This window comes from Shouchella xiaoxiensis (assembly GCF_016907895.1).
Taxonomy (GTDB): domain Bacteria; phylum Bacillota; class Bacilli; order Bacillales; family Bacillaceae_D; genus Shouchella; species Shouchella xiaoxiensis.
In genome coordinates, this window is record NZ_JAFBCV010000001.1 from 568,247 (window position 1) to 625,917 (window position 57,671).

Below are 57,671 nucleotides of genomic sequence, written 5' to 3' on the forward strand. Positions count from 1 at the left end.
TCTTGCCCATGAGATGTTCGAAATTGAACGAGGCGTTAAAGTCGCAGGGACTCGTAATTACATTTTAAAAAATAAAGGCTTACATTTGCATCGGGCCGTACAGCAATTAGCGGTTGACTTACTGCATGAACGAGGTTTTACCATTATGGATGTTCCTCTAATGGCCAATGAAGAAGTGCTTTATAGCACGGGATTTTTTCCAGACGGAAAAGAGCAGACGTATCATTTAGAAAAAGACAATAAATACCTCGTAGGTACAGCTGAGGTACCACTCGTTGGCTATTATGGGAATGAGATTATTGATGTAGCTGAACCGAATAAGCTCGCAGCTGTATCAAATTGCTTTAGAAGAGAAGCTGGGTCTGCTGGTAGAGACGTTAGAGGTCTTTACCGTGTGCATCAATTTGCAAAAGTGGAGCAAGTTCTTATTTGCAAAAATGACCCAGAATTAGCAGATCAATTGTTGACAGAGATCACGGAAAATGCAAAAGAATTGATGAGACTGCTTGAATTACCTTATCGTGTTGTCGCTGTTTGTACAGGTGATATGTCACAAAAGAATTACAAGCAGTACGATATCGAAACGTGGATGCCAAGCCGTGAAAGCTATGGTGAGACGCATTCATCTTCAAACGTCACTGATTATCAAGCTAGACGTTCCAATATTCGTTTCAGAGATGAAGAGGGCAACTTACAGTATTGTTACACATTGAATAATACAGCTGTGGCAACGCCACGAATCTTGATTCCGTTACTTGAAAATCATCAGCAAGAAGATGGATCGATTTATATTCCCAAATCATTACAAAAGTATATGTATGGGGAAACACATATTCGCTAATGAAAAACGCCTGGGCCACAGGCGTTTTTTTATGTAAATAGACTTTCATAATTACATATTAAATAGTAATAAAGTTTGATTTTTAGCTAATTGAGGAAGAAGATGCTATAAACATATTGTTAATATGTGGGGATTCATTTAAGATAAGAGAATAATATTATTACAGTTTGATTACATTAATGTAACAGAGTTGGCTAGAATTGAAATATAACATAGATGTAATTGAGCTCGAATGATTAAAAGGGGTTGTGTGGATGAAGAATTTGTCTTTCTACGTAATCATGTTTTTGTCAGTCGTTATCTTATCAGGCTGTGGCCAAAGTGAACCGGTAACGGGTAGCCATATTCAAAGCGAGAAATTAATAGCTCTTCAGTTAAAAGAATTGCCGGATCTTTCAATTGCGATTTATCATAATGAAGAATTAATCGATACATTGGCAGTAGAGTCAGTAAATGAAGTTGAACTAACGAATTGGGCTCGTCAATTAGCGCAAGGTCCAGAAGGATACGATCAAACAATGCGACCGGCGAAATGGCGGAATGGGGAGCTTGTAGGCGCAAGAGATCGTGTGGTATTACATGAAGCGCAGCTAGTCGAAACGATTCTCGCACTATCTGTCTGGGAAAGAGCAGCAACACTGCCAATTGAAGTGGAGTCGATACAAGCGAAGCCAGATGATGTAAAAACGATGCAAAATAACTTGCTCGGTCAGGCTTCAACTGCATTTAATCAAGACGTGGGTGGGCGAGTGGAAAACATTCGCTTATCGACTGAAAGCGTTGATTATGTTGTGCTTGGTAGTGGAGATGTGTTTACCTTTAATGGTTTAACAGGTCGCCGTACATTGGAGAACGGATATAAAGAGGCGACCGTTATTATAGATGGAGATTTTGTTGATGGTGTTGGTGGCGGTATTTGTCAAACGTCAACAACGTTGTATAACGCTGTGCTTGATGCAGGACTAACTGTCGTTGAGCGCCACCCGCATTCACTGCCTGTTACGTACGTAGAAGAAGGTTTGGATGCAATGGTTTCGTGGGGGACCGCAGATTTTCGCTTTCGAAATGATTATGATCACCCTGTTATTATTCGGGGCGGTGTAAATCAAGAAGTAGGAGAAGTGTGGTTTGAAATTCGTACGTGATAAAGATTAGGAGACAAGCGTGCCCTCCCATTTAATAGAAAACGTTGATGAATGGTGTAGCTCTTTTAGAGTTATACCTTTTTATTTGCAATGAAACTTAAAAGTAGGGGCTTCGTATAGGAAGGAACGATAAGCAGAAAGGGGTGGAAGAGCGATGAGAGAACAAATAAACATTCGCCCGCTGGAACGAAAAGACAAGCAAAGTATGGTGAAGTGGTTATCAACGCCAGAGGTTCTTAAGTATTATGAAGGACGTGACAAACCCTTTTCAGAAGAGCAGGTTGAATTAAAGTTTTTCAAAACAAAAAGCCGTGTCAGTAGATGGATTGCAGAAGTAAATGGTGAAAACATCGCTTACCTTCAATCGTATCCATTAAATGAAAAAGAACGCTCTACATACGGTATGTTAAAAGAAGAATGACGGGTAGTTGGTCTGGATCAATTTATTGGTGAAACTGCCTTTTGGAATAAAGGATATGGCACGTTACTCATTCCGGAGCTGAGAAATCGTTTACTGCAAGATGGTGCAGAGATGATGACAATGGACCCGATTGCTTCGAATTGGCGTGCAATCAGATGTTATGAAAAATGTGGGTTTTCAGTCGTGAAAAAACTACAAAACCATTTGCTGCATGAAGGCGTCCATCATGATTGTCTTTTAATGGTTTATATGAAAGAAGAGGGATGAGTTAGCACTCACCCCTCTTCTTTCATTAGATTAATTCTTTCGCTAACAAACGATAGCTCGTTAATCTTGTCTCATAATCGTGCTGATTGCTGACAATCATCGCCTCATCAAAACCAAATTCTTGTTGCTCTTGTTCAAGCTGTCTTGCAACAGTTTGAGCTGTACCAACAAGGTGAAGCTTGCGATTCTTCTCGATTAGTGCCTTATCCATCTCTGTTAACGGGTAGGCATGGGCTTCCTCAGGGGATAGGGTTTGTCTGATTTGACCACGCATCAAGAACAAGCGAGACAAATCAATTGGTAATGCTAAGAAAGCTGCTTCATCAGCTGTTTCGGCCACTGTAGCTGCATAAGTGACATTAATATAAGGTTTCTCCATAAAGTAAGATGGTTCAAAATAATGCCGGTAAGCTTCAAAGATTTCTTTGGACATTTCGCCGTTAAAAAATTGTGCGAATGAATAGCCAACTCCATGCTTGCCAGCTTGTCTAGCGCTATTACCAGTAGAGCCAAGTAGCCAAGCCTCTGGTAAATGAACATGATCCGGTGAGGCCATTACTTGATTATAAAGAGGATCATTTGTTTTTTGATCATTTAAAAGCTGTAAAGTTGTTGCTAGTTTATCATATTGGTCATTGTGCATAAGAGGACGTCCTTCAGCCAATGCTTGAATGGAGAGGTGATCCCCACCAGGTGCACGACCGACACCAAAATCAATTCGACCAGGGGCAAAAGCACTTAAGGTTTTAAACACTTCTGCTAATTTTAATGGAGAATAATGCATCATCATGACGCCACCCGTACCAACACGAATGCGCTTTGTTTTTGCTGCAAGATGAGCTGCTGTAATTTCTGGGGCTGAGCTGGCTACGGATGGGCCACTATGGTGTTCAGCCATCCAAATCCGATGAAATCCGAGCTCATCTCCAAGAAGTGCCAGCCTTTCTGCGAATTGAAGTGCTTCTATTGCTGAATGCCCTTTTGATACAGGGGCTTGATCTAGCATACTTAATTTCACTGTAATCAAAGTCCTTTCTTATTTAAAAGTCTGGAAATGAGTTTCTACTAGTAAGCACTATATCACAGCTATTTTAAAAACGATAAATATCCGCTTATGCGTCAACATAAAGGCTGTAGAAATGATAAAAAGTTTTTCTAAAAAGATTGTTTTTACAGCGAACAAAAGCTGGTCATTAGACGTATAAGAGGTGGGAGAGTGAGGAGGTGCTATGAGTCAGTCAGGCGAGCAACGAATAAAGAAGGCTCAATCAGGTAACGAAGCTGCTCTTGCGGAATTATTAAGCGAGCACTATGAATTTATCTATTTATATTTACTAAAGGTGACTATGAAACCTGAGCTTGCACAAGATTTAACACAGGAGACGATGACAAAAGCGATTTTGAACATTCGTTCATATAAAAGCAAGAAAGCAAAATTTTCAACATGGCTGATCCAGATCGGTACCAACCTTTGGTTAGATACGAAGCGAAAAGAGAAGCGTGAGCGGTCGTACTCGAATAATCAGCAACTAGATTGGTCTTTGCGTCACGTAAACGATGATGCCTGGATCGATGTAAAGGATGCCTTGCTCAAGTTAAAAGATCTATACCGAATTCCTATTTTATTAAAACATTATTATGGATACTCCTACGATGAGATCTCCTTGATTTGCCAAATTCGTGCTGGTACGGCAAAATCGAGAATTCATGCCGGAATGGATCAATTAAGAAAGGAGCTTGAATATGACTAAGAAGACTGAACAAAAACTTAAAGATGGGTGGCGGGTTATGGATCATAGTGAAACAAGTAAGCCTTCAACCAGTGATTTAATAGAACTAATTCAAAAAACAAGAAAAAAGCAGCGATTTGAGTCTTTCTTATTTACACTTGTAGCGCTCTTAATTGTTATCGCCGTCTTGCTAACATTAGCTAAAACGCCATTCTTGTTCATTTTCTTCCACGGGACGGCAGCAGTTATTGCGCCGATAGGATTATTCATTTACTTTCAATGGCATAAGCGAGGGCGAATAAATGAATGAACTAAAAGATATGTCTATTTGGGTATATAGTTTAATTGCACTCTTGCTTATTTCTCAAAGCTTATTTTTATATTTTCATAGCCGCAAACATGGCCATTTAAAATGGTTTTGGGGAATCTGGGGATGTATGAATGCACCAACGCCGTTAGTCGTGTATTTTCTTTGGATTAAGTGGTTAAAACCAACTTTACGTAATCGGAGGCAACAATAAATGGAACAAATGTGGAACGAAATCCAACCTTGGATACAAGTATTACTACCAATTCTCATTGTTCAAATTCTATTATTAGTCATTGCACTTATTGATTTAACGCGTAGAGAGCAGGTGAATGGACCGAAATGGGTCTGGGCTCTTGTCATTGTTTTTGTAAATTTGTTTGGACCGATTCTTTATTTCATTTTTGGAAGGAACCGAGCAAATGGACGTTAAGGTAGATCATTTAACAAAATCAAACCGTGTAAAGGATGTTTCCTTTCAGCTTCAGTCTGGAAAAATCACAGCGCTTATTGGAGCGAATGGTGCAGGCAAAACAACTCTGTTGCATATGCTTGCTGGTATTTTGAGTCCGTCCAAAGGAACAATCCAATTTGACGTAAAAAAAGAAGATATCCGTTCTTTAATTGGATTCATGCCACAGTATCCAGCTTTTCATCAATGGATGAGCGCAAAGGAATATTTGGTGTACGCTGGTCGCTTATCTGGCTTATCGGCGAAACAAGCAGAACGAGATGCGGAAGATGGTCTAATTCGAGTAGGTTTAGATCCTGTTATTAAGCAGCGGATTGAAGCATTCTCAGGTGGAATGAAACAACGACTTGGAATTGCTCAGGCTCTAATTGGTAATCCGCCGATCTTATTGTTAGATGAACCTGTGTCAGCTTTAGATCCAAAAGGACGCTCAGACGTAATGGACCTGTTAAATGAGCTGAAAGGCAAGCAAACCATTCTTTATTCAACTCATGTGTTACATGATGCAGAAAAGCTCTGTGATGACGTTATCATGCTTCATCACGGGAGAATGATCAAACGCTCATCGTTAAATGACCTGCTGCAGTTAGCAGAAACTGGAGAATTTATTGTCGAAACCTCTGCTGCAACGGATTTGGCCAAAAAACTAAAAATAGTTGAGCCCACATGGGAAATTCAGCAAGGGAATGGCAGCGTTAAGCTACATGCACCAGATTATAAAGATGTAAGTCTATCCCTTTTAAAGCATATGTACGCTGCTGAAATCTCTTTTACAAAAATAGCACAGGTGAGTCAAACACTTGACGATGTATTTAGAAAGGTGGTTGAGCATGAATCACTTTCGCGTTCTCTTTAAAAAGGAATGGCTTGAGGCAGTAAAAAGCTACCGCATTTTATGGATTCCAGCATTTTTCTTTTTACTTGGTTCAATTCAACCTCTCACACTGTATTATATGGAGGATATTCTTGTAACTCTCGGTGGATTACCTGAAGGGGCGGTTTTTAATTTTCCGGAACTTACAGCTGAGCAAGTGTTTTTAGATACGCTTTCTCAGTACTCTCAGGTAGGTGTTTTTGCCGTAATATTAGGCTTTATGGGCATGTTTTCTAATGAAAGGAAAACAGGGGAAGCTGTATTGGTCTTAGCTAAACCGATTGGGTATGGTAGCTACTGGTTCGGAAAATGGACAGCGGCATCCATCGTTGTTACAGTAGGGTTGCTTATTGGCTTTAGCGGGGCTGTTTATTATATCTTTGTCTTATTTGATGCGATAGAGCTTTCCGTATTACTCGCAACAGCTGCAGTTTATCTTCTATGGATGAGTTTTGTGTTAACATTGACATTACTTTGTAGTACGCTCTTCAAGAGTGTGTCTCTTGTCGCAATTACGAGCTTAATTGTAACCATCGCTATGACTCTGACACCTACCCTATTAGGTCCTGGAGCACAGTGGACACCAGGTGGATTGATCCAGGTTGCAGAGCAAATGATGTTGGCAGGTCAGGTAGATCATTATTCTGCCATTTTTGTCACAATCGGACTCATCGGTTTCATGCAGGGAGCAGGTATTTATTTTTTAAAGAAAACCGATTGGGTAGTATAGCGCTTATCAAAAACGCGCTCTCTTTTATTAAAAGAGAGCGCGTTTTTTAGATAGCTGGAAAAGAAATGATCACGGTCGTACCTTGACCGACTTTACTCTTATACTGAATGGTTCCTTCATGAGCAGCTATAATCTTGTGACTAACGGTTAATCCTAATCCGGTCCCTTTTTCTTTTCGGGAAAAGAAAGGTTCCCCTAATTTATCGATCCGCGCTTGATCCATGCCACACCCATCGTCTTTTACTTCAATCCAAAGAAGATCGAACTTTTTTGTTAATGAAACGGTAATAGAGGATGCACCAGCTTCTGTTGCGTTTTTAATAATATTAATAAACAATTGCTTTAATTGATTTTTGTCTCCGTTAATGAACAGTTCTTCCTTTGCATCAAGGGTAATTTTTGCCCCGTATAAACTTGCTTCTGTGTTGAGTAGACGCACAATATCATGTAGTGCTGTTTGGACATTTGTTTCTGTAAAGGCAATTTCTTGTGGCCTAGACAAGACCAGCAATTCACTTGCTATCAGATTAATTCGTTCGAGTTCGTCAAGCATGATGCGATGAAGCGGATTGTCGGTTTTGCTTTCAGACTGAAACAACTGGACAAAGCCTTGTAATGAAGTGAGTGGGTTGCGAATTTCGTGGGCAATTCCAGCAGCAAGCTCACCAATTACCGCTAATTTTTCAGTTGTCCGTAATTTTTCTTCTGTTTCGATCATCTTTGTAATGTTGTTTGCGTAGCCAGTTATCCCAACTAATTCACCCTCAATAATAATTGGGACCGAAGCACAGTTTACAATGACTGTTTCACCAGAGCGGTGAGGGATCGTAATTTCATTACATTGATGTGATTTACGTTCACTAATGACATGATGGAATTTTTTGTACAGACGATCGTGGTCTTTTTCAGCAATAAACGAAATCATTGATTTACCAATTGCTTCTTCTTTTTTGTACCCAGTTACGTTTTCAAATTGATCATTTAAATCGATAATGATACCGTTTAAATCGACCATATAAACAAGTTCAGGATTGTGCTCAAATAGCGCTTTGTAACGAAGCTGACTTTCAGCTAATTTTTTTTCTGCCTTAATGCGTTCAGTTATATCCCTACCGATCACAACAAGGCCTTTACGCTCCCCATTATCACGAAAGAGCGGTGTTTTTATTGTATCAAAGGTTCGTTCTTCGCCATTAGGTAGCGTTAGAACTTCTTCGACTCTTGTGAGTTTTCCTTGTTGCCAAGTCTGTTCGTCGGACTGTTCGCAATAATGGAGGGCTTCTTGGAAATGCTTGCTGTACGATGCTAGCTCCGAGTCTTTCTTGCCTTGATATGGAATGCCTTCTAATTGAAAAAGTTTCAGACCAAATTCATTTGACTGAATCCAGCGTCCTTCCCCATCTTTAAAATTTACAAAATCACTCATTGAGTTAATTAAGGTTTCCACTTTTTCTTTTTCTTCTTGCAAGGCATTGATGCGATCATTTTTTTTCATTAAATAGTAAATGAAAATGGTTGTGGCGATAACGAAGACAATTCCTTTGATTTTTTGGTAAAGCGAGTAGAGGTCTGGTTCTAACCGATAAAGGAGATAATCTGTTCCAATGATCCAAACCAAGCTAATGAGGATGTAGAGAACCACCACTTTTGTCTTTGATTTCATCTGCTCGTCCGCCTTTTCAACATTCTATGCGTTTTTAGATTACCTTCTATGCAGCAGGATGACAACTGGAAATGAAGAAGTCAGTCAACTTTTGGCGAAATATGTTTCTTTTAGCAATTATTAATGCTTTTCTGTTGAAAAAACGGACAGTCATTCTGTAAAAAAAGATTCATCGTTTTGTATCTTATCAATATAGTAAAGGGAGCATTTTAAAGACAGGGAGGAATGACTATGAGCTCTTTACCACCGGATCATCTTGTCCAATACATTGGCGGTGAATTTACCGAAACAGGAAGGGAATTTCTAAATCATTTTAAAGAACTTGGACAATTAAAGCCTAATCATCACGTGTTAGATGTTGGAAGTGGTGTTGGCCGAATGGCAATGCCGTTAACGAACTATCTTTCCAAAGATGGTGCATATCATGGCTTTGATTTAAGTAAAGAGGGGATTGACTGGTCTAACGCGGAGATTGCTTCGAAATATGATACCTTTACTTTTACTCATGTAGACTTATTTAATCCTTTGTATAATCCGTCTGGAACGCTTCAGGCTTCAAGTTTTGCATTCCCATATGAAGACAATTCGTTTGATTTTGTTTTCTTAACCTCCATTTTCACACATCTATTAGAACAAGAATTAGAGCACTATACAGCCGAAATCAGCCGGGTGCTAAAAAAAGGTGGACGCTGCTTGATGACGTTCTTCATTGTAAATGAAGAGTCTGCTCAACTCATCCATGCTGGTCAAAGCTCTCAGCCTTTTTTTCATGCAAACGGAATTAGCTTAGTTGTTCTTCCTGATGCACCAAATGCAGCTGTTGCATATCCGGAAGATTGGGTAAGCGCGCTTTTGACTAGGCATGGACTTAAGCAAGAATCGATTCACTACGGAAGCTGGTGTGGGCGCACAACGTTTACTAGTTATCAAGATATTATTATTGTCGAGAAGAGTTAAAAAAGCGTAACGACCATGGTCGTTACGCTTTTTCTAGCAGAAGGTATCTTTCGGTTTCGGTACAGACAAGCCAAACAGTGGTCTTAGACGTAGAGCGAGGAATGTCCCACCTAACGCCATCACTCCCCAAATATAGCCGTGCCCGCTAAATGAGGCAATTCCACCAAAATAAGCTCCAACGTTACAGCCAAAGGCCAGTCTTGCACCGTACCCCATTAATAATCCACCGATAACGGAAGCTGCGGCATTTCCAGGAGTTATTTTGGTAAAAGTGAACAAGCCACCAGCTGCCGAAGCGATAAAAGCACCCAAGATCACCCCAAAATTTAATACAGTTGTTGTATCAGCAAAAATGGACGCCTGAAGTGCTGCTGTACTGTCTTGCCAATAGCCCCAGCTTGCAACATCAAAGCCAATTGCTTCGGCGGCTTTAGAACCCCACAGCGTAAACGCCGATGTCACGCCCCAAGGCGTACCTCTGGTAAGAAGCGTAAGGGCATTTAAAGCCGCAAGCACAATAGCTGCTGCAAATAATGGCCAAGAGCCACGAAAAATTCGTTTCCACCCTATCGCTGAAGGAACGGGTGCCATTTTTGGAGGTTTGCGTTTCTTTTCGATTCGAATTGTGATGTAAGCAATCAGGCCAAATAACAGCATTGAAACGGCCCAAGCTCCTCCGTAACCAAGTCCGGTTGATGTAGCAAGGGAGAACGGTTCTGCAGAAGGCATGTCAACCATCCAAAAATCGAAATGAGCAGCGGCAATCGTTGAACCAATGATAAAGAAAATAAGCGTTATAAACATGACGGAGCGTCCGCCACCAACGGCATAAAGCGTACCAGAAGCACAGCCACCGCCAAGCTGCATGCCAATGCCAAATAGAAAAGCACCCACAAGTAAGCTAACGCCGATAGGAGACACATACCCATTTGCTTCAGTTCCAAAAAAGGTTGTGCCAATGGCAAGAATTGGCGCAAAGAGCGTGCATGCGACAGCTAACATCACCATATGAGCTCGCATTGATTGACCATTTCCTACAGAAGCGATACGGCGAAACGCAGAAGTGAAGCCGAAACGGGCATGAAATAAGGTGAACCCTAAACCGACGCCAATAAGGGCTAGAATTGGTTGCATGATATGTTGTGTAAAGGCTAGAAAAATAGTGAGAATTAGTGCGACTGCAATCCCTCCAGCAACGAGGATCGTTTGTGGATTATTTAAAGGTTTTCTTTCTGTCTTAATTGACTGATCTTGTACGTAAGTTGCCACTCCATCACCTTATTATTTATAGAATTTTAAATTTGATTTCATAATCGTAGACAAAAAGCGGCGACGTGTCAATATTGGAGTTAATAAGTGACTCCATTACATTTAGAATATGCTGATATGATCGCTAGGTTCAGCTGTACAGCAGGCTTCATTATTTACCTTCTTCTTAAGTGTTGTAAAAGAAATCTGCTGTTATGTCGGTGATGTAAATGAAGCATAATAGATTTACTACTAAACGAGGTAACATAAGCTTTAAGAATAAGTAAAGGTACATAATCTTCGTCATAGTTTATAAACCTTACGCTAATAAGAGGTCAGATTAAAATTAAGAAGACAAATAAAAAAGAAACCTACACATTAGTGGTTTCAGGAGAGTGATCATGCGTTATTATTTTTTGAACTTTCCAATGCATGTCGGGAAATGTATAGAGATTAAGCTTTTTAACAAGATGTGATGCGTGTTCGAAAGAGAAGAACACTTTATCGAAGGAGCTTGATGTATTTTTAAGTGAATAGGTATGACCTTCAATGGTTCGTGTTATGGCGTACAAGATTAACGACTCCTTTCTACTTGGTACAGACATTGTCTCACAGATTTTGTAGTTGTTATATAGGAAAATTCTAAATAAATCCACTAGTTTTGTAGGATTTTGTAGGATTGGATTTTTTAGAAGTCTGAAAGAAAAAGGAATAAAGATAAGGTAACGAGGGTATAGCATTTACATATAAAAGCAAAGGAGATAAACCGATGGAGCCAATTGTTTGGATTATTATAGCTTTAGTTGTGTTTTCAATATTAGCCGGTGTTACAAAAGCGATGGTTCGGACTCTTTTTACGATTGCAGCTGTTGTTGTATTAGTCATTTTGATTTTACAATTAGTAGGTGTCATGTAACGTCATTATCGGGAAGGGGGTGAGTGCATGGTTTTAAAAGCTGTTTTATTTGATTTAGATGAAACGCTCCTCGATCGGAACGCTTCCCTTCGACATTTTTTAAAAGGACAGATTGAGCGTTTAGGAGATGAGTTAAAGACGTTTGATGCACAGCGGTATGAAGATGAATTCATTAAATGGGATGAAAATGGTTATGTCACGAAAGAGACTGTATATAAAAAGATAATTGAGAAGTTCAGCATTCAATCCTTCTCAGTTGAAGATCTAGTAAGAGATTATAAAACTCATTTCCATGCAAGCTCAATTCCTTTTTCTCAACTGGAATCAACACTTAAATCTTTGAAAGAAAAATCATTAAAACTAGCGATAATTTCAAATGGAATCACTGAGTTTCAGCATCGAGTAATTAAAGCACTAAAAGTTGATGGATACTTCGATGAAATTCTAATTTCTGAAGAAGAGGGGATGAAGAAACCAAATAAAAAGATATTCTTGCGAGCAGCAGAGCGGTTAGGAGTAAAACCTGAAGAATGCATATTTGTTGGTGATCATCCTGACAACGACGTCAGAGGTGCAGAAGCAGCTGGAATGACCGGAGTTTGGAAGGTAAATCAATTCTGGGAGCGAAAGAAAACAACACATGAAATTACGGACTTAAACGGTGTGGTCCTATTAGTGGAGCAGCTCGTTGATTGATAACATACATAAGAATGAAAGAGGAATAAGCTTAGGCTTACTCCTCTTCAGGTATGAGCACACTTATGTGAGATGGTAGTAGGCTGATTTGAATCGGTAAGCATAGTCCAGATTCTCCATCGATATTCGTTGTGACCTCTTCCGTTGATTCCACATATATATTTTTTGCTTTAAAAGCGTGTACATGTCTGCTGTTTTCTAAATTACCAGCAAGTAGGGATGTGCCGACAACAGCTGTATTAAACCAATTTAAATCTTTAATAACATAACAATGGAGGAAGCCATCATCGATCTTTGCCCCTGGGGCTAGCTGCTCAAATCCACCAACAGAATTAGTCAGTGCGGCAACAAACAGAATGGCATCGCCTTCCCACGAGTCTTCGTCATAAGTGACTTTCATCGGACTTGCTGCTTGTCCAGAAAGTGTTTTTATCCCTTCTTTTAAATAGGCAAAAAACCCTAATTTTGATTTTGATTCAGACGGTACTTCAGACAGAGATTCCGCCAGTTTCCCTGCAGCTACTACATTTATAAATAAGGAGTCATTTATTTTCCCGATATCAGCTTTTCGTGTATGTTTTGATGATAGCGTCTGGATGGCTTTTTCTGGGTTGAGTGGGATGTGGAGCGCTCTGGCAAAGTCATTAACAGTTCCGAGGGGAATGACGGCAAGCGTTGGTCGATGAGTGCTGTTTAGCATCCCGTTAATGGTCTCATGTAATGTACCATCTCCCCCTGCTGAGACAAGTAAATCATACTCTTCGTTACAAGCCTCTTCACAAAATAGCGTTGCGTCAAACTCTTTTTGCGTTTCTTTAATGGTTACATAGTATCCTTCAGCTTTAAGCAAATTGGTCGCCTGATCGGTGTAATGAATCGCTTCTTCCTTTCCTGAAGTAGGATTGATAATAATCATTGCTCGCTTCATGTCTCATATCTCCTCTTACGTTTTATAGGGTATATGTAAGGATGTATTCTCTATTTTAGTTTTCTCATATTATGGGACAATTTGCACGTATTTTGAAACCTATTTGCATTACTATCGTAGTATACTTGTGAAGAAAGGGGAGAGAAGATGTTTTTTTGGATTGTAATAATGGCTTTAGCCTGTGTGAATTTAAACCCGCAACAGTGGGTGAGAGGAATGCAGCGCAGCGCAAAAAATTGGCTGGTTGGACAGCTTGCTCGCTATATTCTTGGGCTCATACTTAGTTTTGTTCTTATCTATGTCCTGTTAATTGATCAATCCATAACTGGTTTCTTAAATACATTTGGTTTTATTATCGCAATTAATTTAATGGTTTCTGGATTGATTCAACTGCCAACGAATGAAAAAAACAAAAAGAAAGTACAAAAACTAAAATTAAAAAAACCACAGTTCTCACTTGTGCAGTCAGGTCTTGGTCTGCTGTTATTTGTGGGGTTAATTGGAATGAATGTGATTTATCCGTTAACTGTTACGCAGGAGTTATCTGAACTTGGCGAAATTGAAGTAACGACAGATCAGATTGAGTCAGTCACAGAAGAGAGTGTTCGCTCCGTTCCGTATTCGTATGCGCGCTATAAATCTGAGATTGTGTTCGGAAACATAGATAACTACTCGTTTTATGAATTAGGTGAAACGAGCATTCAAAAGATTAACGACGAACTTTTTTGGGTATCTCCCATTGAATATTCAAGTATTTGGCGGTGGATTCGCGCAGATTTTGCACCTGGTTACGTTATGGTAAGTGCAGAAGACCCTAATGCAGAAGCAATGCTGGTCGATGAATATGAAATGACGTATGTCCCGAGTGCTTTTTTTGGTGACAATCTTGATCGACATGTGCGAAGTGAATACGGTGATGTGATTTTAATTGGCCATTCATTTGAACCGGATGACGAAGGAAACCCTTACTACGCTTATTCCTATGCGTATTATGAACATTATCGCTCTGGTCCTAAGGCAGACGGTGTTATCTTAATTGATGCCGTAACGGGTGAAATGGAGAAATACGATTTAGGGGAGCAGCCTGAGTTTATTGATAATGCAATTGATTACTCGATTGCTTTGGATTACGCTCACTGGTTTGGTACGTATAGCAACGGCTTATTAAATTCAATGTTTGCTAAAGAAGGTGTCCATCAACCAACAAGTGATGAGGAAATGATTGGCGTGCTTGGACCAGATGGTGATATGTATTGGATGATCGATCATATGCGTCCTAATCAAGAATCAAATGCAATGGTTGGCTTTACAATGATCAATGCGCAAACAGGTGATGCAACGTATTACTCAGGCACTTCTGGTATGACGAATGCTCGTGGCGCCCGCGATGCGGTTAATCGGACCTTTCAGCGAGAGCAATGGGAAGGCACACAGCCTGTCCTTTACTCAGTGTATGACAACTACACATGGGTCGTTCCAGTAGTGGATCAAAGCGGCTTAATGCGTGAAATTGCCATGGTTCATGCAGAAACATCAAGCGTAGCCAGAGGAACTTCTCGCGAGGAAGCGTTTAATCAATACCGTCAAATGCTTGCTAATGATTTAGGATCAGACGATTATATCCCAACCGATTTGCTTGATGAGGAGACGGTTTCAGGTTCTGTTTATCGCGTGAGCCATACGGTAAGTAATCGCTATTTGCAAGTACTCATTGATGGAGAAAGCCGCGTTCTTGAATTTGACATTACCTCGAATGCGAATGCTGTTTTTATTACAGAAGGTGATGAGCTAGAAGCGACTGTAAATGACACAGGTGAGGGGATCTTATCCGTACTAGAATTTACAAACCAAACGGTGGAAGATGAGTTTGGTGAAGTTGAGGAATTTGAGTTAGAAGATGAGACATCGTCTGATGAAGAAGAAACGATAACGCCTGAAGAAGAGGAAACAGAATAAAATGTAGGCTAGTGAATGGTTGAATTCGCTAGCCTTTTTTCTTTTTAAAATTGAGTGAAGCGTTAAAGGTATAGTCAAAACGCATCTTTGGAAAGAGAGCGTACTCATATAAATTTGAACTAAATAAGGAAATGCAAGCATAAGAATGGAGTAGTTTCCCAATAAAAGAAATGATTTTAAAAAAATAAAAAATTGTTGCCATTTCGACATTTTTTTTGTACTCTTAATGTTATATTTTAATTCATTACGAGGATGGAGGGGAAAAAGTGGAACAGGCTGTTCTTCAACTTAAGAATCTTCAGACAACCTTTCAATCTGGTCGAAGAGAAATTCCAGCGGTTGATGGTGTCAGTCTTCACATTAATAAAGGTGAAGTTGTTGGAATTGTCGGTGAATCAGGTTGTGGGAAAAGTGTCACTTCCTTATCCATTATGAGACTTATTCCAAGTCCGCCGGGAAAGATTAATTCTGGTGAAATTGTTTTTAAAGGCGAAGATTTGACGAAGGCCTCCCCTAAGCGGATGAAGCAAGTCCGAGGTAAGGAAATTTCAATGATCTTTCAAGAGCCGATGACGTCACTAAATCCGCTGTTCACGATTGGAAATCAGTTAGTCGAAGCAATTCGAAATCACAATAAGGTATCAAAAAAAGAGGCCGAAAAAAAAGCGATTGATTTAGTGAAGCTGGTTGGGATTCCTCGAGCGGAAGAGCTCATACATAATTACCCTCATCAGCTGTCGGGGGGGATGCGCCAGCGGATTATGATTGCGATGGCGATGTCTTGTGACCCAGAAGTTCTGATTGCAGATGAACCAACAACAGCGCTCGACGTGACAATTCAAGCTCAGATTCTTGATTTAATGAAATCACTAAACCAGTCAAAAGGGACAGCCATTTTATTAATCACACATGACCTTGGCGTGGTAGCGGATATTTGTAACCGCGTTATCGTGATGTATGCTGGGCAAATCGTCGAAGAGGGAACTGTGCGAATGATTTTAAAAGATCCAAAGCATCCTTATACGCAGGGATTAATCCGCTCATTACCTAAGCTGACGGAACGAGAACAAGAGCTGTATTCCATTCCAGGAACAGTACCGCAACCTGGTTCAATTGAGGTCGGTTGTCGTTTTGCAGAGCGCTGCGAGTATGCATTTGATGCTTGTTTCACGGAGAATCCACCATTGTTTGAGCTTGAAGAATCACGGGCTTGTCGCTGCCTGCTTTACAGAGAGGAGGAGGAAAGTGTCAGCTGAACCAATATTAGAAGTAAAGGGTTTAAAAACGTATTTTGATATTAACGGAGGCGTTTTATCTAAAAAAGTTGGAGAAGTCAAAGCAGTGGACGGGATCTCCTTCTCGATGCAAGAAGGAGAAATACTGGGCATTGTTGGTGAGTCTGGCTGTGGAAAATCAACGACGGGAAAATCAATACTTCGTTTAATTGAACCGACTGCGGGTGAAGTTCGCTTTAATGGCGAGGACATTATGCAGCTCTCATCGGAAAACGTTCGAAAATTACGTAGGGATATGCAAATTATTTTCCAAGACCCTTATGCATCGTTAAATCCACGCCATACAGTTGGGAAAATTATTGGGGAGCCTCTGCTCGTGCATGGGATTGGATCAAAGACTGAACGAAAACAAAAAGTAAAAGAATTGCTGGAAACGGTCGGTTTAAGAAGTGAACATGCAAAGCGATACCCTCACCAATTTAGTGGCGGACAACGGCAGCGGATCGGAATAGCTAGAGCACTTGCGGTTAATCCAAAGTTAATCATCTGTGATGAACCCGTATCGGCCCTAGATGTTTCTGTTCAATCTCAAATTCTGAACTTAATGGAAAAACTGAAAAAAGAATTTAAATTAACGTATTTATTTATTGCCCATGACTTAAGCGTTGTAAAACATATTAGTGACCGTGTTGGTGTGATGTACCTTGGGAAAATGGTTGAACTCGCAAACAAGGATCTGCTTTATGATGAGCCAAAGCATCCCTATACAAAAGCGCTCATGTCTGCTGTACCTGTACCGGATCCAGACATCAAGCAGGAACGGGTTATTTTACAAGGGGATGTGCCAAGCCCCTCAAACCCGCCTTCAGGCTGTGCGTTTCACACCCGATGCCCATCGTGTATGGATGTATGTAAGACAGATGTTCCAATTTGGCAAGAAGTAGCACCTAATCATCAGGTTGCCTGTCATCTATATAACGAAACTACAAAAGAGGAGAATGTGATATGAAAAAAGCTCGCTTGCGTTTAATTTCAACGGCGTTTTTATCAGTGTTTGTTTTAGCAGCTTGTGGTGGGGAGGACACTGGTGGCGATGACAATGGAAATGGGAATAACGGCACTGGCGATAACGGTAATGGCACAGAAGAAGCAACAGAAGGCGGGACACTTATTTTCTCTCGTGGCGGGGATTCACAGGGGCTTGACCCTGGCGCAGTTACGGACGGGGAGTCATCGCGGGTAACAAAACAAGTGTATGAAACGTTGATTGAGTTTGATGAAGATTCCTTTGAATTAAAACCGGGCTTAGCTTTGGACTGGACGCCTAGTGAAGATGGTCTCAGCTATGTATTTAACTTGCGTGAAGGCGTTACTTTCCATGATGGGACACCTTTTAATGCCGAAGCAGTAAAAACAAACTTTGAGCGATGGGGCGATCCTGACCACGAGTTCGGATTCCGTGATGAAGGGTATTCGTACAGCGTTTACGGGTCTTTGTTTGGAGTAGGTGAAGACCATGTTATTGATGAAGTGAATGTCATCAGTGACTATGAAGTCGAATTTATTTTAAATCAGCCGCTTGGTGCATTCTTACAAAACCTTGGCGCTAGTTATTTTGCGATGATCTCACCAGCTGCATTAGAAGAGTATGGAGCAGATATTGATGAAAACCCTGTCGGTACCGGACCGTTCAAATTCGAAAGCTGGCAGCGTGATTCACAAATTCAATTAGTGAAAAACGAAGATTACTGGGATGAAGGGCTTCCATACTTGGATGGCGTAACGTTTACCATCATTCCAGATAATACAGCTAGGATGAGTGCCTTATTATCAGGGGATATTGACTTAATGGACGGACTTTCTCCGGATGATATGTCACAAGTTGAAGGCGCGGAAGGATATAGCGTTTTCGAGCGTCCGCCAAATAACTTTGGTTACCTTGGTTTCAACACAGAAGTTGAGCCATTTGATGATCCGCTCGTTCGTCAAGCCTTTAACCATATTATTGATAAAGAAGCTTTGATAACCGCGGTATATGGTGGTCAGGCTACTCCGGCGAAAAACCCGGTACCTGAAGATTATTTAGGCCACAATGACGCAGTTGAAGAGTATGAGTACAACCCTGAACGAGCGCAAGAGCTGCTCGATGAAGCTGGTTTAGGAGATGGCTTTGAGTTTGATCTTTGGACGATGCCAGTTGCAAGACCGTACATGCCAAATCCACGTCGTGCAGCGGAGTTAATTCAAGCAGAATTAAGCGAGTTTAATATTGAAGCGAACATCGTCGAGAAAGAGTGGGCGGTTTATTTGGAAGAAATTGAGCTTGGTTACCATGACGTGTTTATGCTTGGCTGGTCTGGTGTGAATGGAGATCCAGATTATTTCTTAGGTACGTTGATGCATACAGATGGAATTCCTGGAAGCAACCAAACGTTCTATAGCAATGAAGAAGTCGATGGAATTTTAGACGAAGCAAAACGTACGGTTGATCCGGATGAGCGCGCAGCACTTTATGAGCAAGCACAGGCTCTTATTCATGACGATGCTCCAATGGTTCCTCTTGTCCATTCAATACCGATTCTAGCAGGATCTGACGCAATTAATGGCTATGTGCCACATCCGTCAACAAGCGAAAGCTTAAAGCATGTGTCTCTTGAAAACTAAGTCAATCTAGAGAAGCTAAGGCAGTCGCACCTGTTGCGCTGCCTTGCTTTACCGCTAAAAAAATGAGGTGAAACGATGCTTGCCTACGCTATTCGCCGTATTCTGTTACTCATCCCCGTGCTGATCGGGATGACGATCGTGACGTTCTCAATCATTTGGCTGATTCCAGGAAATCCTGCACAAACGATTTTAGGAGAGCAGGCTACACCTGAAGCGATTGCCGAACTTGAGGAACAACTAGGCTTAAATAACCCATTTTGGGTGCAGTATGGGGATTACATAGGAAGTTTAGTAACTGGGGATTTAGGCGTCTCAATGCGAACAAATAATGAAATTCTAACGGAAGTTTGGCCCTACTTGGCGGCGACAATGGAGTTAACGCTGTTTGCGATGATCTTCGCGTTAATTGTTGGTGTGAACGCAGGTATTATAAGTGCGTGGAAGCAGAACTCCATATTCGACTACACATGCATGGTTATTGCTTTAGTCGGTGTCTCGATGCCAGTATTCTGGCTTGCTCTCATGGAACAATGGATTTTTGCGCAAGAGTTAGGCTGGTTGCCAACGGTAGGGAGAAACAATGCAAGAGATCCGATTGAGGCGATAACTCATTTTTATGTTCTTGACACGCTGATTCAAGGGAATTTTGAGCAAACGATTACGGCACTTCGTCATCTTGTGTTGCCGATGATTGCTTTAGGCACTATTCCGATGGCTATTATTGCGCGAATGACTCGTTCAAGTATGCTTGAAGTTCTTCGTTCCGATTACATTCGTACGGTACAAGCAAAAGGGTCTGGACAGTTAATTGTCATCTATAAACATGCATTGAAAAACGCGGCAATCCCTGTTTTAACCGTAATTGGGTTACAGACAGGTGCGTTGCTTGGTGGAGCCATTCTGACGGAAACGATTTTCAGCTGGCCGGGAATTGGTCGTTATATTTATGAAGGCATTTCTTATCGTGATTATCCTGTTATCCAGTCAGGCATTCTAATTGTGGCAACAATCTTTATCTTTATTAACTTACTTGTTGATCTACTTTATTCTGCAATCGATCCGAGGATCAAATATGATTAGGGGGTGGGCTTAATGGAGTCAAGACCAATCGCTACACCACCGCATAGGCCGCCACCCAATACGGATTTAAAAGTAAGGTCGCCTTGGAGAGAATCGCTGTCCTCCCTTCTACAAAATAGACTTGCGGTTATTGGCGGTATCATCTTATTTATCTTTATTGTCATGGCAATTCTTGCACCTTACTTAACGCCTTACACAATTGACAAGACAGATCCCTCAATCAGATTACTGCCTCCATCTGGAGATCACTGGATGGGTACTGATGATTTAGGACGAGATGTATTTACTCGAGTCGCGCACGGGGCACGGATATCGCTATTAATCGGTCTTTTTGCCATTAGTGGGGCATTGTTGGTAGGGACAACTCTTGGTCTAATTGCGGGCTTTTATGGACGCTGGATCGACATGATTATTTCACGTGTATTTGATGTGTTGCTTGCTTTTCCAAGTATTTTGCTTGCAATAGCAATTGTTGCAATTCTTGGTCCGTCCTTGGAAAATGCCTTGATCGCCATCGCCATTATCAATGTCCCGATATTTGGTCGAATTGTCCGCTCCAAAGTAATTAGCTTGCGGTCAGAAGAGTTTGTGCTCGCAGCAAAGGCACAAGGAATGAAGAACGGACGTATTCTATTTCATCATATTTTACCAAACAGTCTTGCGCCGATAATTGTCCAAGGCACGCTTGGATTTGGGATTGCCATTATTGAAGCAGCAGCGCTCGGTTTTCTCGGAATGGGAGCCACTTCACCCACACCAGAATGGGGGAGAATGCTCGCGGATTCAAGAGGATTTATCCAAAATGCCTATTGGACTGTACTGTTCCCTGGTTTATCCATCATGCTAGTCGTGCTCGGCTTTAATATGGTTGGAGACGGACTGAGGGACGCGCTTGATCCGAAAATGAAAAATAAATAGTAAAAAGTGAAGCTGATAGGTTAAATCAGCTTCACTTTTTACGTTAAAACAAGTTCATATTCTTGCGCCAGTTGGCTCAACTTCTGCTGAAATGCTCTGCCTGACTCACTATTGCAATAAGGAGTTTGATTCACCAAAGGTTGTTTGGCATAAATCTTGCCTTTAGGTATAACAAAACCGTTTCCACTGACAGAAGTAGAGATAACCAACGGCTTAGGTTGGTAAAGAAGGGTATGAATCATTTCTGTAACTTGCTTATTTTTAGATTGAAGGAGTTCAGCAATTACTTGCGCATCAATCAGGAAAGCAAATGAAGAGTGTGCTTCCTGCCAGTGGAGTCGGACAGATTCAGCCAATAAATAGTCGGCGGCGCGCAGTGCAGGGGAGTGGATTAGCCTATTATTCGCAAAAATAATCTGCATTAATTGATCAATATCCTCTTCACTAGCAGCAATCCCATCAGCTGAACATGTTAAACGATTAATTATATTTCTTGGCAGTTCTTCGACTGAACCAGCCATATATGTATCGCGAAAAAAACTATCAAGATGATCAAGGCCAAGCACGTTTTTTGAGCCAGTTAATGGCGTGTCTTGATCAAGGTAATGACAGACGGTTTCTGCAGAAAGATTGTTTTGCTCAAGAATAGACGAAATTTCCTGATGAAGAATGTAGGACTTTGTTAATTGATGGTGATCAAAACCTAGTGCCCGTTCCACTGAGTGGGAAAACGGCAAATGACCAATATCATGTAAGATGGAAGCGGCACGAAGAAGATGATTATTAGGAAAGAAATGAACTGCAAGTTTCCAAACACCTACCGTATGTTCAAAACGTGAATGAGTGACGGATGAGACAAACGAGCCTGCGCCGAAGTGAGCTAAGTGTTTTAAGCGTTTGACAAAAGAGGTTTGAAACAAAGCCGTTTCCCATGGAAGCGGCGACTGAGAAGGATAGAGAGGTTCATTAAGCAATTAGGTTGCCTCCTTTTTTTGTTTATTAGAACTTTTTATTAAAAATGAAAATTGCGTATACGTCGATTACAATGAAGGGAAGGAGAGTGATTAAATGGAAAAGCAGATAATCTATTTTGTGCGTCATGCCGAGGCAGTTGGGCAAGAACCAGATGCGGTGTTGACCGACGGGGGAAGGAATGATGCCATTCGCTTACAGCCTTATTTTGACCAAATACAGATTGATCAAATTGTAGCAAGCCCTTATACACGGGCATTGGAAACCATTAGTCCAACAGCAAAAGCTCAGCAACTACCTATTTTAAAAGACAGCCGACTAGCAGAGAGGGTCTTGAGCACTCGTTTACTTCAAGACTGGATGTCACCGTTGAAGCATAGTTTTGAAGATTTAAATCTGAAGTTAGAGGGTGGAGAATCTTCTAATGAAGCAACTGCTAGAATTCGTGCTGTGTTGAACGAAGTCTTAGTTTCAGAAAAAAATACGATTTTAGTCACGCATGGAAACTTGCTAGCCCTGCTAATACATTCCTATCAACATGAATTTGGTTTTAAAGAATGGAAAACGATGAGAAATCCAGATGTTTTTCAATTTAATGCAGAGAAGGAAGTTTTCATAAGAAAGAGCGCTTTAACTTAAGCGCCCTTAATAAGTGTAAGCTCATTTAAATCTGCGTTAAGAAGAGTTGTTGCTTGTTTTAATTGCTTGGAAATATGGTTAAGGGTATCCCATGTGGTTTCCTGTTTTTCTGCCGCATCAGAGACAGAGCGCGTTCGATTATTTAACATCCGGACAATCGAGCCCATATCTGCTAGTGAACGCTCAATCATCTGGCTGTAGGTAGAGATTTCATAGGAAAGTGTTGATGATTTATTCGTTTCTTCATGGACGGTTGCTGTGTATGTCTCCATTAATGCAAATAAATCTTCTGTTTCGTTCATTTGTGTTAAGCCCTGATTGACAGATAATGAATTGCGTTGAATATCTTCTTCCATGCTCGTAGTGCTCGTTTGAATGGATTTAGCGAAATCGTCAATGCCACTTGCGTATTGCGTTGTTTGTAAGGAAAGCTTCCGAACTTCTTCGGCGACAACCGCAAATCCTTGCCCGGCTTCACCCGCACGTGCAGCTTCAATCGAAGCATTTAAAGCAAGTAAATGAGTTTGTTGGGCAATCTGTCGAATATGGCCAAGCGTTTTGGTAATGTTACTTGTTTGTTCCTTTACTTCGATAAAGGTTGACTCAAGTCGATTGGCGGTCGAAAAGATTTCATCCATTTTAAGTTTCGTACGCGCTATGCTGCTTTTGCCTTTTTCGACGGAATCTTGATTGGCGGATACTGCTTTAAAGGCAAGACCTGTTTGGTTGTGAATCGTTTCTAGCTGTGTGTGAAGTTCCAATAGAAGTTCTTTGTTATCGTTAGTCGATTGTTCATACTGATATGCTGAATCTTCAACATAGCGGATGGTCTGATTCAGTGACGTAGTAACCTCTTTTGCATGATTAACATCTTGTTCAAGCATATCTGAGCTCTTGTTTACCTCGATCGATGCCGTTTGAACCCGCTCTAATAAGGAGTGGACCATTTTTTCATTTTTGGATTTTTCTAATTCAGCAAAGCGTACAAAGCGGTTTCTCTCACTTAGTTGAACAATGATAATGGAGCTTGTTGCCAATAGAAAGATGACGTGAATCATCAGTAGTGAAAACGGGTAAGAATCAGTTCCACAAATAAGTTCTGGAAAAGCAACGTAGCCAAGGAAATGTTGGACGGCAAATATGCCAGTGCTGTAGAGAATGAGACTAGGTCTGCTGAAATATGCAAGGCTAGCAATAACCATAAAGATAGAGAAGTGATATTCAGCTAATCCATCTCCATTTGCAATAATAGAAATGCTTGCAAATGTTAACGTCAACATGATTAAAAAGGATGATTTCATAGAATCGGGATACTTCAGCACCATGCCGCCAGAAACAAGTAATAATAGCAGAGGAACAAATGAAAGAATGTGTTGGAGAACGATATTCGTCTCACCCCGCGTCTCAAGAGAAGAGATTAATAGATACGTATCAAGCCATCCAACATAGGAATGTAGAAAATAAATAATAAATGAGAAGCCGACGACGAATGTTGCAAAAATAAGCATAATTTTGTTTTTGTTCTTGTTCATGTAAATTGACCACGCTTCCTTTAGGTGTAAATTCCTACTACATTATACCTTTTTTAAGGAAAATAAAACAATTAACATTGTGTAAAATTAAGAAATTAGTATTAGGACTAAAAGTCTGTTTTTGCTTTTTAAAATTGATTTCCCCTAAAAATCAAACCTCTGCTATAATACGTTAGGATGGATGTAACTTAAAGAAATAGTGGGTGAGGACATTGAATCAGAATCAAGCATTTAATCCACTGGATCATGAACGGATAGGAAAAGTATTTCTGAGGTATTTAATCCCTTCTCTCGTTGGAATGCTTTTAATGGCTGTTAATTTAGCAGTAGACGGAATTATGGTAGGGAACAAGCTTGGTCCTGTAGCGCTCGCGGGAGTGAATATAGCGGGACCAGTTTATACGATTTTTGTCGGAATGTCCTTGTGGCTTGGAATTGGTGGAGCTACGCTTTATTCGCAAGCGATGGGGCGGAAGGAATCAAAACAGGCGCAGTTTATTTTTACACACTCGCTTGCATTAATTGGAATCGGAACGCTTCTCATTGGAGTAATTGCTTGGCTATTCCATGATCCACTTGTTTATGCACTTGGTGCAAACGACGAAACAGCGCCTTTTGCAGCGGCTTATATGAATGTGTTTTTAATTTTTGGTTTTGTGTTCACCCTCGAAAATGCGTTCAGTATTTTTGTCCGAAATGATGGAAATCCAACGCTTGCAATGGCGGCATTGGTAACAACCGCTTTTTCAAATGTTGGAATTAATTACGTCATCTTGTACGTGCTTGATTTAGGCGTAAGGGAAATTGCTTTTGGAACGATTTTGGCTGCCACGCTCGGACTGTTGGTGCTTGTCTCGCATTTCTTTACAAAGCGTAGCAATTTAAAATTGGTTCGCTTACGCTTCGATGCACTCTTAGCTAAACGAGCGCTGCTGTTTGGCTTTCCAAGCTTTCTCGCTGAGGTAGGTATTTCGGCCTTTACGATATCTCATAACATTATGTTTGCGCGTTTAGCCGGCACAGCTGGGGTTGCTGCTTTTTCAGTCTTAAATTATGTTCATGGCGTCATGTTGCTGATGTTTTTAGGGATGGGGGCAGCGATTCAGCCAATCGTTAGTTATTTTCACGGGGCCAATCAAGTAGAGAAGAAAGCAGAAATCATGCGGATTGCCATTCGAACGGGCTTTGGTGTGGGAATTGCTTGTTTCTTAATCGGTCAAGTCGCAGCAGTTCCGATCGTCAATATTTTCGGAGACTTTCCTCAAGAAGTAAAAGATCTAGCTGTGACAGGTATTCGCATTTTCTTTATTGCCTACTTAGTAATGGGTGCGAACTTTGTACTGATGACGTATTTTCAATCGATTGGCGAGGTCGCCATTGCGACATGGATTACGGCAGGGCGTCAGATTTTATTTATGCTGCTCTTTTTGATGACTATACCTTTCCTTTTTGGCGTAACAGCGATTTGGCTTGTTATTCCGCTAGCAGAAATAACCGTGCTGCTACTCTTAGTCGTCTATTTAAAACGAAGTCGAATTCATTTTGGCAAAAAAGGATTGTTTTAAAAAAAGAATGCCTCATTGCGAGGCATTCTTTTCGTATTTTTATTAAAAAATAAGTGATACAAGAAAACTTATTACAACAATCGCGCCAATTATCATTAAAACTGTCCGGAGCATCTGAGCACCAGCCCTTCTATGTATTGTAAAAGACTATACCCTTATAATGGCCACGTCTAAACAATTTCACGCATAAATGAGTCAAATGGTGCGATTAATTCCTTTTATTTCTAGCGTGTTCCGTTACAGCAATAACTGCCCGGGAAATCGTTGCTGAGAATTGATCACGTTCAAGCGACTGAAGTCCTGCTTCCGTTGCCCCGCCAGGAGTCGTTACTTGGTCTCGTAGCTCTATTGGAGAAATTCCGGTTTGCAGCATCTTGGCACTACCGGCAAGCATGGACACTACTAAATTACGTGCCTGTTCATCTGTTAGCCCATGTGTTTTTGCTAGTTGTTCGAGTTGCAATGTCATCTCATAAACAAAGGCAGGGGCACTCCCAGTAATCGCTGTTAGCTCATGAACCTGTTCTTCACTCATTTCTTCCCCAGCCCCAATTGCCTCAACCAATTCTCGAACAAGTTCTTTTTGCATGTCTGAAACTGTTGAACCGAATGCATATAAGCTGATCGACGCACTAGCCTGTGCAGCCGTATTCGGCATAATCCAGGCAGTTGCAGTACCTGAGGGTAAATTTTGCTCAAGTTCACTCGGTCCAATTCCAGCAGCAACTGTGACAATTAGCTGGTTCGTGACGTGAGAAGAGAGTTCTCTTAGCAACCTAGAGTGAGCAGAAGGTGGAGCTGCAAGTAAAACAACATCAGCTACTTCTAATTTTTCCTGCCAGCTGCTTAAAGCTTGAATTTTATAAATGGAAGAGAGCTCTTGCAATTTGGTTTGGTTTGATTGGTTCGCTACATAGATTGGTTGGAAGGAGGAATCTTCATTCTGTAAAATTCCTTTAAAAATCGCTTCTGCCATGCGCCCTGCACCAATAAATAAGATAGATGGCATTTTCTTTCACTCCTTTTGTAATGAAAAAAGCTTACGCAAATTAAAAGCGTAAGCTTTCTTACTATAACAGTACGTTAAATAACTTTTTTACGCAACGCACTTGAAATTAGATCAATAACTAATACGAAAACAACTAAGCCAATTAAAATAATGGCTACACGGTCCCAGCTACGACCATTTATTGCAAAGATAAGCGGGGCACCGATACCACCAGCACCTACAATTCCAAGTGTAGCGGCAGAACGAAGGTTTATTTCAAATCGATAAAGCGTGGCAGAAATAAAGCCAGGTAGAACTTGTGGTACAACCGCAAATAAGAGCACTTGAAGTTTGTTAGCACCGGCAGCTACGAGCGCTTCCGATGGACCAGGGTCAATTGCTTCAATTTCCTCAGCATAAAGTTTACCGAGCATCCCCATTGCGCTAACGCCTAATGCAAGCATCCCAGCATAAGGACTTGGACCAACAATGGCTATGAAGATTAGTGCCATTACGATATCAGGAAAGGTACGGAAAAAACTTAAGAAGGATTTACCTGACCCTGATATAATTCGTTTTACGCTTAAGTTTCGAGCTGCCCAGAAAGCGATAGGGAACGAAAGAATAATAGAAAGTGTAATACCAACTAAAGCAATAGCAAACGTCTCAAGTAAATTTTGAATTAAATCTTCCTGACCAGGACGATAAATATAATCCCATTCTGGGTTAATAAAACCATTTAAGATGGCAGAGGTTACAGTACCAGCATTTGGTGAAATACCAGAAAAATTTATCCCCGCAAAACCCCAAACGTATAGCGAAATAAGCGCTAGGACTATAACAGCTGTTTTTATCCAATTTCTCTTCGGTTTCTGAACCTTACTTCTTAAATCATTCATATTAGGCGCTCCCGAATTTTTAAGCTAATAAAATCAATAATTAATACCACAATTAATGTATATAAGATTAAAGCAAAAACTTGATCAAATGAATAAGAGGCTAAGGCATTTGTATACAGTCGCCCAATACCACCAGCACCTACTATACCAAGTATTGCAGCAGCACGTACATTGATTTCTAATGTGTAAAGAACAAACGACGTGAACTGTGGCAACATCTGTGGAACAACGCCAAAAACAATCCACTGTATTTTGTTTGCTCCAACCGATGTCATTGACTCAAGTGGTCCTTTATCAATGTTTTCTACTGCTTCATAAGATAACTTTCCAATAACTCCAATTGAAAAAATACTTAACGCTACAATACCGGCTAATGTGTTAAAGCCTAAGATCGCAGCAAAAATAGCAGCTAGTAAAATATCAGGAACCGTTCTTAATGCATTTAAAAGGATACGTGATGGCTGGTGAATCCATACAGGTGTTGCAACATTAGCAGCACAGAAAAAAAGAATAGGGATTGCAAGTATTGCACCAAATGTCGTTCCAATTAATGCCATCCGAATTGTTTCTAACATAGCTGATGTTGCATTAAAAAAGAATGTCATATCAGGCGGAATCATTCTAAAAATAATATCAAAGGCACGGTCGCCGCGCTGAATTAAAATTAGAGGGTTTGCGTTTATATACCAGGCGCTAGTTCCAATTACTGCTAGAATAAGTAGAAGTGAAGTATAAAGCTTTGTTTTAGGTGGCTTAGATATCTGCTGGTGGAGTGGCTGGCTCATGTAAATCCTCCCCTAAAAGCTCATCCTCTTGAATCGGACGTCCGTAGATTTCCGCAAACTTCTCGTCCGTCGCTTCTGAAACAGGACCATCAAACACAACTTCCCCCGCCCGTAAACCGATAATGCGAGTAGCATACTCACGTGCTAAATCTATGAAATGCAGATTAACGATTGTCGTAATCTTATCTTCTTGATTAATTCGCTTTAAATCATCCATTACTTGTTTCGTCGTTAACGGATCAAGCGAAGCGGTTGGTTCATCGGCAAGAATTACGCTCGGCTCCTGTGCAAGGGCTCGGGCAATGGCTACACGCTGCTGTTGGCCTCCGGATAGATCACTAGCTTTTGAATAGGCTTTTTCAATAATGTTGACGCGGTCTAATGCTTGAAAAGCTAGTTCAACGTCATGCTTTGGAAATAGATTTAATACCGTTCTAATCGTACCGTGGTAACCAACACGTCCTGATAACACGTTGCGAAGAACAGAAGAGCGTTTAACTAAATTAAAACTTTGAAAAATCATTGATGTTTGTTGACGAATCTGCCGTAATGATTTTCCTTTTGCACTAGTGATTGACTGCTCATTAATTAAAATTTCACCTTCAGAAATTTCATTTAAGCGGTTAATCGAACGAAGTAAGGTTGACTTACCGGCTCCAGATAAACCAACGATAACGACAAATTCACCTTGCTCAATTGTTAGATTAATATTTTGTAAACCTTTTGTGCCGTTTGGATACGTCTTGGACACATTCTTAATTTCAATCATTACGTCCCAACTTTCTTCATAAATCATCTATTGAATAGTAAGTATATAAATTGAGAGCCCGCACATTTAAGATGGACGGGCTCAACGAGCTTAATTTAAATTAAATATAGGAATAGTTTATTCAATTTCTTCGGCATATTGACGAACAATATCAAAATTACTATCTTCTGATTTCATATAACCTTCATGGGAGTATACATCAAAGATAATTTGGCGACCTTCTTCACTCTCACCGATGGCGATAAATGCATCTTGTAGCTTTTCTTGCCATTCTTCAGACATGTCAGCACGAACAGAAATGGTATCGTTTGGAATCATTTCTGTTGTTGCAATAACACGTGTTGTTTCCCATACATCTGGGAAATCATTTGCAACAGTGTTCCGTGCATCTTGGAATGTAACAGCAACATCAACCGACTCATCAAGTAAGCTTAGAATTGCTTGGTCATGACCTTGACGTTCTACAGCATTTACATCTGCTTCTGGGTCAATTCCAGCATCAAGTAAAGCTCCTGCAGGCCATACATAACCAGCAGAGGATGATCTTCCTTGGAAAGCAACTGTTGTACCAGCGACATCTTCAATTGTTTCAATATCAGAGTCCGCTCTCACTAAAAATTGAGATTTATAGCCTTCAACGAGTTCGTCTGTAGGCGAACCATCTTCTTCATTTACTCCATAACGAAGCGATTGAAGAATTACCTCTGCAAAACCTTCCTCTTTTGCAGTGACATATGCATTAGGAGGTAAGAATCCAACATCTACAGCTCCAGACCCTAGTGCTGTAATAACTGATGGATAATCGGTAGAAACAGACACTTCCACTTCAATTCCATCTAATTGTTCTGAAAGTAAATCTTCCAGTGGTTGAGCGATGACATCTAGTGTTTCAGCATTTTGTGAAGGAACAAACTGAACACGTAATTTGTCAGTCGGTTCAAATACTTCATCTCCGCCGCCACATGCTGCTAACAATAAAGCTGTTACTGCTACAAACGCTGAACCCAAAACCTTTTTCTTCAATTGTAGATCCCCCTAAAAGTTGGTTAAAATGTAGCTTCCTCGATTATTGTAGATAGAGTTTGTAAAACCGTCAAGAACCGTTTTTACCGCTTTCATGTGATGCTGTAAATGAATAAAGCAAAAAACGTGATAACATCAATTGATTGGGCGAAAATGGACTGTTTTAAATCTATGCTAACTTTTTGAAAAAACTGCTATTGACGACTCTACTAACTGCTGATTTTTGAGGAAACAAGTCTAGTATAATCGATTTTTGTAAAAGTTGTTTGGAGAAATTATAGATTTTTCGTAAATCAGTAAAAAAAAGACTGGGATATTTTCTGACATCATAGTGGAAGGGCAAAAAAAAGCTACCGTACATTTTGTAGGTAGTTTCCATATTATGTCATATTTATTTTTGGCAATTGAACTATATAAAGCTTACTAAAAGGAAAAGAAAAAGTCTATACTTTTTTTATTTTTTCTTCAAAATAAAAGAGTAGTATTAGTTTGAGAGGAGTGAAATACGTGTCAAATGTAAAGGAAGAATTAGCTCGGTTAGAAAGAACATTAAATCAAGTTGATGATCTAGCAGATACGCTTGAGCAGACTCCTCGTTACCGGGGAGAAGACTTTACACAACAAGTGCTTGAAGATCGGAGAGAGCTTCAACGAGAAGCGTTAAAGTCAGCAACAGTTGAACCTTATTTTGGCAGACTTGATTTTAAAGAATGGGAACAGAACAACGGTAAGGCCTTATACATTGGAAAAGTCGGTGTACATGATGAGGTAACAGGAGATCCACTTATTGTTGATTGGCGCGCGCCAGTTTCTTCTTTATTCTATTCCTTTTCCGGCAGTGAGGATGATGTCTATTATGTATCACCCGAAGGTGTGGTTGAGGGTGAAATTCAATTAAAACGCAACATTGTTATACGATCTCGTACCCTTCAGCGCGTAGTCGATAGTTATGTGGAAGGGCAGGAAGCGAGTGGGGGAGATGAGTTTCTTTTATACAAATTAGGTGAACAGAAAGACAACAAGCTTAAAGACATTGTCTCCACTATACAAGCAGAGCAGAATGCCATTATTCGCCACGCTTTAAAGGAACCATTAATCATTCAAGGAGCAGCAGGGAGCGGGAAAACAACGGTTGCTCTGCACCGCCTTGCGTTTCTGTTGTATGAGTATCGTGAACAATTAAAAGCGGAAAGAATGATTATTTTTGCACCAAACGCAATGTTTCTTGATTACATCTCACATGTATTACCAGAGCTTGGTGTTGGTGGCATTACACAACGAACGTTTGTGGATTGGGCCATTGCGGAAGTCGGTCAGGGGATTACTGCTCAGCCACTAGTAGAACGAATGGAGAATCAATTTGAACGATTGATCCCAGCTCAAGTGGAGAAAGAACAAAAACAAAAAGGGTCGCTAGCATTTAAAGCGAAACTCGAACAGTATATGACCGAATCCATTGCAAAAAGCATTCCTACAAACGATTTCCTCGCTTGGGATGGTAAGGTGCTTGGCAATCAAACAATTCAAACATGGATTGAAAAAGATTTTGCTGCTTCACCTCCTTTGAAAAAACGAGAGCGGCTCCTGGCCCGCATGAAACGCTGGATTGAAATAGAAGTGAAGTGGTTTGATGATTTGAAAGAACAAAAAAGTATGAAGTCGGAGGCACTTAAGCGTCTTAGGGCTTACATGAGTACATGGGCCATGCCAAACTACATCAAACATTACACAGCTTTCTTAAAGCAAGAAGGGATGAGTGTTTCAGCGGGTTTAGGAAAAAAACAGCTAGCTTATGAAGACATAGCTCCCGTATTATTCATTCATCAAAGGATGCGCGGAATTGAAAAAGAAGATCGGTTTGATCACATCGTTATCGATGAAGCACAAGACAGTTCTCCATTCATGATTGCCGTTTTAAAAGAAAGAACGAGACAAGGTGGATTTACCATCTTAGGTGATCTTGCCCAAGGCATTCATGGGAATGAAGGTATTTCCACTTGGTTAGCTATTCAGGAAGCATTTTCAACTAAAGAAATTGCCTATGTTCAGATGGAACGAAGTTATCGTTCAACAATGGAGATCATTCAGTTCAGTAACACCATTCTTGCCCAGCTTGAGAATGGTCCTTCTCTTGCAAAACCAGTATTTCGAAGTGGCAAGGAAGTTGTTGTCGAGCGGCAAGAAAAGGAACAGCTTAAGAATTGGATTGCTCGAAATAACGAGGCAGAGACTGCGGCTATATTAACGAGAACAAAAGCAGAAAGTGCGGAAGTGTATGAACAGCTGTCCAAGGCAGGTGTGAAATTAACTCATTTACAGGCTTCTGACCAAACCTATCGTGGTGGATTATCCGTCATGCCTATATATTTGGCAAAAGGATTTGAGTTTGATTCTGTTTTGCTTCTTTATGTTGATGAACAGAACTACCCGAATGATGAGCTTCATAAAAAGCTGCTATATGTAGGCTGTACACGTGCGCTTCATGATCTAACGCTCTGGTATACAAAAAAACCATCTCCTCTACTTGTAAACTAATCGTGCGCCGTTCCCCCTCTTTTTAAGAACGAATAAGCTAGTCTTGGAAGGAGGATGGAGATGAGCAATGCATACCAGTATCTGGCGCTCGGGGACTCACTAACGGTCGGAGTCGGATCAACAAGGGGCGGTTTTGTGCCGCCTTATCGTTTTATGGCCGAGCAAGCTTTACAAAGGCCTGTACATGTTCATAAATTGGCCCATTCAGGTTTTACGACCAAAGAGCTTTATCGTTTAGCGGAAACACATCGAAACGCCATTGCCAAAGCGGATATAATAACAATTACAGCAGGTGGGAATGATTTTCTTCAGTCGTTTATGGCAGTAAGCCAAACGAATTCAATAGAGCCAGCCATACAGGCGAGTGAACGAGCTTGTGCTTGTTTACATGCTCTTGTTGCGTTTGTTACTGATCAGAAGCGAGGGAGTAAGAAGCCATATATAATTCGAGTATTTAACACGTATAATCCGTTTGGCTCAATTCCTTTACTCGATCAATACTTGTCAAAGTTTAACCGTAGCTTGTATACGCTTGAACAAAACCGACATGTGAAAGTTGTCGATGTCTATCGAGCGTTTCAAGGAAATGAACAGCGTTTTCTATCGAGAGATGGTGTACATCCAAATCAAGAAGGTTATGATGTAATGGCTTTATTAGCTGCAAAAACAGGCTTTAAACCGTTGTAAGAGGGTGCTGTCTTTCAGTACCTTTTTTTTCTTACTAGAGAACTAAGTTTAATCAAGTTGTGCCATAATGAATGGGAGGAGTGATTAGGATGAAACCAACTTTAGTTACGGTGATGCATGATTCAGAAGCTCGTTTTCTCAAAGCGTTTCACGTTCACATGCCGAAACTGAAGCAAATCTACCATAATTGTTTTTTGGCATTAAGTGATCAATCGGATCATCGCTTAGAGCAAATAGCAAAAGAGCATGGGGTGACGGTTATCCGCGTTGCCAAAAAAGGTGCTGCTTTTGCTAGAAGAGAAGCGCTGCGCTTTGCATGGCGTGATCAGCAACAAAACCTGTCCTATCACTATTGCGATTTAGACCGTTTATTCACGTGGATGGAAGAAGATTTAGCAGAGCTCAATGTCACATTAGAATTGATAAAGGGTTTTGATTACGCAATCCTTGGACGCTCTGAGAAAGCTTTTTTAAGTCATCCGCTTGAATGGCGGGAGACTGAGAAATGGGTGAATTACGTTTTTTCACTGGCGATCAATCAGAAAGCCGATGTGACGGCTGGGTCTGCTGGAATGAGTAGGCGGGCGCTAGAAGAGATTGTCAAACAGATTCCTATTTCTGATGCGAAAATGACCGATGCTGAGTGGCCATTAGTAGTAAAACGATTCCTGCCAGAAGCCACGTTCTCAAGCCTTTTTCTAGACGGGCTTTGTTATAAAGAGCAAAATCGAGTGACTGAACAGGATGAAATAATGAATTGGGCTGGCCGTGTCCGACTTGCTCATGAGATCACATCGTCAATTGTTAATCAACTGACTTCGCTAAAGTCATGATTAATTGACAAGATTTGTAGATTATTACATGGTTTTAACGGATCATTCGTTGTATACTTAAAGAAAAGATCATAATTAAAAAAGGAGAAGAGAGAGAAAGTGAACCCAAGCTTTGTTAAGTTAATTTCCGCAGTGTTCTTAGTTAGTGTAGCCGGAGTAATTGTGTTAGCTATGGTAGGCCAAATCTAATAATCTATTAATTAAGCATATTTTACATCTAACAAAAATTTCTAAGGAGATACCTTAGAAATTTTTTCTGTCTAAAAGATAGTGAACAATGCAAAAATAAGCTAAACTAAAGAAAGATATTTTGGGTTCCGTAGTATTTTGGAGGGGTCGATTGAGTTGAGAACCGTTTTTTCTTATTTATTACCGTATAAAGCGGTGGCAATTATTGCCTTTATATTCATGCTTCTTGAACTAACGGTAGAGCTTGTGCAACCACTTTTGCTTGCTCGAATTATTAATGAAGGCATTCTACAAGATGATTTAACAACCGTTCTTATTTGGGGAAGCGTGATGGTAGGGCTCTCTTTAATTGCATTTGTTTCGGGAATTTTAAACTCGTTTTATGCAGGTCACGCTGGTCAAAGTACAGGGTTTGATTTGCGAAACGCAATGTTTAAAAACATTCAGCGTTCAAGCCTTGGGAAATTGCAGCCTTTTGCAACGTCATCTTTAATGACGCGTTTGACAAACGACATTACTCAAATTCAAAACACGATTTTTATGGGGTTACGCATCATGGCACGAGCACCTTTACTTGTCATAGGTGGAGCGTTCATGGCGCTATTAATTAATGTTCAACTGGCTTTGTTCTTATTTGTAACAATCCCGGTTCTCGTACTTTTTCTCTTATGGATATTAAAAAAAGGTGTACATATTTTTGGCCTTGTTCAGGCAAAGGTAGATAGTGTGAATCATGTCGTTCGAGAAAACTTGACGGGCATCCGCTTAATACGTGTTTTTGTAAGGAAAGCACATGAGATGCAGCGTTTTTTTGATGAAAGTGATGCGCTAAAAAAGCGAATGATTCAAGCCTTTCGGTTAATGGAGTTAACAATGCCCGTGCTGTTGCTATTAATGAATGGATCGGTTCTGCTCGTGCTATGGTTTGGCAGTTTTCAAATTGCAGATAATTCAACGATGGTCGGAGATGTTGTAGCAATCGTTAACTATGCGACGCGAATCACCTCTGCACTAGGTGTTTTTGCGATGATCATCATGGTTTTCTCCCGAGCGCGAGCTTCGGCTTTACGGATTGAAGAAGTTTTGCTTGAGCCTGATGATGAGTTAAAAGAAAGTGAAAATAAACCTACACCGCCTCAGTTAGATGGGAAGTTGACGTTTGAGCATGTGTTTTTCGCCTATGAAGACCAAGCGAAAGATGCATTGAAAGATATTCATTTCCAAGTTGAGTCAGGTGAGACAGTCGCTGTACTTGGTGAAACTGGATCGGGAAAAACGTCTTTGTTTCAACTCATTCCGAAACTGTATGATGCCAAAAGTGGTGAAATACGACTGGATGGTGTTTCAATTAATCAATGGAATATTCAAGCGTTGCGTAGACAGATTGGCTATGTACCCCAATCGATCCGTTTGTTCTCTGGTACGGTGCGAGAGAATATTGCCTGGGGGGTACCTGATGCATCTTTAGAAGAGGTTATATATGCAGCAAAGGTCGCTCAAATTCACGAAACGATAGAGAAGTTGCCAAACGGTTATGAAACGCGAGTTGGTCAGCAAGGTGTTAATTTATCTGGTGGACAAAAACAGCGAATGTCTATTGCGCGGGCTTTGCTACGTAAACCAAAACTCTTATTATTGGATGATAGTACAAGCGCGCTTGATACAAAAACAGAGCAGCTGTTTCTCGAAGAATTAGACAACTATTCATGTACAACTCTAATGATTACGCAGAAACTATCAACTGCCAGACAAGCAGATCGAATTTTACTTTTAGAATATGGTGAGATGGTTGGATACGGTAGTCATGACGAGTTATTGAGCATGTCTCCTTTTTACAGAAAGATTTATCAGTCTCAGTATGGTAGGGAGGCATAGCAGTGTCTTTATTAAAAGTTTTAAAAGAACCGTTCCACTATAAGAAAATTGATTGGAGAAACTATCGCTCAACTTCTGTGAAAAGCGATAATAAACCGGTACATCCCCATGCAGCAAGGGCAGGAAAAGCGCAGAAAGCAAGAGATTGGAAAGAGGCGACCCGTCGTATTTTGGCTTATTTAGGTAGACGGAAACCAGTACTTGCATTTGTTATGGTACTGGTTGTCGCAAGCTCACTGTTAACATTGGTTGGTCCGTTTTTAATTGGCTATAGCATTGATAATTATTTACTCACCATGCAATTTGATGGGCTAGGAAGCGTCTTGCTCTTGTTGCTAGCCTCCTATATTGCGCTCTCACTCGCTACTTTTTTTCAGAACTTTATTATGGTTCGAGTAGCACAAGCGACCGTTTTTGAGATTCGAAGTGATTTATTTTCGCAAATTCAGCGGTTGCCGATTGGTTTTTTCGATAAACGTCAGCACGGAGATATTATGAGTCGAGTCACCAATGATATTGAGAATATCTCTGCTACATTAAACTCCTCTATCGTTCAAATTCTATCTAGCTTAGTGACGTTTGTTGGCATTCTAGCGGTGATGCTCTACCTTTCACCTGTTTTGACAGGGATAACGATGCTTGTTATTCCACTTATGTTTTACGGGCTAAGATGGATTACCCGTCGAACGCAGGTGTTTTTTAAAGAGCAGCAGCGCACGTTGGGACGGTTAAACGGCTATTCTGAGGAAACGATAGCTGGTCAGCAGATGGTAAAGACGTTTTCACGAGAGGAACCGGTCATTGAAGGGTTTAATGAGAGAAATGAAGCACTCCGGGAAGCGGGCTTTTGGGCGCAAACCTACTCAGGTTTTATTCCGAAAGTGATGAACGTTTTAAATAACTTAAGTTTTGCTGTCATTGCCTTTGTTGGGGGAGTATTCGCGATTAATCAAACGGCAGGGATTACGGTTGGGATGATTGTCATCTTCGTTGAATACTCAAGACAGTTTACGCGTCCGCTTAATGATTTAGCCAATCAATTTAATACGCTATTATCGGCGTTGGCTGGCGCAGAGCGTGTATTTGACATTATGGATGAACATCCAGAGGAAGATGGGGTTAACGCGCTCCCAGTTAAAAGCTTAGAAGGCCATGTTGCATTTAAGCGTGTTGGATTTTCTTACGGAGAAACACCTACGTTACAGAACGTTTCGTTTGAGGCAAAACCAGGGGAGACGGTTGCGTTTGTAGGACCTACTGGAGCAGGGAAAACAACAATTATTAATTTGTTGACAGGGTTTTACCCACTGAATAGCGGTGTTATTGAAGTAGATGGATACGATATCACGATTTTAAAGAAAGAAGAGTTGCGCCAACAGCTCGGAGTTGTTTTGCAAGATTCTTTTCTTTTTCAAGGAACGATTATGGAAAATATTCGCTATGGGCGGTTAAATGCGACAAATGATGAAGTGATTGAAGCGGCAAAGTTGGCAAATGCGCATGGTTTTATTTCCTATTTGCCTAAAGGTTATAAAACAAGCTTAACGCAAGACGGAGGAGGCATTAGCCAAGGGCAGAAACAGTTAATCTCCATCGCGAGAGCAATCCTGGCGGATCCTGCAATTTTAATTCTTGATGAAGCAACTTCAAGTATTGATACGGTTACAGAAATGAAAATTCAAGAGGCGTTAAAACGCTTGATGGCAGGGCGCACCAGCTTTGTTATTGCACACCGCCTTAACACCATTGAAGCGGCAGATAAAATCATTGTTTTACAAGAAGGAACGATTACAGAAAAAGGATCACATGAAGAGTTGATGAATGAACGGGGATTCTATTACGAATTACAAACTTCGAAGAATATGGATACAATTTTATAAGTGTGAATAGAGGATTGTTGCAAATAATGTCGAAGTGATATGCAAATCAAGCGAGGGGGGATATGATTTGCATGGTTATTGAACGGCTAATTATTAATGTATTTGTCATTTTAATCCCTGTGCTTATTTACAGTCTAAAGGCAGAAGGTAGTTGGAAGATTCAGCGCTCGCTCACAATGTTTTTTTTCATGAGCGGCGCTGTTGTTCTCTGCATGATTTTTTCTGTTGAGATTGAGAGTGTTCAATGGGATTTACGCTATGTGCCGATTTTACTTGCCTTTCTTTATGGAGGGAAACGAGCAGGTTGGGGTGTAGTTGGATTTGCTGTATTAATGAGAGTGATGCTAGGTGGCGATCTATTCATTACGGGAATTCTTCTCATTGTCGTGACGGCTATCCTGTTTCACTTTGTCTCACATCGGTTTTCGTCAATGCCACCTAAATGGCCGCGCGTATGGTTTGTTATGGTTGTTGCTCTTATTCCTTCATTAATTCAAACAGTTGTTACCGTTTTTCTTTTACAATCCGGCGTAACAGCTGGTGAAGAGCCTCTTTGGTCAACAGGCTTGGAGTATGTGCTTTTCTTATCAGGGGCATCGTTTTTAATCACTCATTTATTTGAGACATTATTAGAGAGAGAACGTATAATTGCTGAACTGGTGGCAGCTGAAAAAGACCATACGATGGGAGAACTTGCCGCATCGATTGCCCATGAAGTGCGTAATCCACTAACTGTTGTTAAAGGATTTATTCAATTACTTGCAGAAGACAAATCGCAAGCAGAATATCATAAACTCATATTAAGTGAGCTTGACCGTGCGGAATCAATTATTTATGAATATCTAAATGCATCCAAGCCTCAGGAGAATTCGGTAATTTCTTTGGACAATTGTGTAGAACAAGTTGTTTCCTTGCTTGCACCATATGCTGAGAAAAACGGGGTTTTGCTTGATTCATCAATTAAGCCTTCGATTCAAATTAATAGCAATGAAAACAAGCTGAAGCAAGCTTTAATTAATTTCGTAAAGAATGCAATTGAGGCTACACCTGATCAAGGGTCCGTTACTGTTCTTTTAAAAGCGACAAAAGACAAAACGATTATAGAAATTAAAGATACTGGTTCTGGTATGACAAAAGAACAGTTGAAGCAACTGGGAACTGCTTATTTTACTACAAAAGAATCTGGAACAGGAATTGGAACAATGGTTTCGATTCGAATGATTGAAATGATGGATGGAACGGTAACGTACAAAAGTGCAATAACAAAAGGAACAAAAGTTGAAGTTGTCTTACCAAGAGTCAAATCATAAAGAGAGTATGGTAGATTGGAGAATGAAAATAGAGAGTCATCGTGTTTAAAAAGGAGAGAAACCATCTTGACAGCAAGTGCCACTCTTTCAATTGATCAAGGAACAACAAGTACGCGGTACATTATATTTAATCAAAAAGGAGAATGGAGATACACTGAAATTAGAAAAAAATTCCCTGAACTTGATGAATAGTAAGTGGCATACAAAATTAGTTTATGTATCTGGGGTGTTTATAGAAATAGATAGTAGTCTAAAAGCATGTGGAATGACAAATCACCTGTAAACAACGGTTATCTGGGAGGAAGAAACCGGGAAGCCGATTAATAAAGGGCTAGTTTGGCAATCAAGGCAATCGCAATATAGTTTGTAGTGCATGAAAACAGAGAGTTATGAAGAAATGGTTCGCTTAAAATCTATCCTTATTTTGTGAGAACAACATGTAAAGGTGTATGAAAGTAGAGCCGGGAGAACGGTTCTTTGTACCAATTGATTTATAGTTAATCTGAATATAAAGTGGCTACAACATGGATGTAACTGATTATTTCACTGCTAAACGAACGCTCCTCTTTAATATACATACACTTGAGTGGGAGAATGAACTACTCAATCTCTTAGGTGTGTCAAAATCGATGATGTTAGGTCGTCGTCTGAAGAGGATGCACAGACGGTGGGTTATCATGTCATTGGTGAAAACAAATCAATTACAGAAATTGTGGGAGATCAAATCGCAGTCTTTTTTGGACAAGCATGTTTTGATCAAGGAATGAGTAAAAACACATGTGGTACCGGTTGGCAGGGCAGGAAGCCATCGCTGCTTATTTAACGGGATTAGCAGTTGGTGTATACGAGCGTAAAGCAGAAATTGCTGAGAATTAAAAAGTGGAGACGAATTCGTTGAGATGAGAAGCGCTTTACAACGGGTGCAAAAAGTAGTGCAGGCAACGTGATAGAGACAGAGATGGCTGGCCATCTCTGTCTCTTGTTAGTTTGTAAAATCGTTTACGGAAACAATTTGTCCGTCTGGAAAATTAGAGGTTGTTAAACAGTTCATTAAAGCTGTTGCAACGGCTTTTGTAGTTTGTAGCTGACCTTCGCGGTGAAAGGCTTGGAAACGTTCGACTTCAGGAAAAGCAAGCTTATCAAGTTGACGGATGCTCTCTTGCATAGCTGTGTCCATAATACCTGGGTTAAAGCCACAAACTTGGAAGGGGAATTCTTGCTGCTTTTGTTCTTTTGCTAATGCTTGAACAAGCCGGTTCAAACCGGCCTTTGTGCTTGAATAACAAGCCCAGCCTGGTAGTGCGTTTGTCGCCGCACCTGATGTAACAAACGTCATTTTCTTATTATTGATTGCAAGAGACTGTGTGACGTTTAGGAATGCATTTGCGAGCAAGAGTGGGGCTGTAAGATTGACTTGAATATGTGCTGCAATTGCTTCTTCAACAAGCGTACCGATTGCTCCGACAGGATCTAAAATTGCCGCGTTATAGACAAAATGAATTTCTGATGTTTTTTCAAAAGATAAATTTTTTAATGCGTTTCTAAAAGAGGAAGCAGCTGAAAGAGAATTGCTCGCGTCAAATTCTACATAAGTAAAGGTAGGTTGTGAAAGAATCGCTTCCTCTGGCTTTGTGCGTGAGAAACCAGTAACCGTATAGTTTTGCTCTAGTAACTGGCTTGTTAAAGTAGCCCCAAGTCCTTTAGAAGCTCCAATGATAATGGCAATTTTCATACGAACCAAACTCCTTTTTCTATAGTGTACTACACGATTCAATTGAAGCAAGGACCTTGTTTTGAAATTAGACTCATGTGGAATAGTAGTAAAGACAAAAAGGTTTACGAAACGAAAAAACCGCGCTATACTTGAACTAAGTTAATGGAACGACCTGAGATTATGAGAGGTCACAGCTTTCACAAGGCGCTTTTTGTCTAGCCTGTTTAGCTGTGGCCTTTTTGTGTTCATTTATAAAAAATTGGAGGAATTAGGATGACTTTTTCAGCGAAATCTAGAATGAAATCATTAGAGCAAATGAAAAACGAAGAACTGGATTTGCTTATTATTGGTGGCGGCATAACTGGAGTCGGTACAGCGTTAGATGCGGCGACAAGAGGAATGAAGGTCGGCTTAATTGACATGCAGGACTTTGCAGCAGGTACATCAAGCCGCTCAACAAAACTTATTCACGGCGGTCTGCGTTATTTAAAACAATTTGAAATAAAACTTGTTGCTGAAGTAGGAACAGAGCGTGCCATTGTCTATGAGAATGCACCACATGTAACAACGCCGCTACGGATGATGTTGCCTTTTTATAAAGGCGGTACGTTTAATTCACTGACAACTTCAATTGGACTGAGTGTTTATGACAGACTGGCCGGAGTCAAAAAAGCAGAGCGACGTACGATGATGAAGGCTAGCAAAGCGATCGAACAGGAACCGATTCTTGCGAAAGAGGGGCTTAAAGGAGCCGGTATGTATGTAGAATATCGAACGGACGACGCGCGGTTAACGATTGAGGTTGCTAAAACGGCGGCAGAAAAAGGCGCGCATTTGGCTAACTACGTGAAAGCAGAGTCTTTCGTTTACGATGATAAAAAAGTAAAAGGTGTCGTTGCACGTGACTTAAGAACGGGCGAAGGTTTAGTCATACACGCTAAAAAGATCGTGAATGCAACAGGTCCTTGGGTTGATACATTACGCGAACAAGATCGTTCCCGTGAAGGAAAGACCATCCATTTAACAAAGGGTGTTCACGTTGTACTCTCGAAAAAAAGGCTACCACTTAATCAAGCGCTATACTTTGATACCCCTTTTCAAGATGGACGGATGATGTTTGCGATTCCTCGAGACGAAAAAGTCTATATCGGGACAACGGATACTAATTACAAAGGGGATATGAAGGAACCTGGCGTTACGAAAGAAGATGTTACCTATATTCTTGATGCCACAAATGGCTTGTTCCCTGGTTATGAATTAACAGAAGCTGACGTTGAATCGAGCTGGTCGGGTTTGCGTCCACTGATTCATGAAGAGGGGAAAGATCCATCTGATATATCAAGAAAGGATGAGATCTTTGTGTCGGAAAGTGGGCTAATGACGATTGCTGGAGGGAAGTTAACGGGTTATCGTAAAATGGCCGATAGCATCGTCACGCAAGTAGCTAAGTTTTTAGAAGAAAATGGTGGCCGTGCCTACGGACCTTGCCAAACAAAACACCTCGTTTTATCCGGCGGTGATATCGGTGGATCTGATCAATTTGATTTATTTCAAGCATCTCATATTGAAGCGGGTAAGCAGTTAGGCTTAGATGAAACGACAGCAACGGCGTTGGTTAATCGCTATGGGTCTAACGTGACGCAAGTGTATGCTTATCTAGAAGATGAGCGAGCAGAGGAATTCGGGTTACCTAAAGCCTTGTGGGCATCGTTGCGATATGCGATGACGTACGAGATGGCACTGACTCCTGTTGATTTTCTGATGCGTAGATCTTCGGCGCTGTTATTTGATATTGAGACGGCAACAACGTATAAAGAAAAGATTACGGAAGCAATGGCAACAGTATTAAACTGGTCCGATCAAGAAAAACACAATCACCTGGTTGAACTAGAAGCACAGTGGCGCCTCGTAACGCTGGCAGATGTTCTGTAATGGCATTTAATGGTCAAAAAATCTTACCTGCAATAAAATCAATGAAGGATTTTGAAAAGATTGTTGAGGGTGAGCATACCTTTATTGTCATTCTTGACATGCATCTTTCTAAGTTGGCATCACTAAAAAAACTTGCTCGTGAAGCAGGCAAGAAATTAATTATCCATGCTGATTTGATTCAAGGATTAAAAAGTGACCGCGCAGCTGCTGAGTTTTTATGCCAAGTGATTAAACCAGCTGGACTAATTTCAACAAGAGCAGAAGTGTTGCGTGTGGCAAAGAAAAATAATGTTTTAGCGATTCAACGAGTGTTTTTACTTGATACGCTGGCTATTGAAACGAGCTTTCAACAAGCAAAAACCATTAAGCCTGATATTATTGAGATGCTTCCTGGAATATTGCCGCAGTGGATTGAACGAGTTCAAAAAGAAACAGGAATTGATGTAGTAGCTGGTGGATTAATTGAATCTGAAGAAGATGTTCAGCGAGCCATTCAGGCCGGAGCGAGTGCTGTGACGTCCTCGAATCAACATTTATGGCAATAGAACAAGCGTCTTTTTACGGTTATGGGACACACTACTGTGAAAAGGCGTTTTTCTTTTATGAAAAAAAGGTATAGTCTGCTATACTATACGTTTGGTGAAAACGAGAAAAATTGGAGGAATTGTATGGAAGTTTTTCATGGAATGATTAATAGCATTAATAACGTCACGTCTTACATACTTGTAGCGCTTTTAATTGGTATAGGTTTGTACTTAACGTTTCGCTCTAGGTTTGTCCAAGTAAGAATGTTTCCTGAAATGTTTAAAGCAATTACGGAAAAGAAAACCAAAAAAGGAGAAGTATCTGCCTTTCAAGCGTTTTCGATTAGCGCAGCGTCCCGTGTTGGGGCAGCTAATATTTCGGGAGTAGCAATTGCCATTACCACAGGTGGCCCAGGCGCAATTTTTTGGATGTGGGTCATCGCCGCAATTGGTATGGCGACTGGTTTTATTGAAAGCATGCTAGCTCAGGTTTATAAAGTGCGAAAGAATGGACAGTTTCGTGGCGGTCCTGCTTATTACATAGAGCAAGCGCTTGGACAGCGGTGGCTTGGAATCGTGTTTGCGGTTTTAATTGCCATTACGTTCGGTCTTGTTTTTAACTCACTTCAGGCAAATACAATTGCAGGAGCTATGGAAAATGCATTTGAGTTCAATCCATTAATAGTCGGAATTGTTATTGCGCTTGCTTCAGGCATTGTAATCTTCGGAGGAATTCGCTCAATATCTTTGTTCTCTGGAATTGTCGTACCGGTTATGGCTGTCTTGTATTTAGCTGTAGTTGGTTACGTTGTTGTAGTCAATATTGAGGCGGTTCCAGCAGTGTTTTCACTTATTGTTGGGAATGCATTTGGCTTTCAGGAAGCAACTGTAGGAATTTTTGTTGGTCTATTAATTGGTGCCCAGCGCGGATTGTTTTCAAATGAAGCTGGGATGGGTAGCGTACCAAACGCTGCAGCTACAGCAGATGTGTCACACCCTGTAAAGCAGGGGCTTGTCCAATCACTTGGTGTCTTTTTTGATACGATGATTATTTGTTCAGCAACAGCTTTTGTTATTTTATTAACGGATGTTTATACAACATTTGATGAAGATTTAGGTGGCGTACAGCTAACGCAAGACTCACTAAGCATCTTAGTTGGGGATTGGGCTGTGCCGTTTATTGCAATTGCCATTTTCTTCTTCGCTTTCAGTTCAATCATAGGAAATTACTATTATGGTGAAACAAACTTTGCTTTTATTAAAGAAGGAACGATCTGGTTACAGTTCTATCGTTTTGCGGTAATGGCGATGGTTGTGTTTGGTTCAATGGCTGCAATTGAACTAGTTTGGGATATGGCTGATGTGTTTATGGCGTTCACGGCGATCATTAACTTAATAGTTATCCTATTAATTGGAAAAATTTCTTTTGCAGTGATTAACGATTATACTACGCAACGAAAGCAAGGAAAGGATCCTGTCTTTAAAAGTAAAAACATACCGGGTTTGAAAAAAACGGACACATGGGATGATTAAGACAGAACAAGCTCTTCATTATGAGGGGCTTGTTTTTTTTGGTTTATTTTCACGACTTGTCTCATACCTTTAAAGAGAGAGAAAAGGAGAGATGAGCAGTGAATACGTTTTTTCGCGGTGTTCTGCTACTGAGTGCAGCTGCTTTTGTGGGTGAATGTCTTGAATTTGTGATTAATGTCGTGTTGGCGAGACAGCTTGGAGATGAAGCGTTTGGTCTTTATATGGCGATCCTACCAACAATGTTATTCGTCGTAGTATTAGCAAGTATTGAACTACCTGTTTCAATTTCGAAGCTAGTTGCTGAAAAAGAGGAACAGTATCATTGGGGTGTCCTCTATAATGCCTTGAAACTGGCGCTTGTTTGTGCGCTATCAGTCATGGGACTTGCTTTGATCATTCTTCCCCAATTAAGTGTTCTATCTAATTACCATATTGGAGTAAGATGGATGCTTGTTCTGCTTATCCCAGTCGTAACGTTTTCTTCTGTTGCCCGTGGTTACTTAATGGGTGCGCAACTAACATCAAAAATAGCAATTGCAAATATTTTAAAACGAACCGCTCAGCTTGGAGGATTATTAATTGTTTTTTATCTATTTTCATTTACAAGTGATTTAGCGATATTTATGGCGTTACTAGCTTTAAAGTTAAGTGAACTGCTCGTTTTATTTTATTTAGTCGTTGTCTTTATTCGAAAAATTCACCAGACGAAAAAAAGAGTCCCACAGAAGAAAGTCAACCAGCGCGAGATTCAAAAAAAATTACTCGCGGTTTCCGTACCAACAACAGGGTTGCGTATATTTCATTCGATCACTTTTGCGGTTAAGCCATTTTTAATTACAACCGCTTTAACAAACGCTGGGATGCTTGAGAGCGTTGCAATGGTTCAATACGGAAAACTAGCAGGAATAGCCTTTACAATTGGCTTTTTTCCAGCCTTTATAGCGCACGCCCTTCTCGTTGTTCTCATTCCAATTGTTGCTGATGCCTATGCCAAGAGACAGTATGGTGTGTTGCATTATTACCTTCGCTTATCTTTGTTGATTACGTTTTGCTATGGTGCTCCAATCGTGCTATTGTTCTACTTTTTTGCGGATCCAATTACAACGCTGTTTTTTGGACCATCTCCAGCAGCTGATTATTTACAGGTGCTTATACCATACTTCTTATTCCACTACTGTGCCATCCCGCTTCAGGCATACTTAATTGGAATTGGGCTAGTTAAAGATGCATTTCTTCATTCATTCTATGCGACGGTCGTATCGTTTTGCTTAATGATTGCACTTGGTTCAATGCCTAGTCTACAGATGAATGGTATTATATTAGGAATGAATATGAGTGCCGTTTTATTAACCTTGCTTCATTACATTACGATCTGCAAAAAATTAAAGCTAAATGTGTTGATGCAGCCGGGTGAAAGCTGGTTGTTCCGCTAAATAAAAAGGAGAGTGGCTCACGAGCCACTCTCCTTTTTTTCACCAAGGCGCAATCGCGCTATCTGTCCTTGACTCGGTTCCACCGATATACGATTGTTTATCAGCATCATACCAAATGATTTGACCTCTACCAAAGGGCATTGAATCATTTGCAATAACAATTTGATGACCTCTACGTGCCAAACCTTCTGCGATATGCCTCGGGAAATTTGGTTCAAGCATGACTTTCTTACCTTCCATCCACTGCCAGCGAGGAGAATCAAGCGCTGCTTGGGGGTGTAAATGAAAGTCAACTGTATTCATCACAACTTGAACATGACCCTGTGGCTGCATAAAACCACCCATAACGCCAAACGGACCGATTGGCGCACCGTTTTTTGTTAAAAAGCCTGGAATGATCGTATGAAACGTACGCTTATTTGGTTCCAATCGATTGTCATGTTCCGGGTGAAGTGAGAAATTATGTCCTCTGTTTTGTAAGGCGATACCTGTTCCTGGCACAACTAATCCAGAACCAAAGCCCATGTAATTCGACTGGATGAATGATACCATATTTCCTTCATCATCAGCAGTAGATAGGTAGACCGTCCCACTAGAAAGCGGTTTACCTGCGACGGGCTCAAGTGCTTCTTCTTGAATTAATTTCACTCTCTCTGAAGCATAGGTTTCACTCAATAGATCAGCTGTGTTGACACTCATTTTAGTTTCCTCTGTAATGTAATTCAGCCCATCAGCAAATGCCAGTTTAATCGCTTCAATTTGTTTATGGTATGTATCGATTGTTTCTTTTTCACCAATTGGAAGCTTATTTAGCAGAGAGAGTGCTTGTAAGGCAATTAAGCCTTGTCCGTTGGGTGGTATTTCCCAAACATCATAGCCTTTGTAGTTTACATGAATCGGCTTAACCCATTCTGGCTTGTAAGCAGCCAAATCTGATTTTGCCAGAAAACCGTTGTAGTTAGAGCTAAATTCGCCAATCTTTTCTGCTAAATTGCCTGTATAGAAGGAAGTAGCTCTTGTCTCCCCAATCTCTCTTAGCGTGTCGGCATGAGCTTGCGAACGCCAAATATCTCCAGCTTGCGGGGCTGTCCCGTTAGGCGCGAACGTATCAAACCAGCTTGCGAATTCTTCAGCTGTATGGTTCTCTTTAAAGCGTTTAAAACTTGTTTGCCATTGTCTCGCAATTGTAGACGTAATGGCAAAGCCCTCTTCGGCATAAGTTATTGCCGGCTTCAGCACTTCTAATAATGGCAATTTTCCAAACCGCTCTGATAAAGCTGCCCACGAAGCAGGAGCACCTGGAACGGTTACAGGAATAAAACCAGAACTCGGCATTGAGTCGAAGCCACGCTCTTTCACTTTTTCAATGCTAATAGATGCTGGTGCTGGACCACTTCCGTTTAAGCCATGTAGCTCATCGTTTATCCAAACTAATGCAAAGGCATCGCCGCCAATGCCGTTCGAGCAAGGTTCGACAACCGTCAAGCAAGCGGCGGTTGCAATGGCTGCATCAACAGCATTTCCTCCTTGTTTTAATATATCTAAGCCTGCTTGAGCAGCGAGAGGTTGGGATGTAGCAACCATGCCTTTTTTTGCGTAAACAGGCTGTCTCGTTGAAGGATAAGGATGATAGTGTGGGTCAAAATTCATGGTGATTCCTCCTTTTTCTTTTATTGTAACATGTCAGATTAATTGATAATAACAAATACTTAAACGAAACAAGTGATGGAGTAGATTTACTAAGCTTGGGGAAGCTAATAGTAATTCTTTGTTGACTAATTTGTATATACAGGTTATGATCGATGCGTAATCATAAGTTGTATATACAAATTAACTATACGAAACAAAGAAGCGTTTTGAAAACGCTCGCAAAGGAGGAAGCGAAATGGCGGTTAATTATAAAAAGTCTGCTGAGCAAATTTTAAGCGCAATAGGCGGCGAAGAGAACATTTCATCTGCAACCCATTGTGTAACGAGACTTCGTCTAATTTTAAATGATGAAGAAAAAGTCGATACAAAAGCATTAGAATCGCTTGATGTTGTTAAAGGAACGTTTTCAGCAAATGGTCAGTTTCAGATTATTTTAGGGAACGGTGTAGTCGATAAAGTTTATAAAGAAATGATGGCGTTAACTGGTCGCGAGGAAGAAAGTAAAGACGATGTGAAAGAAGCGGCTGCGAAAAAAGGAAACCCGTTACAACGAGCGATTAAAGTATTGGCGGATGTGTTTATTCCCATCCTGCCGGCAATTGTAACAGCTGGTTTATTAATGGGTTTAAATAATGTCTTAACAGGTGCTGATATTTTTTACGACAATGCATCAATTATTGATGTCCATCCACAGTGGACTGATTTTGCAGATATCATCCAAGTTATCGCCAGTACCGCCTTTACCTTCTTACCAGCTTTAATTGGTTGGTCGGCCGTGAAGCGGTTTGGGGGGAGTCCACTTCTCGGTATTGTACTCGGCTTAATCTTAGTCAACCCAGATTTATTAAGCGCTTGGAATTATGGAAGTGCACGTGAAGCAGGAGAGATTCCTGTCTGGAATTTATTTGGCTTGGAAATTCAACAATTAGGTTATCAGGGACAAGTCCTGCCTGTATTCGTTGCATCGATTATTTTAGCGAAAATAGAAGTGTTCTTGCGTAAGCGCATTCCAGATGCCTTACACTTGCTGACAGTAGCGCCGATTGCGCTCCTTATCACAAGCTTCTTGACGTTTATTGCGATTGGCCCTTTAACATTCGCGATCGGTAACGGAATTGCTGATGGATTTATCTGGTTGTTTGGCGCAGTGCCAGCAATTGCAGGTTTCTTATATGGAATTATTTATGGACCGCTTGTTATTACAGGGATGCACCATACATTCTTGGCGGTAGATTTACAGTTAACAACTGGTGGCGCAGGTGGTACCTTCTTATGGCCGATCTTAGCGCTATCCAATATTGCTCAAGGGTCTGCAGCGTTTGCGATGTACTTCGTTCTTAAAAATAAGAACTTAAAAGGCCTTGCCAGTACGTCTGGTTTATCAGCTTGGCTCGGTATTACAGAACCGGCATTGTTCGGTGTGAACCTTCGTTTCCGCTTTCCGTTCTTAGCGGCAATCATTAGCTCCGGAATAGCTGGAATGTTTATTTCGATTCAAAACGTGCTAGCCACGAGTGTTGGCGTAGGTGGTGTACCTGGAATTGTTTCAATTCAGCCAGGCAGCTGGGGCGCGTTCGCAATTGGTATGGCAATCGTTATTTTACTGCCATTCATAATCACTTTCCTTTACGGAAAAATTCGTAACCCGAAAAGTTTGCATGAATAAATAAAAAAGGGCTGCCTTGGCAGTCCTTTTTTTGAACTTGTATATACAAGTATGTTAAGCTATAGCTAAGTAGAAATAGAGAGGATGACTTGAAATGGAATGGTGGAGAAAAAGCACGGTCTATCAAATCTATCCAAAAAGCTTTAATGACACGACTGGTAACGGTGTTGGTGATTTGGAAGGAATTATAGAGAAGCTTGATTACTTAAAAAATCTCGGAATTGATGTTATCTGGTTAACGCCTGTCTACGCCTCACCACAGAATGATAATGGTTATGACATTGCTAATTATTATGCAATTCATGAGGAATACGGGACAATGGCAGATTTTGATCGGCTATTAGAAGAGACCCATAAGCGTGGCATGAAGTTAATTATGGACCTAGTTGTAAACCATACATCGACTGAACATGCTTGGTTTCAGAACGCGAAGCTTAGCAAAGGCGCGACCTATCGCGATTTTTATATTTGGAAAGATGCTCGAGGTGGAGATATACCGACGAACTGGCAATCTAAGTTTGGTGGATCAGCTTGGGAGTGGAACGAAGCGACAGAAGATTACTACCTTCATTTATTTGATGTAACCCAAGCTGATTTAAATTGGGAAAATGAAGAGTTACGGAAGCATGTTTACGAAATGATGCACTATTGGTTTGAAAAAGGGATAGATGGTTTCCGCTTAGATGTCATCAATTTAATTTCGAAAGACCAAGACTTCCCAGATGATGATGGTACAGTAGCACCTGGTGATGGGCGTAAATTTTATACAGATGGACCACGCGTACATGAATTTTTAAATGAAATGAATCAAGAAGTGTTAGCTAAATACGATAGCATGACGGTTGGTGAGATGTCGTCAACGACCATTGAAGATTGTATTCGTTATTCCAATCCGAAAAATCAAGAGCTTTCGATGACATTTAATTTTCATCACTTAAAAGTCGATTATCTAAATGGTGATAAATGGACGGTTGCGGACTTTGATTTTCAGCAGTTAAAAGCGATTTTGAGTGAGTGGCAAGTTCGTATGAATGAAGGTGGAGGCTGGAACGCGTTATTCTGGTGTAACCATGATCAGCCGCGTGTTGTAAGTCGCTATGGCAATGACACGACCTTCCATAAGGAATCGGCTAAGATGTTGGCAGCAACAGTTCACTTAATGCAAGGAACGCCGTATGTTTATCAAGGTGAAGAATTTGGGATGACAAATCCAGGCTTTACGACGATTGATCAATACCGTGATGTGGAATCATTAAACATGTACGAGCAGTTACAAAAAGAAGGGAAATCGGAAGAAGAGGTCCTAGCCATTCTACGTCAAAAGTCACGAGATAATGCACGTACGCCGGTACAGTGGAATGCGACAGATCAGGCTGGCTTCACGAGTGGAACACCTTGGATTGAAGTTGCGGCAAACTATAAAGACATTAATGCTGAGCAAGCACTTGAAGATCCGCAATCGATCTTTTATTTTTATCAAAAATTAATTGAGCTAAGAAAGACTTATCAAGTCATAACTGATGGAAACTATACGCTGTTAACTCCTGATGATTCCCATGTTTTTGCGTATTTACGTGATAATGGAAAGGAACAACTTCTCGTGATCTCTAACTTTTATGGTGAGAAAGCAGACTTTATTTGTCCAGATTCTATGGTATCGTTAGAAGCGAGACAGTTAATCGGAAATTACAAGCAAGACCGTACGTTAACTCGTTCATTCGCGCTTGAACCGTATGAAACTGTGGCATTCTATTTGAAAAAGTAGGTCGATACAAGTGAAGAGTAAGTTTCAGTCTATTTATCAACAGCTTGTGAAAGAAATTGGTGCAGGGCGCTATGTTGCTGGAGAGACGCTTCCTTCAGAACATGAGCTAACGGTTGCTTTTAATGCATCGAGAGAAACAATCCGAAAAGCGTTGAATCTCTTGTCTGAACATGGTTATATCCAGAAGATCCAAGGAAAAGGGTCTGTTGTACTCGACGTGGGCCGACTTGACTTTCCAGTATCAGGCGTAACGAGTTTTCAAGAATTAAACCAGGCGTTAGGTATTCAAGCTGAAACAGAAGTCATTTATTTTGAAGAGCTTTCTGCAGATCAGGATATGGCTACTAAATTAGAGATATCAGAAGGAGAGCCAGTTTTTTCTGTTGCACGTGTGCGAACGATTGATGGTGAACGAATTATTCTTGATAAAGATTTATTTTCAGGTGCATCCATTCCAGGTTTAACGAAAGAACAAAGTAAAGGTAGCATCTATCGTTTTATTGAAGAAGATTTAGGTTTATCTATTAGTTTCGCAAAAAAAGAAATTGTGGTGGAAACGGCTTCTGCGGAAGACGTGGCGTCTTTAGATGTTGAGCAAGGTCATTATATTGTTGTTGTACGAAGCTTTACTTATCTTGATGATGCGACCTTATTCCAGTATTCCGAATCAAGACACCGTCCAGATCGTTTCCGCTTTGTAGATTTTGCTCGAAGAAATAAAATCTGATCTGAGCGTAATGGTTTTATTCCCCTTCATAATCGCTTATACTGAAGGCAATACTCATACAAAAAATGGGGAGTGAATGTTCATGTCGGTTTATGACTATACGGTTAAAACGAGCAAGGGTGAGGATTTTTCATTAGCAACGTATGAAGGCGATGTGCTCTTAATCGTTAATACGGCTACAAAATGTGGGTTTGCGTCACAGTTTGATGGACTAGAACAATTGCATCAATCTTACAAAGATGATGGACTCCGCGTTATGGGTTTCCCAAGCAATCAATTTATGAATCAAGAACCAACGTCGGATGACGAAATGGAAAACGTCTGCAAAGTTAACTTTGGTGTTTCCTTTCCTTTATTTGCAAAAACAGATGTTAAAGGCAAACATGCCGATCCACTTTACAAACATTTAAAAAGTGAAAAAAAGGGAACAATAGGGGAAGAGATTAAATGGAACTTCACAAAGTTTCTTGTTAATCGAAAAGGTGAAGTGATTGAGCGCTATGCTCCCCAAACGAAACCAAAACAAATTGAAGATGATATAAAAAATGCTTTAAACCAACAGGCTTAGCCGAAAAACTGTGTAGCGATAGGCTACACAGTTTTTTTTAGGAGGAACGCGTTGATGATGTCACAGACATTAAAAAACGAGGCTCAGCAGTACCTTGCTCAGTATTATGAAGAGAATGGTTTGGACGGTGTTGAACAACGCATCAGAGCTGTTTTAAAAGAAATTAATGAAACGGGTACTTATGTTCAAACAACGGACGAACTAACATACGGTGCAAAAGTGGCATGGCGCAACAGCAATCGTTGCATTGGGCGTTTGTTCTGGGAACGAATGCACGTCATCGATGAACGAGAAGCAACCACAGCTGAAGAGATCGTTCATGGGTTATTTAGGCATTTAGAATTTGCCACGAATGAAGGGAAGATTCGGCCAACGCTTACGGTTTTTGAACAGGGCTCACGCATTCGAATTTGGAACCACCAATTAATCCGCTACGCTGGCTATGAAGTAGGTCATTCTATTGTCGGTGATCCTGCATCAGTTGCTTTGACGAAAAAGTGCATGGAGCTAGGTTGGGAAGGTGCTGGAACTGATTTTGACATCCTTCCCATTGTCCTTTCCATTGATGACAAAAGACCTGAATGGTTTGAAATTCCAAAAAAATATGTGAAGGAAGTCGAGTTAACGCATCCTCAATACCCCGAATTCGATCAGCTACAGTTAAAGTGGTATGGCGTTCCAATTATATCTGATATGCGCTTAGAAATTGGAGGTCTATCTTATTATGCCGCCCCGTTCAACGGCTGGTATATGGGAACGGAAATTGGTGCACGCAACTTGGCTGATGACTTTCGCTATAATCGCTTAGAGCAAGTTGCTGATGTGCTTGGAATCGCAACGCAGAGAGAATCGACGTTATGGCGTGATGAAGCGCTGCTTGAATTGAATAGGGCTGTTCTCTCTTCCTTTCAAGCTGCAGGCGTCAGTATTGTTGATCATCATACGGCAGCAAAGCAGTTTCAACAATTTATGAAGAACGAGATGGACTCTGGTCGTAACGTTACTGGGGATTGGACGTGGTTAATTCCTCCGATGTCTCCTGCGCAAACAAAGCTGTTTCATCAATCGTTTTCGAATGAATGGAAAACCCCTAATTTCATCTATGAAAAAGCGCCTTATCAGCAAGACTAGTATGCTATACTGCATAGATAAAAGGACAAAACGGAATAAGAGGAAGATGTAGATGAGCTTAATACGCGTAGAGGACTTATCAAAGTCATTTGGGGATAAAACATTATTTAGTTCAATTGGTTTTTCCCTTGAAAAAGGAAATCGAATCGGACTACTTGGAGTAAATGGTACAGGAAAATCCACTCTTTTAAAAGTGTTGGCGGGAATAGAGGGAAAAGAAAACGGAAGCATTATTCATGCTAATGATTTCTCACTCGAGTATTTACCCCAGCAGCCTGAACTAGAAGATGCTGAGACCGTACTCCATTACATTTATAAGAGCGATTCCCCATTGATGAAAGTGGTCGCAAATTATGAAAAGGGATTGGCTGCGCTCGAACAAGATCCCTTAAATGAAAAGCGTCAGAATGACCTTATTCACCTGCAAGAAGCAATGGATAAACAAGACGCTTGGGAAGCAGGAACTCAAGCTAAGACGATTTTAACGAAGCTTGGAATTACAAACTTGTTTGCAAAGCTTGGTACTTTGTCTGGTGGGCAAAAGAAGCGGGTTGCAATAGCCAGAGCGCTTATTCAACCAGTTGATTTATTGCTTCTAGATGAGCCAACCAACCATTTAGACCATAAAACAGTGGAATGGCTTGAAGGTTATTTAAAACAGTATCGTGGCGCTTTAATTGTAATTACCCATGATCGCTACTTTTTAAATCGAGTTGCAAATACAATTTATGAACTTGCTGAAGGTTCTTTATATCAATATCCAGGTAATTTTGAAACGTATTTAGAAGCAAAAGCGAACCGTGAAATGCAGGCAGAACAAACAGAAAGCAAGCGGCAAAATGTTTTACGAAGAGAGCTTGCCTGGATGCAAAGAGGTGCGAAGGCACGGACGACCAAGCAAAAAGCACGAATTCAGCGAGTAGAAGCTTTAAAGGATCAATCAGGGCCTAAAGCGAAACAGCAGCTTGATGTAGCGATTGGCTCCCATCGATTAGGGAAACAAGTCATTGAACTAATTGAAGTTGGAAAGTCTTTTAATCAGGATCTTTTGTTTCAAGATGTATCCTATCTAATTACAAAAAATGAGCGGCTTGGAATTATTGGCGAAAATGGCAGTGGAAAAACAACGTTACTTAATTTAATGGCTGGAAGAATTGCTCCTGACAGTGGACGAGTTGAAGTAGGTGAAACCGTTCGTATCGGTTACTACACGCAAGAAGAAGCTGAGTTAAATGGTGACTTACGGGTTGTAGATTACATCAAAGAGGTGGCAGAAGTCGTATATACTGCGAAAGGAGACACGATTACGGCCGAACAAATGCTTGAGCGTTTTATGTTCCCACGCTCCCAGCAATGGACGTACATTCGCCGTCTCTCTGGTGGGGAAAAGCGACGCTTGTATTTGCTTAGAATTCTAATGAGTGAACCAAACGTATTGTTCCTTGATGAACCAACAAACGATTTGGATGTTGAAACGCTCGCCGTTCTCGAAGATTATTTGGATACATTTCCTGGTGTAGTTGTCACGGTATCACATGATCGGTATTTTCTAGATCGTACGGTTGATCGAATGCTTATTTTTACGCAATCGGGTGTAGAACGTTATCAAGGAGACTATACCGATTACTTGGAAGAGCTTGAGCAGACAAGAGCAGTACAACAAGTGAAAATTGAAAAACAAGAAATGCCTGAACGAAAAAAAGACACAAAAAAACTCTCCTATAATGAGCAAAGAGAGTGGGATGGCATTGATGATCGTATAGCAGAATTGGAAGAAAAACAGCAGCAACTAGAAGATGCGGTCACTGCTGCTGGAAGTGACTATGGCAAAGTTGCTGATTTACTAAAAGAAAAAGAAGAACTAGATGCTGAACTTGAAAAAACGCTTGATCGCTGGGCCGAATTAGCAGAAAAAGTGGAAGTTTGATAAAAACTCTGTTAGCCAAAAATGGTTAACAGGGTTTTTTGCTAGTGAATAAATCAATTAATTGAATGAAAATGATTGATTATGAACGTTTTTGACTGTATACTGACAGAGTAGAGAAAGTAGAGGTGTATCTACATGCTAACATTAGAAAGAAAAGAGATGATTTTAGCTTTATTACAATCATATGAGGTCGTGAAAATACAAGATATCCTTCATCATACAGGGGCTTCAGAATCAACGATCCGTCGAGATTTAACGGAGCTAGAGCAAGATAAGAAATTAAAGCGTATACATGGTGGCGCTACATTATTGCAGAAGATGCGCGATGAACCAACAATGGCGCAAAAAACAATCAAAAACAGTCATGAGAAAAGAGCGATTGCGCAAAAAGCAGCAGAACAGGTTTGTGAAGGAGATTGTTTGTTTCTAGATGCTGGAACGACAACGTATGAGATGATTCCATTTTTAAAACAAAAAAACATTGTTGTTGTAACAAATGGTTTGATGAATATCCCTGCGTTACTTGAAGCTGGCGTTGAAACACATGTCCTTGGTGGTCACGTTAAAAGTGGTACACATGCCTTTGTTGGCAGGGGGGCGTTAGAGACCATTGATATGTACCGATTTGATCACGCTTTCATGGGTACAAATGGTGTGACAGTGGAAGATGGCTGCACAACACCAGATCCTGAAGAAGCCCATATCAAAGCTGAAGCAATAAAACGAGCAAGAAATGCCGTTATTTTAGCGGATCATACGAAGTTTGGTGATATTGCCTTCTCTCGATTTGCTCATCTAAAAAACATCACACTTGTAACAAGCTCTTATCTCTTACAAGAACAAGCCATGCTTTACGAAGAAATGACAGCACATACAGCAATGAAGGTGGTAAAGCTATGATTTATACGGTAACCCTTAATCCAGCAATGGACTATCATGTGACGCTTGATCACTTACAGCTTGGTGAAATAAACCGAGCTACTGCGGATCAAAAATCGCCAGGTGGTAAAGGAATTAATGTGTCACGCGTGTTAAGGCGACTGGGGCATCAATCAACCGCTCTCGGATTTATTGGTGGTTTCACAGGTAATTACATTAGAGCGTCAATTGAAGAAGAAGCCATCAAGACAGATTTCATTGAGGTTGAAGGTGACACAAGAATAAATGTAAAAATAAAAGCAGATCAAGAATCAGAAATAAACGGAGTCTCTCCCGCCATCTTTGACAAGCATGTGAAGGCGCTGGAAAAGCAGCTTAGCCAGTTAAAAGAGGGAGATACTGTTGTTCTAGCAGGGAGCACCCCGCCAACTTTACCAGCTTCTATCTATGCAAAATGGACTGTAATGCTTAAAGAACATGGTGTGTCCGTCTATGTAGATACGAGTGGTGAAGCATTGCGCGAAGTGATTTCCAGCAAGCCAACTTTTCTTAAACCGAATCATCATGAATTGAGTGAGATTGCCGGTGTGGAGATTGAAACGATTGAACAAGCAATTCCTCATATAAAGCAGCTTGTAGGGGATGAAATTGATTATGTGCTTGTGACCTTTGCTGGGGATGGAGCCGTTCTTG

52 protein-coding genes (2 of these 52 running past the window's edge) are annotated in these 57,671 nt (G+C 40.7%); 39 read left to right on the forward strand and 13 right to left on the reverse strand.

Translation table 11 applies throughout. The features are described from left to right. The 4 genes from serS to JOC54_RS23485 form a co-directional block, all read left to right on the forward strand. Positions 1–841 carry the 3' portion of a serine--tRNA ligase gene (gene serS, locus JOC54_RS02955; protein WP_204464305.1) on the forward strand. The gene continues 434 nt to the left of window position 1, outside the view, so the window shows 841 of its 1,275 coding nt (coding positions 435–1,275); the start codon falls outside the window, past its left edge; its stop codon occupies positions 839–841. 254 nt (positions 842–1,095) lie between these two features. After that, the gene (locus tag JOC54_RS02960) at positions 1,096–1,986 is read left to right on the forward strand and encodes a VanW family protein (RefSeq protein ID WP_204464311.1); all 891 of its coding nucleotides are present in this window, start codon (positions 1,096–1,098) and stop codon (positions 1,984–1,986) included. A gap of 154 nt (positions 1,987–2,140) precedes the next feature. Continuing rightward, positions 2,141–2,407, forward strand: coding sequence for a GNAT family N-acetyltransferase (locus JOC54_RS23480; RefSeq protein ID WP_204464312.1), 267 nt, complete (start codon positions 2,141–2,143; stop codon positions 2,405–2,407). 12 nt (positions 2,408–2,419) lie between these two features. Further along, a complete protein-coding gene (locus JOC54_RS23485; RefSeq protein ID WP_204464456.1) occupies positions 2,420–2,674 on the forward strand; it encodes a GNAT family N-acetyltransferase in 255 nt (84 codons plus the stop codon). A gap of 25 nt (positions 2,675–2,699) precedes the next feature. Here JOC54_RS23485 and JOC54_RS02975 read toward each other — a convergent pair whose 3' ends face one another. Next, a complete protein-coding gene (locus JOC54_RS02975) occupies positions 2,700–3,692 on the reverse strand; it encodes an LLM class flavin-dependent oxidoreductase (protein WP_035419564.1) in 993 nt (330 codons plus the stop codon). A gap of 211 nt (positions 3,693–3,903) precedes the next feature. Here JOC54_RS02975 and JOC54_RS02980 point away from each other — a divergent pair, with 211 nt between their 5' ends. From JOC54_RS02980 to JOC54_RS03000, 5 genes are all read left to right on the forward strand, one after another. Beyond that, on the forward strand, positions 3,904–4,425 hold the full coding sequence (locus JOC54_RS02980) for a sigma-70 family RNA polymerase sigma factor (RefSeq protein WP_035419563.1): 522 nt from the start codon (positions 3,904–3,906) through the stop codon (positions 4,423–4,425). Further along, a complete protein-coding gene (locus JOC54_RS02985; protein WP_204464313.1) occupies positions 4,418–4,714 on the forward strand; it encodes a YxlC family protein in 297 nt (98 codons plus the stop codon). The genes JOC54_RS02980 and JOC54_RS02985 overlap by 8 nt, the downstream gene beginning before the upstream one ends. Before the next feature lie 211 nt (positions 4,715–4,925). Then, the gene (locus JOC54_RS02990) at positions 4,926–5,144 is read left to right on the forward strand and encodes a PLD nuclease N-terminal domain-containing protein (protein ID WP_035419561.1); all 219 of its coding nucleotides are present in this window, start codon (positions 4,926–4,928) and stop codon (positions 5,142–5,144) included. Further along, the gene (locus tag JOC54_RS02995; protein ID WP_204464314.1) at positions 5,134–6,039 is read left to right on the forward strand and encodes an ABC transporter ATP-binding protein; all 906 of its coding nucleotides are present in this window, start codon (positions 5,134–5,136) and stop codon (positions 6,037–6,039) included. Before JOC54_RS02990 ends, JOC54_RS02995 begins: the two co-directional genes overlap by 11 nt. Further along, complete coding sequence (locus tag JOC54_RS03000; RefSeq protein ID WP_204464315.1) at positions 6,014–6,787, forward strand: ABC transporter permease subunit; 774 nt, start codon at positions 6,014–6,016, stop codon at positions 6,785–6,787. The genes JOC54_RS02995 and JOC54_RS03000 overlap by 26 nt, the downstream gene beginning before the upstream one ends. A 46-nt stretch (positions 6,788–6,833) precedes the next feature. Here JOC54_RS03000 and JOC54_RS03005 read toward each other — a convergent pair whose 3' ends face one another. After that, positions 6,834–8,450, reverse strand: a complete 1,617-nt coding sequence (locus JOC54_RS03005; protein WP_204464317.1) for a PAS domain S-box protein — start codon at positions 8,448–8,450, stop codon at positions 6,834–6,836. A gap of 225 nt (positions 8,451–8,675) precedes the next feature. On the opposite strand from JOC54_RS03005, the gene JOC54_RS03010 reads away from it, so the two are divergent. Beyond that, the gene (locus JOC54_RS03010) at positions 8,676–9,407 is read left to right on the forward strand and encodes a class I SAM-dependent methyltransferase (protein WP_035419557.1); all 732 of its coding nucleotides are present in this window, start codon (positions 8,676–8,678) and stop codon (positions 9,405–9,407) included. A 33-nt stretch (positions 9,408–9,440) separates the two neighbouring features. Here the strand turns inward: JOC54_RS03010 and JOC54_RS03015 are convergent, their stop codons facing one another. Next, positions 9,441–10,676, reverse strand: coding sequence for a YeeE/YedE family protein (locus tag JOC54_RS03015; protein ID WP_204464319.1), 1,236 nt, complete (start codon positions 10,674–10,676; stop codon positions 9,441–9,443). Positions 10,677–11,424: 748 nt separating this feature from the next. Here JOC54_RS03015 and JOC54_RS03020 point away from each other — a divergent pair. Further along, on the forward strand, positions 11,425–11,571 hold the full coding sequence (locus JOC54_RS03020) for a hypothetical protein (RefSeq protein ID WP_158332303.1): 147 nt from the start codon (positions 11,425–11,427) through the stop codon (positions 11,569–11,571). A 27-nt stretch (positions 11,572–11,598) separates the two neighbouring features. Continuing rightward, positions 11,599–12,267, forward strand: a complete 669-nt coding sequence (locus JOC54_RS03025; protein WP_204464320.1) for an HAD family hydrolase — start codon at positions 11,599–11,601, stop codon at positions 12,265–12,267. 37 nt (positions 12,268–12,304) lie between these two features. Here the strand turns inward: JOC54_RS03025 and JOC54_RS03030 are convergent, their stop codons facing one another. After that, the gene (locus tag JOC54_RS03030) at positions 12,305–13,195 is read right to left on the reverse strand and encodes a diacylglycerol/lipid kinase family protein (RefSeq protein WP_035419552.1); all 891 of its coding nucleotides are present in this window, start codon (positions 13,193–13,195) and stop codon (positions 12,305–12,307) included. A gap of 147 nt (positions 13,196–13,342) precedes the next feature. Between JOC54_RS03030 and JOC54_RS03035 the strand changes: the two genes are divergently transcribed. The 6 genes from JOC54_RS03035 to JOC54_RS03060 all read left to right on the forward strand — a co-directional run bounded on the left by JOC54_RS03035 (position 13,343) and on the right by JOC54_RS03060 (position 21,048). After that, complete coding sequence (locus JOC54_RS03035) at positions 13,343–15,151, forward strand: hypothetical protein (RefSeq protein ID WP_204464321.1); 1,809 nt, start codon at positions 13,343–13,345, stop codon at positions 15,149–15,151. 266 nt (positions 15,152–15,417) lie between these two features. Next, positions 15,418–16,407, forward strand: a complete 990-nt coding sequence (locus tag JOC54_RS03040) for an ABC transporter ATP-binding protein (protein ID WP_204464322.1) — start codon at positions 15,418–15,420, stop codon at positions 16,405–16,407. Beyond that, the gene (locus tag JOC54_RS03045; protein ID WP_367617754.1) at positions 16,397–17,395 is read left to right on the forward strand and encodes an ABC transporter ATP-binding protein; all 999 of its coding nucleotides are present in this window, start codon (positions 16,397–16,399) and stop codon (positions 17,393–17,395) included. Before JOC54_RS03040 ends, JOC54_RS03045 begins: the two co-directional genes overlap by 11 nt. Continuing rightward, positions 17,392–19,050 carry an ABC transporter substrate-binding protein gene (locus tag JOC54_RS03050; protein WP_204464323.1) on the forward strand — a complete coding sequence of 553 codons (1,659 nt, stop codon included), beginning with the start codon at positions 17,392–17,394 and terminating at the stop codon, positions 19,048–19,050. The genes JOC54_RS03045 and JOC54_RS03050 overlap by 4 nt, the downstream gene beginning before the upstream one ends. A gap of 75 nt (positions 19,051–19,125) precedes the next feature. After that, on the forward strand, positions 19,126–20,130 hold the full coding sequence (locus JOC54_RS03055; RefSeq protein WP_035419549.1) for an ABC transporter permease: 1,005 nt from the start codon (positions 19,126–19,128) through the stop codon (positions 20,128–20,130). 12 nt (positions 20,131–20,142) lie between these two features. Beyond that, a complete protein-coding gene (locus tag JOC54_RS03060) occupies positions 20,143–21,048 on the forward strand; it encodes an ABC transporter permease (RefSeq protein ID WP_204464324.1) in 906 nt (301 codons plus the stop codon). A gap of 38 nt (positions 21,049–21,086) precedes the next feature. Here JOC54_RS03060 and JOC54_RS03065 read toward each other — a convergent pair whose 3' ends face one another. Beyond that, on the reverse strand, positions 21,087–22,022 hold the full coding sequence (locus tag JOC54_RS03065; RefSeq protein WP_204464326.1) for an HD domain-containing protein: 936 nt from the start codon (positions 22,020–22,022) through the stop codon (positions 21,087–21,089). 94 nt (positions 22,023–22,116) lie between these two features. On the opposite strand from JOC54_RS03065, the gene JOC54_RS03070 reads away from it, so the two are divergent. After that, on the forward strand, positions 22,117–22,659 hold the full coding sequence (locus tag JOC54_RS03070) for a histidine phosphatase family protein (RefSeq protein WP_204464327.1): 543 nt from the start codon (positions 22,117–22,119) through the stop codon (positions 22,657–22,659). On the opposite strand, the gene JOC54_RS03075 is transcribed toward JOC54_RS03070, so the two are convergent. Continuing rightward, positions 22,656–24,191, reverse strand: coding sequence for a methyl-accepting chemotaxis protein (locus tag JOC54_RS03075; RefSeq protein ID WP_204464328.1), 1,536 nt, complete (start codon positions 24,189–24,191; stop codon positions 22,656–22,658). The genes JOC54_RS03070 and JOC54_RS03075 overlap by 4 nt on opposite strands. A 212-nt stretch (positions 24,192–24,403) precedes the next feature. Here JOC54_RS03075 and JOC54_RS03080 point away from each other — a divergent pair, with 212 nt between their 5' ends. Beyond that, complete coding sequence (locus JOC54_RS03080; protein WP_204464329.1) at positions 24,404–25,756, forward strand: MATE family efflux transporter; 1,353 nt, start codon at positions 24,404–24,406, stop codon at positions 25,754–25,756. A 208-nt stretch (positions 25,757–25,964) separates the two neighbouring features. Here the strand turns inward: JOC54_RS03080 and proC are convergent, their stop codons facing one another. From proC to JOC54_RS03105, 5 genes are all read right to left on the reverse strand, one after another. Then, the gene (gene proC, locus JOC54_RS03085) at positions 25,965–26,765 is read right to left on the reverse strand and encodes a pyrroline-5-carboxylate reductase (RefSeq protein WP_204464331.1); all 801 of its coding nucleotides are present in this window, start codon (positions 26,763–26,765) and stop codon (positions 25,965–25,967) included. Between the two features lie 74 nt (positions 26,766–26,839). Continuing rightward, positions 26,840–27,643, reverse strand: a complete 804-nt coding sequence (gene phnE / locus JOC54_RS03090; RefSeq protein ID WP_204464332.1) for a phosphonate ABC transporter, permease protein PhnE — start codon at positions 27,641–27,643, stop codon at positions 26,840–26,842. Next, a complete protein-coding gene (phnE, locus tag JOC54_RS03095) occupies positions 27,640–28,428 on the reverse strand; it encodes a phosphonate ABC transporter, permease protein PhnE (RefSeq protein WP_035419543.1) in 789 nt (262 codons plus the stop codon). Before phnE (JOC54_RS03095) ends, phnE (JOC54_RS03090) begins: the two co-directional genes overlap by 4 nt. Then, positions 28,397–29,197 (reverse strand): phosphonate ABC transporter ATP-binding protein, encoded by an 801-nt coding sequence (gene phnC, locus JOC54_RS03100; RefSeq protein WP_035419623.1) that lies wholly within the window; start codon positions 29,195–29,197, stop codon positions 28,397–28,399. The genes phnE (JOC54_RS03095) and phnC overlap by 32 nt, the downstream gene beginning before the upstream one ends. Positions 29,198–29,314: 117 nt before the next feature. Further along, entirely contained in the window at positions 29,315–30,220 is a 906-nt protein-coding gene (locus tag JOC54_RS03105; protein ID WP_051991486.1) for a phosphate/phosphite/phosphonate ABC transporter substrate-binding protein, read from the reverse strand. Positions 30,221–30,727: 507 nt separating this feature from the next. Between JOC54_RS03105 and JOC54_RS03110 the strand changes: the two genes are divergently transcribed. The 7 genes from JOC54_RS03110 (at position 30,728) to JOC54_RS23120 (ending at position 39,721) form a co-directional block, all read left to right on the forward strand. After that, entirely contained in the window at positions 30,728–32,755 is a 2,028-nt protein-coding gene (locus JOC54_RS03110) for a HelD family protein (protein WP_204464333.1), read from the forward strand. Positions 32,756–32,815: 60 nt separating this feature from the next. Then, positions 32,816–33,442: a GDSL-type esterase/lipase family protein gene (locus JOC54_RS03115; RefSeq protein ID WP_204464335.1), complete on the forward strand. Its 627-nt coding sequence runs from the start codon at positions 32,816–32,818 to the stop codon at positions 33,440–33,442. Positions 33,443–33,531: 89 nt separating this feature from the next. Continuing rightward, positions 33,532–34,275, forward strand: a complete 744-nt coding sequence (locus JOC54_RS03120) for a hypothetical protein (protein ID WP_204464336.1) — start codon at positions 33,532–33,534, stop codon at positions 34,273–34,275. Positions 34,276–34,620: 345 nt separating this feature from the next. Then, positions 34,621–36,339, forward strand: coding sequence for an ABC transporter ATP-binding protein (locus JOC54_RS03125; protein WP_204464338.1), 1,719 nt, complete (start codon positions 34,621–34,623; stop codon positions 36,337–36,339). Positions 36,340–36,341: 2 nt separating this feature from the next. Next, positions 36,342–38,219 (forward strand): ABC transporter ATP-binding protein, encoded by a 1,878-nt coding sequence (locus JOC54_RS03130; protein ID WP_204464339.1) that lies wholly within the window; start codon positions 36,342–36,344, stop codon positions 38,217–38,219. A gap of 71 nt (positions 38,220–38,290) precedes the next feature. After that, positions 38,291–39,529 carry an ATP-binding protein gene (locus tag JOC54_RS03135; RefSeq protein ID WP_204464341.1) on the forward strand — a complete coding sequence of 413 codons (1,239 nt, stop codon included), beginning with the start codon at positions 38,291–38,293 and terminating at the stop codon, positions 39,527–39,529. 66 nt (positions 39,530–39,595) lie between these two features. Continuing rightward, on the forward strand, positions 39,596–39,721 hold the full coding sequence (locus tag JOC54_RS23120) for a hypothetical protein (RefSeq protein ID WP_275582672.1): 126 nt from the start codon (positions 39,596–39,598) through the stop codon (positions 39,719–39,721). Positions 39,722–40,511: 790 nt separating this feature from the next. On the opposite strand, the gene JOC54_RS03140 is transcribed toward JOC54_RS23120, so the two are convergent. Further along, entirely contained in the window at positions 40,512–41,261 is a 750-nt protein-coding gene (locus tag JOC54_RS03140; protein ID WP_204464342.1) for an SDR family NAD(P)-dependent oxidoreductase, read from the reverse strand. 255 nt (positions 41,262–41,516) lie between these two features. Here JOC54_RS03140 and JOC54_RS03145 point away from each other — a divergent pair, with 255 nt between their 5' ends. From JOC54_RS03145 to JOC54_RS03160, 4 genes are all read left to right on the forward strand, one after another. Beyond that, entirely contained in the window at positions 41,517–43,175 is a 1,659-nt protein-coding gene (locus JOC54_RS03145; protein ID WP_204464344.1) for a glycerol-3-phosphate dehydrogenase/oxidase, read from the forward strand. Beyond that, a complete protein-coding gene (locus JOC54_RS03150) occupies positions 43,175–43,720 on the forward strand; it encodes a glycerol-3-phosphate responsive antiterminator (RefSeq protein ID WP_204464346.1) in 546 nt (181 codons plus the stop codon). Before JOC54_RS03145 ends, JOC54_RS03150 begins: the two co-directional genes overlap by 1 nt. 123 nt (positions 43,721–43,843) lie before the next feature. Further along, positions 43,844–45,232 carry an alanine/glycine:cation symporter family protein gene (locus JOC54_RS03155; protein WP_204464347.1) on the forward strand — a complete coding sequence of 463 codons (1,389 nt, stop codon included), beginning with the start codon at positions 43,844–43,846 and terminating at the stop codon, positions 45,230–45,232. Positions 45,233–45,330: 98 nt separating this feature from the next. Continuing rightward, on the forward strand, positions 45,331–46,665 hold the full coding sequence (locus tag JOC54_RS03160) for an oligosaccharide flippase family protein (RefSeq protein ID WP_204464349.1): 1,335 nt from the start codon (positions 45,331–45,333) through the stop codon (positions 46,663–46,665). A gap of 39 nt (positions 46,666–46,704) precedes the next feature. On the opposite strand, the gene JOC54_RS03165 is transcribed toward JOC54_RS03160, so the two are convergent. Then, positions 46,705–48,315: a gamma-glutamyltransferase family protein gene (locus tag JOC54_RS03165; protein WP_204464351.1), complete on the reverse strand. Its 1,611-nt coding sequence runs from the start codon at positions 48,313–48,315 to the stop codon at positions 46,705–46,707. A gap of 235 nt (positions 48,316–48,550) precedes the next feature. Between JOC54_RS03165 and treP the strand changes: the two genes are divergently transcribed. The 8 genes from treP to pfkB all read left to right on the forward strand — a co-directional run. After that, a complete protein-coding gene (gene treP / locus JOC54_RS03170; protein ID WP_035419534.1) occupies positions 48,551–49,981 on the forward strand; it encodes a PTS system trehalose-specific EIIBC component in 1,431 nt (476 codons plus the stop codon). Between the two features lie 94 nt (positions 49,982–50,075). Further along, the gene (gene treC, locus JOC54_RS03175; protein ID WP_204464352.1) at positions 50,076–51,746 is read left to right on the forward strand and encodes an alpha,alpha-phosphotrehalase; all 1,671 of its coding nucleotides are present in this window, start codon (positions 50,076–50,078) and stop codon (positions 51,744–51,746) included. A 10-nt stretch (positions 51,747–51,756) separates the two neighbouring features. Next, a complete protein-coding gene (treR, locus tag JOC54_RS03180) occupies positions 51,757–52,473 on the forward strand; it encodes a trehalose operon repressor (RefSeq protein WP_204464353.1) in 717 nt (238 codons plus the stop codon). Positions 52,474–52,555: 82 nt separating this feature from the next. After that, positions 52,556–53,041, forward strand: a complete 486-nt coding sequence (locus JOC54_RS03185) for a glutathione peroxidase (RefSeq protein ID WP_035441707.1) — start codon at positions 52,556–52,558, stop codon at positions 53,039–53,041. A gap of 57 nt (positions 53,042–53,098) precedes the next feature. After that, complete coding sequence (locus JOC54_RS03190) at positions 53,099–54,172, forward strand: nitric oxide synthase oxygenase (RefSeq protein ID WP_204464459.1); 1,074 nt, start codon at positions 53,099–53,101, stop codon at positions 54,170–54,172. A gap of 52 nt (positions 54,173–54,224) precedes the next feature. Further along, positions 54,225–56,099, forward strand: a complete 1,875-nt coding sequence (locus tag JOC54_RS03195) for an ABC-F family ATP-binding cassette domain-containing protein (protein ID WP_204464355.1) — start codon at positions 54,225–54,227, stop codon at positions 56,097–56,099. A gap of 135 nt (positions 56,100–56,234) precedes the next feature. Then, positions 56,235–56,999: a DeoR/GlpR family DNA-binding transcription regulator gene (locus tag JOC54_RS03200; protein ID WP_204464356.1), complete on the forward strand. Its 765-nt coding sequence runs from the start codon at positions 56,235–56,237 to the stop codon at positions 56,997–56,999. Then, positions 56,996–57,671 carry the 5' portion of a 1-phosphofructokinase gene (gene pfkB / locus JOC54_RS03205; protein WP_204464357.1) on the forward strand. It continues 251 nt past the right edge of the window, so the window shows 676 of its 927 coding nt (coding positions 1–676); it begins with the start codon at positions 56,996–56,998; its stop codon lies off the right edge, out of view. Before JOC54_RS03200 ends, pfkB begins: the two co-directional genes overlap by 4 nt.

Bases quoted from the DNA above. Each gene is read 5' to 3' on its own strand.
- JOC54_RS02960 (WP_204464311.1), top strand. From the start codon at position 1,096: ATGAAGAATTTGTCTTTCTACGTAATCATGTTTTTGTCAGTCGTTATC.
- JOC54_RS23480 (WP_204464312.1), top strand. From the start codon at position 2,141: ATGAGAGAACAAATAAACATTCGCCCGCTGGAACGAAAAGACAAGCAA.
- JOC54_RS02980 (WP_035419563.1), top strand. From the start codon at position 3,904: ATGAGTCAGTCAGGCGAGCAACGAATAAAGAAGGCTCAATCAGGTAAC.
- JOC54_RS02985 (WP_204464313.1), top strand. From the start codon at position 4,418: ATGACTAAGAAGACTGAACAAAAACTTAAAGATGGGTGGCGGGTTATG.
- JOC54_RS02990 (WP_035419561.1), top strand. From the start codon at position 4,926: ATGGAACAAATGTGGAACGAAATCCAACCTTGGATACAAGTATTACTA.
- JOC54_RS02995 (WP_204464314.1), top strand. From the start codon at position 5,134: ATGGACGTTAAGGTAGATCATTTAACAAAATCAAACCGTGTAAAGGAT.
- JOC54_RS03000 (WP_204464315.1), top strand. From the start codon at position 6,014: ATGAATCACTTTCGCGTTCTCTTTAAAAAGGAATGGCTTGAGGCAGTA.
- JOC54_RS03005 (WP_204464317.1), bottom strand. From the start codon at position 8,450: ATGAAATCAAAGACAAAAGTGGTGGTTCTCTACATCCTCATTAGCTTG.
- JOC54_RS03010 (WP_035419557.1), top strand. From the start codon at position 8,676: ATGACTATGAGCTCTTTACCACCGGATCATCTTGTCCAATACATTGGC.
- JOC54_RS03020 (WP_158332303.1), top strand. From the start codon at position 11,425: ATGGAGCCAATTGTTTGGATTATTATAGCTTTAGTTGTGTTTTCAATA.
- JOC54_RS03025 (WP_204464320.1), top strand. From the start codon at position 11,599: ATGGTTTTAAAAGCTGTTTTATTTGATTTAGATGAAACGCTCCTCGAT.
- JOC54_RS03030 (WP_035419552.1), bottom strand. From the start codon at position 13,195: ATGAAGCGAGCAATGATTATTATCAATCCTACTTCAGGAAAGGAAGAA.
- JOC54_RS03035 (WP_204464321.1), top strand. From the start codon at position 13,343: ATGTTTTTTTGGATTGTAATAATGGCTTTAGCCTGTGTGAATTTAAAC.
- JOC54_RS03050 (WP_204464323.1), top strand. From the start codon at position 17,392: ATGAAAAAAGCTCGCTTGCGTTTAATTTCAACGGCGTTTTTATCAGTG.
- JOC54_RS03055 (WP_035419549.1), top strand. From the start codon at position 19,126: ATGCTTGCCTACGCTATTCGCCGTATTCTGTTACTCATCCCCGTGCTG.
- JOC54_RS03060 (WP_204464324.1), top strand. From the start codon at position 20,143: ATGGAGTCAAGACCAATCGCTACACCACCGCATAGGCCGCCACCCAAT.
- JOC54_RS03070 (WP_204464327.1), top strand. From the start codon at position 22,117: ATGGAAAAGCAGATAATCTATTTTGTGCGTCATGCCGAGGCAGTTGGG.
- JOC54_RS03075 (WP_204464328.1), bottom strand. From the start codon at position 24,191: ATGAACAAGAACAAAAACAAAATTATGCTTATTTTTGCAACATTCGTC.
- proC (WP_204464331.1), bottom strand. From the start codon at position 26,765: ATGCCATCTATCTTATTTATTGGTGCAGGGCGCATGGCAGAAGCGATT.
- phnE (WP_204464332.1), bottom strand. From the start codon at position 27,643: ATGAATGATTTAAGAAGTAAGGTTCAGAAACCGAAGAGAAATTGGATA.
- phnE (WP_035419543.1), bottom strand. From the start codon at position 28,428: ATGAGCCAGCCACTCCACCAGCAGATATCTAAGCCACCTAAAACAAAG.
- phnC (WP_035419623.1), bottom strand. From the start codon at position 29,197: ATGATTGAAATTAAGAATGTGTCCAAGACGTATCCAAACGGCACAAAA.
- JOC54_RS03115 (WP_204464335.1), top strand. From the start codon at position 32,816: ATGAGCAATGCATACCAGTATCTGGCGCTCGGGGACTCACTAACGGTC.
- JOC54_RS03120 (WP_204464336.1), top strand. From the start codon at position 33,532: ATGAAACCAACTTTAGTTACGGTGATGCATGATTCAGAAGCTCGTTTT.
- JOC54_RS03135 (WP_204464341.1), top strand. From the start codon at position 38,291: ATGGTTATTGAACGGCTAATTATTAATGTATTTGTCATTTTAATCCCT.
- JOC54_RS03140 (WP_204464342.1), bottom strand. From the start codon at position 41,261: ATGAAAATTGCCATTATCATTGGAGCTTCTAAAGGACTTGGGGCTACT.
- JOC54_RS03145 (WP_204464344.1), top strand. From the start codon at position 41,517: ATGACTTTTTCAGCGAAATCTAGAATGAAATCATTAGAGCAAATGAAA.
- JOC54_RS03150 (WP_204464346.1), top strand. From the start codon at position 43,175: ATGGCATTTAATGGTCAAAAAATCTTACCTGCAATAAAATCAATGAAG.
- JOC54_RS03155 (WP_204464347.1), top strand. From the start codon at position 43,844: ATGGAAGTTTTTCATGGAATGATTAATAGCATTAATAACGTCACGTCT.
- JOC54_RS03165 (WP_204464351.1), bottom strand. From the start codon at position 48,315: ATGAATTTTGACCCACACTATCATCCTTATCCTTCAACGAGACAGCCT.
- treP (WP_035419534.1), top strand. From the start codon at position 48,551: ATGGCGGTTAATTATAAAAAGTCTGCTGAGCAAATTTTAAGCGCAATA.
- treC (WP_204464352.1), top strand. From the start codon at position 50,076: ATGGAATGGTGGAGAAAAAGCACGGTCTATCAAATCTATCCAAAAAGC.
- JOC54_RS03185 (WP_035441707.1), top strand. From the start codon at position 52,556: ATGTCGGTTTATGACTATACGGTTAAAACGAGCAAGGGTGAGGATTTT.
- JOC54_RS03190 (WP_204464459.1), top strand. From the start codon at position 53,099: ATGTCACAGACATTAAAAAACGAGGCTCAGCAGTACCTTGCTCAGTAT.
- JOC54_RS03195 (WP_204464355.1), top strand. From the start codon at position 54,225: ATGAGCTTAATACGCGTAGAGGACTTATCAAAGTCATTTGGGGATAAA.
- JOC54_RS03200 (WP_204464356.1), top strand. From the start codon at position 56,235: ATGCTAACATTAGAAAGAAAAGAGATGATTTTAGCTTTATTACAATCA.